The 56669-nt window shown below is 69.2% G+C and carries 56 protein-coding genes, 1 other RNA gene and 1 pseudogene (1 of these 58 running past the window's edge); 32 read left to right on the top strand and 26 right to left on the bottom strand.

The window, feature by feature from the left end; genetic code table 11:
• A protein-coding gene (locus KCQ71_RS15440; protein WP_223407457.1) for a LacI family DNA-binding transcriptional regulator crosses the window boundary here: on the top strand, positions 1-900 show its 3' portion. The gene continues 132 nt to the left of window position 1, outside the view; the window shows 900 of its 1032 coding nt (coding positions 133-1032); its start codon lies off the left edge, out of view; its stop codon occupies positions 898-900.
• A gap of 78 nt (positions 901-978) precedes the next feature.
• Here KCQ71_RS15440 and KCQ71_RS15435 read toward each other — a convergent pair whose 3' ends face one another.
• Complete coding sequence (locus KCQ71_RS15435) at positions 979-1626, bottom strand: winged helix-turn-helix transcriptional regulator (RefSeq protein WP_223407455.1); 648 nt, start codon at positions 1624-1626, stop codon at positions 979-981.
• Between the two features lie 73 nt (positions 1627-1699).
• On the opposite strand from KCQ71_RS15435, the gene KCQ71_RS15430 reads away from it, so the two are divergent.
• On the top strand, positions 1700-2503 hold the full coding sequence (locus KCQ71_RS15430) for an alpha/beta fold hydrolase (RefSeq protein ID WP_223407453.1): 804 nt from the start codon (positions 1700-1702) through the stop codon (positions 2501-2503).
• A gap of 2 nt (positions 2504-2505) precedes the next feature.
• Here KCQ71_RS15430 and KCQ71_RS15425 read toward each other — a convergent pair whose 3' ends face one another.
• From KCQ71_RS15425 to KCQ71_RS15410, 4 genes are read right to left on the bottom strand one after another with little or no spacing between them, the layout of a single operon-like run.
• Positions 2506-3801: a glycoside hydrolase family 32 protein gene (locus KCQ71_RS15425; protein WP_223407452.1), complete on the bottom strand. Its 1296-nt coding sequence runs from the start codon at positions 3799-3801 to the stop codon at positions 2506-2508.
• Entirely contained in the window at positions 3798-4688 is an 891-nt protein-coding gene (locus KCQ71_RS15420; RefSeq protein WP_223407450.1) for a carbohydrate ABC transporter permease, read from the bottom strand. The genes KCQ71_RS15425 and KCQ71_RS15420 overlap by 4 nt, the downstream gene beginning before the upstream one ends.
• A gap of 10 nt (positions 4689-4698) precedes the next feature.
• On the bottom strand, positions 4699-5643 hold the full coding sequence (locus tag KCQ71_RS15415) for a carbohydrate ABC transporter permease (RefSeq protein ID WP_223407448.1): 945 nt from the start codon (positions 5641-5643) through the stop codon (positions 4699-4701).
• Positions 5640-7034, bottom strand: a complete 1395-nt coding sequence (locus tag KCQ71_RS15410) for an extracellular solute-binding protein (protein ID WP_372454047.1) — start codon at positions 7032-7034, stop codon at positions 5640-5642. Before KCQ71_RS15410 ends, KCQ71_RS15415 begins: the two co-directional genes overlap by 4 nt.
• Before the next feature lie 212 nt (positions 7035-7246).
• On the opposite strand from KCQ71_RS15410, the gene KCQ71_RS15405 reads away from it, so the two are divergent.
• The 9 genes from KCQ71_RS15405 to KCQ71_RS15365 all read left to right on the top strand — a co-directional run bounded on the left by KCQ71_RS15405 (position 7247) and on the right by KCQ71_RS15365 (position 12805).
• Positions 7247-7576, top strand: a complete 330-nt coding sequence (locus KCQ71_RS15405; protein ID WP_223407444.1) for a nuclear transport factor 2 family protein — start codon at positions 7247-7249, stop codon at positions 7574-7576.
• A gap of 105 nt (positions 7577-7681) precedes the next feature.
• A complete protein-coding gene (locus KCQ71_RS15400; protein ID WP_223407442.1) occupies positions 7682-8908 on the top strand; it encodes a TadA family conjugal transfer-associated ATPase in 1227 nt (408 codons plus the stop codon).
• 4 nt (positions 8909-8912) lie between these two features.
• A complete protein-coding gene (locus tag KCQ71_RS15395; RefSeq protein WP_223407441.1) occupies positions 8913-9770 on the top strand; it encodes a type II secretion system F family protein in 858 nt (285 codons plus the stop codon).
• Positions 9767-10708, top strand: coding sequence for a type II secretion system F family protein (locus tag KCQ71_RS15390; protein ID WP_223407440.1), 942 nt, complete (start codon positions 9767-9769; stop codon positions 10706-10708). The genes KCQ71_RS15395 and KCQ71_RS15390 overlap by 4 nt, the downstream gene beginning before the upstream one ends.
• Before the next feature lie 14 nt (positions 10709-10722).
• A complete protein-coding gene (locus KCQ71_RS15385; protein WP_223407439.1) occupies positions 10723-10905 on the top strand; it encodes a hypothetical protein in 183 nt (60 codons plus the stop codon).
• A complete protein-coding gene (locus KCQ71_RS15380; protein WP_223407438.1) occupies positions 10902-11270 on the top strand; it encodes a TadE/TadG family type IV pilus assembly protein in 369 nt (122 codons plus the stop codon). The genes KCQ71_RS15385 and KCQ71_RS15380 overlap by 4 nt, the downstream gene beginning before the upstream one ends.
• Entirely contained in the window at positions 11267-11740 is a 474-nt protein-coding gene (locus KCQ71_RS15375) for a TadE/TadG family type IV pilus assembly protein (RefSeq protein WP_223407437.1), read from the top strand. The genes KCQ71_RS15380 and KCQ71_RS15375 overlap by 4 nt, the downstream gene beginning before the upstream one ends.
• The gene (locus KCQ71_RS15370; protein WP_223407436.1) at positions 11737-12210 is read left to right on the top strand and encodes a hypothetical protein; all 474 of its coding nucleotides are present in this window, start codon (positions 11737-11739) and stop codon (positions 12208-12210) included. The genes KCQ71_RS15375 and KCQ71_RS15370 overlap by 4 nt, the downstream gene beginning before the upstream one ends.
• Positions 12211-12247: 37 nt before the next feature.
• The gene (locus KCQ71_RS15365; RefSeq protein ID WP_223407435.1) at positions 12248-12805 is read left to right on the top strand and encodes a TetR/AcrR family transcriptional regulator; all 558 of its coding nucleotides are present in this window, start codon (positions 12248-12250) and stop codon (positions 12803-12805) included.
• 411 nt (positions 12806-13216) lie between these two features.
• Here the strand turns inward: KCQ71_RS15365 and KCQ71_RS15360 are convergent, their stop codons facing one another.
• The 6 genes from KCQ71_RS15360 to KCQ71_RS15335 all read right to left on the bottom strand — a co-directional run bounded on the left by KCQ71_RS15360 (position 13217) and on the right by KCQ71_RS15335 (position 19375).
• On the bottom strand, positions 13217-14662 hold the full coding sequence (locus KCQ71_RS15360) for a pyridoxal phosphate-dependent decarboxylase family protein (protein WP_223407434.1): 1446 nt from the start codon (positions 14660-14662) through the stop codon (positions 13217-13219).
• Positions 14659-16098 (bottom strand): MFS transporter, encoded by a 1440-nt coding sequence (locus tag KCQ71_RS15355; protein ID WP_223407432.1) that lies wholly within the window; start codon positions 16096-16098, stop codon positions 14659-14661. The genes KCQ71_RS15360 and KCQ71_RS15355 overlap by 4 nt, the downstream gene beginning before the upstream one ends.
• 148 nt (positions 16099-16246) lie before the next feature.
• Positions 16247-17041 carry an ectoine/hydroxyectoine ABC transporter ATP-binding protein EhuA gene (gene ehuA, locus KCQ71_RS15350; protein ID WP_223407430.1) on the bottom strand — a complete coding sequence of 265 codons (795 nt, stop codon included), beginning with the start codon at positions 17039-17041 and terminating at the stop codon, positions 16247-16249.
• Complete coding sequence (gene ehuD / locus KCQ71_RS15345) at positions 17028-17675, bottom strand: ectoine/hydroxyectoine ABC transporter permease subunit EhuD (protein WP_223407428.1); 648 nt, start codon at positions 17673-17675, stop codon at positions 17028-17030. Before ehuD ends, ehuA begins: the two co-directional genes overlap by 14 nt.
• Positions 17675-18439 (bottom strand): ectoine/hydroxyectoine ABC transporter permease subunit EhuC, encoded by a 765-nt coding sequence (gene ehuC / locus KCQ71_RS15340; protein WP_223407426.1) that lies wholly within the window; start codon positions 18437-18439, stop codon positions 17675-17677. The genes ehuD and ehuC overlap by 1 nt, the downstream gene beginning before the upstream one ends.
• Positions 18440-18451: 12 nt before the next feature.
• Complete coding sequence (locus KCQ71_RS15335) at positions 18452-19375, bottom strand: transporter substrate-binding domain-containing protein (protein WP_223407424.1); 924 nt, start codon at positions 19373-19375, stop codon at positions 18452-18454.
• Between the two features lie 380 nt (positions 19376-19755).
• Here KCQ71_RS15335 and KCQ71_RS15330 point away from each other — a divergent pair, with 380 nt between their 5' ends.
• Entirely contained in the window at positions 19756-20331 is a 576-nt protein-coding gene (locus KCQ71_RS15330) for an HhH-GPD-type base excision DNA repair protein (protein WP_223407422.1), read from the top strand.
• Positions 20332-20651: 320 nt separating this feature from the next.
• Complete coding sequence (locus tag KCQ71_RS15325; protein WP_223407420.1) at positions 20652-22019, top strand: multidrug effflux MFS transporter; 1368 nt, start codon at positions 20652-20654, stop codon at positions 22017-22019.
• Between the two features lie 15 nt (positions 22020-22034).
• On the opposite strand, the pseudogene KCQ71_RS27975 reads toward KCQ71_RS15325, so the two are convergent.
• Both KCQ71_RS27975 and KCQ71_RS15320 read right to left on the bottom strand, forming a co-directional pair.
• Positions 22035-22112 (bottom strand): annotated as a pseudogene (locus tag KCQ71_RS27975) (putative transporter small subunit); the annotation flags it as partial.
• Between the two features lie 25 nt (positions 22113-22137).
• Positions 22138-23805 (bottom strand): sodium:solute symporter family protein, encoded by a 1668-nt coding sequence (locus tag KCQ71_RS15320; protein ID WP_223407418.1) that lies wholly within the window; start codon positions 23803-23805, stop codon positions 22138-22140.
• Between the two features lie 425 nt (positions 23806-24230).
• Here KCQ71_RS15320 and KCQ71_RS15315 point away from each other — a divergent pair, with 425 nt between their 5' ends.
• From KCQ71_RS15315 to KCQ71_RS15305, 3 genes are all read left to right on the top strand, one after another.
• Positions 24231-25727 (top strand): aldehyde dehydrogenase family protein, encoded by a 1497-nt coding sequence (locus KCQ71_RS15315; RefSeq protein ID WP_223407415.1) that lies wholly within the window; start codon positions 24231-24233, stop codon positions 25725-25727.
• Positions 25724-26554, top strand: coding sequence for a phosphotransferase (locus tag KCQ71_RS15310; RefSeq protein ID WP_223407414.1), 831 nt, complete (start codon positions 25724-25726; stop codon positions 26552-26554). The genes KCQ71_RS15315 and KCQ71_RS15310 overlap by 4 nt, the downstream gene beginning before the upstream one ends.
• A gap of 73 nt (positions 26555-26627) precedes the next feature.
• On the top strand, positions 26628-27053 hold the full coding sequence (locus tag KCQ71_RS15305) for a VOC family protein (RefSeq protein WP_223407412.1): 426 nt from the start codon (positions 26628-26630) through the stop codon (positions 27051-27053).
• A 15-nt stretch (positions 27054-27068) separates the two neighbouring features.
• Here KCQ71_RS15305 and KCQ71_RS15300 read toward each other — a convergent pair whose 3' ends face one another.
• The 4 genes from KCQ71_RS15300 to KCQ71_RS15285 form a co-directional block, all read right to left on the bottom strand.
• Positions 27069-27683: a class I SAM-dependent methyltransferase gene (locus KCQ71_RS15300; RefSeq protein WP_223407410.1), complete on the bottom strand. Its 615-nt coding sequence runs from the start codon at positions 27681-27683 to the stop codon at positions 27069-27071.
• 9 nt (positions 27684-27692) lie between these two features.
• Positions 27693-28985 (bottom strand): MFS transporter, encoded by a 1293-nt coding sequence (locus KCQ71_RS15295; RefSeq protein WP_223407408.1) that lies wholly within the window; start codon positions 28983-28985, stop codon positions 27693-27695.
• Between the two features lie 85 nt (positions 28986-29070).
• Positions 29071-29910, bottom strand: a complete 840-nt coding sequence (locus tag KCQ71_RS15290; protein ID WP_223407406.1) for an alpha/beta fold hydrolase — start codon at positions 29908-29910, stop codon at positions 29071-29073.
• A gap of 68 nt (positions 29911-29978) precedes the next feature.
• Positions 29979-30353 carry a hypothetical protein gene (locus KCQ71_RS15285; RefSeq protein ID WP_223407404.1) on the bottom strand — a complete coding sequence of 125 codons (375 nt, stop codon included), beginning with the start codon at positions 30351-30353 and terminating at the stop codon, positions 29979-29981.
• Positions 30354-30570: 217 nt separating this feature from the next.
• Between KCQ71_RS15285 and KCQ71_RS15280 the strand changes: the two genes are divergently transcribed.
• The 6 genes from KCQ71_RS15280 (at position 30571) to smpB (ending at position 36107) form a co-directional block, all read left to right on the top strand.
• Positions 30571-31047, top strand: a complete 477-nt coding sequence (locus tag KCQ71_RS15280) for a DUF4262 domain-containing protein (RefSeq protein WP_223407402.1) — start codon at positions 30571-30573, stop codon at positions 31045-31047.
• An 8-nt stretch (positions 31048-31055) separates the two neighbouring features.
• A complete protein-coding gene (gene prfB / locus KCQ71_RS15275) occupies positions 31056-32168 on the top strand; it encodes a peptide chain release factor 2 (protein WP_223407588.1) in 1113 nt (370 codons plus the stop codon).
• Between the two features lie 327 nt (positions 32169-32495).
• Positions 32496-33185 (top strand): cell division ATP-binding protein FtsE, encoded by a 690-nt coding sequence (gene ftsE / locus KCQ71_RS15270; RefSeq protein WP_154793179.1) that lies wholly within the window; start codon positions 32496-32498, stop codon positions 33183-33185.
• Positions 33186-33194: 9 nt separating this feature from the next.
• The gene (ftsX, locus tag KCQ71_RS15265) at positions 33195-34109 is read left to right on the top strand and encodes a permease-like cell division protein FtsX (RefSeq protein ID WP_223407400.1); all 915 of its coding nucleotides are present in this window, start codon (positions 33195-33197) and stop codon (positions 34107-34109) included.
• Positions 34110-34181: 72 nt separating this feature from the next.
• Positions 34182-35507 carry a murein hydrolase activator EnvC family protein gene (locus tag KCQ71_RS15260; protein ID WP_223407398.1) on the top strand — a complete coding sequence of 442 codons (1326 nt, stop codon included), beginning with the start codon at positions 34182-34184 and terminating at the stop codon, positions 35505-35507.
• Positions 35508-35591: 84 nt separating this feature from the next.
• Positions 35592-36107 (top strand): SsrA-binding protein SmpB, encoded by a 516-nt coding sequence (gene smpB, locus KCQ71_RS15255; protein ID WP_223407396.1) that lies wholly within the window; start codon positions 35592-35594, stop codon positions 36105-36107.
• A gap of 25 nt (positions 36108-36132) precedes the next feature.
• On the opposite strand, the gene KCQ71_RS15250 is transcribed toward smpB, so the two are convergent.
• Positions 36133-36666 carry a COG4315 family predicted lipoprotein gene (locus tag KCQ71_RS15250; RefSeq protein WP_223407394.1) on the bottom strand — a complete coding sequence of 178 codons (534 nt, stop codon included), beginning with the start codon at positions 36664-36666 and terminating at the stop codon, positions 36133-36135.
• 195 nt (positions 36667-36861) lie between these two features.
• Here KCQ71_RS15250 and KCQ71_RS15245 point away from each other — a divergent pair, with 195 nt between their 5' ends.
• From KCQ71_RS15245 to KCQ71_RS15210, 8 genes are all read left to right on the top strand, one after another.
• Entirely contained in the window at positions 36862-37533 is a 672-nt protein-coding gene (locus KCQ71_RS15245; protein WP_223407392.1) for a YceI family protein, read from the top strand.
• Positions 37530-38036, top strand: a complete 507-nt coding sequence (locus KCQ71_RS15240; RefSeq protein WP_223407390.1) for a sigma-70 family RNA polymerase sigma factor — start codon at positions 37530-37532, stop codon at positions 38034-38036. Before KCQ71_RS15245 ends, KCQ71_RS15240 begins: the two co-directional genes overlap by 4 nt.
• Positions 38033-38749, top strand: coding sequence for an anti-sigma factor family protein (locus KCQ71_RS15235; RefSeq protein ID WP_223407388.1), 717 nt, complete (start codon positions 38033-38035; stop codon positions 38747-38749). The genes KCQ71_RS15240 and KCQ71_RS15235 overlap by 4 nt, the downstream gene beginning before the upstream one ends.
• A gap of 75 nt (positions 38750-38824) precedes the next feature.
• A complete protein-coding gene (locus tag KCQ71_RS15230; protein WP_223407385.1) occupies positions 38825-40723 on the top strand; it encodes a DUF2207 domain-containing protein in 1899 nt (632 codons plus the stop codon).
• Positions 40724-40800: 77 nt separating this feature from the next.
• Positions 40801-41220, top strand: a complete 420-nt coding sequence (locus tag KCQ71_RS15225) for a DoxX family membrane protein (RefSeq protein WP_223407383.1) — start codon at positions 40801-40803, stop codon at positions 41218-41220.
• Positions 41221-41222: 2 nt separating this feature from the next.
• Positions 41223-42350 (top strand): LLM class flavin-dependent oxidoreductase, encoded by a 1128-nt coding sequence (locus tag KCQ71_RS15220; protein ID WP_223407585.1) that lies wholly within the window; start codon positions 41223-41225, stop codon positions 42348-42350.
• A 54-nt stretch (positions 42351-42404) separates the two neighbouring features.
• Positions 42405-42774: a transfer-messenger RNA gene (gene ssrA / locus KCQ71_RS15215) on the top strand.
• 613 nt (positions 42775-43387) lie between these two features.
• A complete protein-coding gene (locus KCQ71_RS15210; RefSeq protein ID WP_223407381.1) occupies positions 43388-43813 on the top strand; it encodes a hypothetical protein in 426 nt (141 codons plus the stop codon).
• 161 nt (positions 43814-43974) lie between these two features.
• Here KCQ71_RS15210 and KCQ71_RS15205 read toward each other — a convergent pair whose 3' ends face one another.
• The 8 genes from KCQ71_RS15205 to KCQ71_RS15170 all read right to left on the bottom strand — a co-directional run bounded on the left by KCQ71_RS15205 (position 43975) and on the right by KCQ71_RS15170 (position 55047).
• On the bottom strand, positions 43975-45000 hold the full coding sequence (locus KCQ71_RS15205; RefSeq protein ID WP_223407379.1) for a hypothetical protein: 1026 nt from the start codon (positions 44998-45000) through the stop codon (positions 43975-43977).
• Between the two features lie 218 nt (positions 45001-45218).
• The gene (locus KCQ71_RS15200) at positions 45219-46931 is read right to left on the bottom strand and encodes an alpha/beta fold hydrolase (protein ID WP_223407377.1); all 1713 of its coding nucleotides are present in this window, start codon (positions 46929-46931) and stop codon (positions 45219-45221) included.
• A gap of 325 nt (positions 46932-47256) precedes the next feature.
• Positions 47257-47991, bottom strand: a complete 735-nt coding sequence (locus KCQ71_RS15195; RefSeq protein ID WP_223407375.1) for a GOLPH3/VPS74 family protein — start codon at positions 47989-47991, stop codon at positions 47257-47259.
• Between the two features lie 97 nt (positions 47992-48088).
• The gene (locus tag KCQ71_RS15190; protein ID WP_223407373.1) at positions 48089-48808 is read right to left on the bottom strand and encodes an ABC transporter permease; all 720 of its coding nucleotides are present in this window, start codon (positions 48806-48808) and stop codon (positions 48089-48091) included.
• A 29-nt stretch (positions 48809-48837) separates the two neighbouring features.
• Positions 48838-49848, bottom strand: a complete 1011-nt coding sequence (locus KCQ71_RS15185) for an ABC transporter ATP-binding protein (protein WP_223407371.1) — start codon at positions 49846-49848, stop codon at positions 48838-48840.
• An 868-nt stretch (positions 49849-50716) separates the two neighbouring features.
• The gene (locus tag KCQ71_RS15180) at positions 50717-51133 is read right to left on the bottom strand and encodes an SDR family oxidoreductase (protein WP_223407369.1); all 417 of its coding nucleotides are present in this window, start codon (positions 51131-51133) and stop codon (positions 50717-50719) included.
• Positions 51134-51508: 375 nt separating this feature from the next.
• Positions 51509-52159 (bottom strand): NAD(P)H-binding protein, encoded by a 651-nt coding sequence (locus tag KCQ71_RS15175; protein ID WP_223407367.1) that lies wholly within the window; start codon positions 52157-52159, stop codon positions 51509-51511.
• Between the two features lie 146 nt (positions 52160-52305).
• Positions 52306-55047, bottom strand: a complete 2742-nt coding sequence (locus KCQ71_RS15170; RefSeq protein ID WP_223407365.1) for an ATP-binding protein — start codon at positions 55045-55047, stop codon at positions 52306-52308.
• Between the two features lie 343 nt (positions 55048-55390).
• Here KCQ71_RS15170 and KCQ71_RS15165 point away from each other — a divergent pair, with 343 nt between their 5' ends.
• Complete coding sequence (locus tag KCQ71_RS15165; RefSeq protein ID WP_308116648.1) at positions 55391-56404, top strand: protein kinase domain-containing protein; 1014 nt, start codon at positions 55391-55393, stop codon at positions 56402-56404.
• Positions 56405-56443: 39 nt separating this feature from the next.
• Positions 56444-56669: alpha/beta fold hydrolase (locus tag KCQ71_RS15160; RefSeq protein WP_223407363.1), on the top strand; the 226-nt coding region annotated here is incomplete at its 3' end.

Genomic DNA, 56669 nt, shown 5'->3' with positions numbered 1-56669 from the left:
GAGCTCGGATACCGGCCGAACGCCTCCGCGGTGAACCTGAGGCGCCGGTCGACGTCCACGATCGGGATCGTCACCGACGAGATCACCACCAGCCCGTTCGCCGGCCAACTGTTGCAGGGGGCCCGCGAGGCGGCGTTCGCTCGCGGCTACCTGACCATCGTGGCCGACTACGGCCTCGACGAGGCGCGCGAACATCAGATGGTGCAGGCCCTGCGCGGGCGCCAGGTCGATGCGTTCGTGCACGCTGCGATGTCCATGCGGGAGGTCGTGCCCGACCCGTCGATGGTCGAACTTCCCACGGTACTGGCCAACTGCTTCGCGGCGGGTGGTCCGGCCGGGGTGATCGCCGACGAACTCGAGGGTGGTTACCGCGCCGCACGAGCGGTCTTCGACCAGGGCCACCGGCGGGTGGTCATGCTCGCCGGACGGGATGAGGGTGAGCGCGACTACATCCCGGCGACCGAGCGTCGCCGTCGCGGCTTCGAACGGGCGGCCCGGGAGGTTGGTGCCGAGGCCCGAGTGATCGATGCCGGGTGGAGCATCGAGACCGGCGCCCGGCACGCGGCGGCGCTGCTGGACGTCCCCGCCGCGCAGCGCCCGACGGCGTTCGTGTGCGCCCGCGACCGGGTGGCGGTCGGCGTGGTGCTCGCCGCCGCGCGGCTCGGGCTGCAGGTGCCGCGGGACGTTTCCGTGATCGGCTACGACGACGAGTCCGACGTGGCCGCGCAGATGTCCCCCCCGCTGACCACGATCGACCTGCCGCACCGGCGGATCGGGGAACTCGCCATGGAGATCCTGCTGAACGCGGTGCTCGACGGCGAACCCCTGCCCGAGCAGGACGTCCTGGTGGCGTGTGAGTTGGTGGTCAGAGGTTCGGTCGACCTGGCTCCCGGACGCTGAGTTCGACGACCACCGCCCGGATCGCCAGGCGATCACCGGCAGGGGACTGTCCACGGGGGATGAGATCGGGCCCCGCCCCTAGCGGACCCGGTGGTCGTCGAACGCGCGGAAGAGGTGTTCGAGAAGGACCCGGTCGCCGTCGACGACGGCCTCGCCGGTTCGAACGGCGGCCTCGACGGCATGTCCGTCGAACGCCAGGTCCTGGACCGTTCGAACGGAACAGGTGAGGACGGCGCCGGCGGCGGCCTCGCCTCGGACCACGTCGAGGAGCCCGCCGCGCACGGTGAGCACGAAGGCGTCGGCCGGCAGCCTGACCTGAACGATGCCCTGCAGGTCCGCGGCAAGCGCCGGTTCGAACGTGGTCCGCAACGCGACCATCAGCGCGTCGGGGCTGAGCACTGTGGCCGAGCCGGGGCCGGGGGCCAGTGAACTTCCCCAGCGCCCGAGCGCGAGCAGGGCCGGCTCGAGTGCTCGGCCCCGGTCGGTCAGCTCATAGACCAGCCCGGTGGCAGACTGGAGCGCGCGTCGTCGGGTCAGGATGCCGGACTGTTCGAGCTGGCGCAGGCGCTGGGTGAGGACGTTCGGGCTCATGCCGGGCAGGCCGCGGTGTAGATCGGCGAACCGCTTCGGCCCGAACAGCAGTTCCCGGACCACGAGGAGGGCCCAACGCTCGCCGACGACGTCCAGCGCGCGGGCGATGCCGCAGAGGTCCTGGTAACTACGCATGTGGTCCCAACACTTCCTTTGAAGGAGTTTCAGTCCTAGTCTAGGACCAAACGCTCCAATGCGGGAGGCAGCCATGTCACGCGTCACTGCTACCGATGGCACGTCGATCGGCTTCGACGTGCTCAGCGACAACGGGCCCACGGTGGTGCTGATCAGCGGCGGGCTCGACGACGGATCCGAGAACCTCCCGATCGGCCGGTGGTTGGCCGGCGCATTCAGGGTGGTGACCTACCGAAGGCGCGGCCGGGCTGACAGCGGTGATACCCAGCCGTACTCGGTGCAGCGAGAGGTCGACGATCTCGCGGCAGTCATCGACGAGACCGGTGGTCGTGCCCATCTGTTCGGCGCGTCATCCGGCGGAGCACTGGCACTGCGGGCAGCCGCCGCCGGTCTACCCATCGACCGGATCGCCACGCACGAGGTGCCATACGTGCTGGGCGAGGACATGATCGCGGCCTGGCAGGCCTACACCAGGGACCTGGACGCGGCCCTCGATGCCGGCGACCGGCCGGAAGCGTTGCGGCTGTTCATGCGGCTGGCAGGTTCGTCGGAGGATGACATCGCAGCCGCAGAGGCCGCACCCGTGTGGCCGGGTCTGACCGCGCTCGCGCCGACCTTGCGATACGACGCAGCCTGCATCGGTGCCGGCCCGCCACCCCCGGAGCTCCTGGCCGCGGTGCAGCAGCCCGTCCTGTTGAGCACCGGAGCCACGATCGATCCGCATTCCGCCGGACTCCCGTTCGACTTCTTCGGTCGGGCGGCCGACGCGGCTGCCGCCTTGTTGCCCAGCGGCCGGCGAGCCACCGTCACAGTGGCGGGTCATGTTGCCGAGCCGGCGCTGCTCGGCCCGATCCTGACTGACTTCTACAACGACTGAGGCTACGGCCGGCCCAGTTCCCACACGCTCAGCCCGAGATCTGCGCGCAGCACCCAGTGCTCGCTCGGACCCGGGTAGACCCGAACGGTGTGCGCCAACCCGCCGGCGAAGGCCTCGACGACCGAACCGTCCACGAGCACGCGACTGTCCGCCGCGCCGGCGGGTGTGCGCCAGACTTCACGCTCGCCGTCCGGACCACGCAACCCGACCACGAGGCGGCCGCCGGTCGCGGCCTCCCAGGCCGGCACCGACACCTCAACTGCGCCTGCGCGGCCCGCGCCGGCTCCGCTCACCGGCACCTCCGCCCGGCGCAGGCCGGTCAGTTCGCGGGCGGTCCCGGAGATGACCCGGTCGCCGTCGAGGGTGAGCTCGCGCGGGAATGTCAGGGCTCCGGCCCACCCGGCGCCGGCGACCTGCTCGGCCGACCGTGTGTGCGATTCCCAGGTCCACCCCCACAGCAGCACCCGGTCCGGGCAGGCCACCGCTTGCGGCGCGTAGAAGTCGGGGCCGGTGTCCAGGCGCTGCCCGGCCTCCGGGTGGAACACCGGGTGCGACCCGCTGAGGTCGAGGTCGCCCACGAGGGCTGCCACGCCCTGCAGGTGACGCTCGCCCGAGTCGTCCCAGAGCGAAACGATCAGGACCCACCGGAGCCGGCCTGCGCCGTCGGGCAGTCGCACCAGCTGTGGGCACTCCCAGATCTTGCCTGGCGCCACTGCGGCAGCGATGTCGTCGGAGGAGTCGAGCAGGTCCCCGAGCAGTTCCCAGCGGTCCAGGTCGTCCGCCGCGTACACCAGCACCGCGGGGGTGCCGTCGGCGCGCCCGCCACCCATGAGGCCGTACCGGGCACCGCCGGCGGTGAACACGAACGGGTCGCGGATCTCCCGCAGGTCCCCGCCCGGTGCCGGCGCGGCCATCTCCGTGCCCGGCACCCAGGCGCCGTCCGCGTCCCGCCGCGCCAGGGCGACGCCGGCGTTCGCCGCGACATCGGGCACCGCCGTGTACACGAGGACCGGTTCGCCGTCGTCCATCGCGGCGACACCGCTCCACACGCCGGCCGCGTCGATGGAGCCCGGCCGGGGGGCGAGCGCCACCGGCTCGTCGCGCCAGGTGAGCAGGTCCGCCGAGGACGAGTGGCCCCAGTGGATGTCCGCGTGCACCGGGGCGTCCGGGTTGTGCTGGTAGAAGACGTGCCAGCGTCCGTCCCAGTGGCCGATCCCGTTCGGGTCGTTCACCCAGCCCTGCGGCGGGCGGATGTGCAGGTGCGGGAACGGGTCGAGCGTGGTGGAGGTGTCGGTCACTTGGATACTCCGGCGGTCAGGCCCTCGCGTAACGGGCGCTGCCCGAACAGGAATACGACGAGGGCGGGGATCATGGACAGCACCACGCCGGCGAGCACCACCGAGATGGACCCGGTGCCCATGTTGCCCTGCAGGGACACGAGCCCCAGGGGCAGCGTGAAGTTCTGCTCGCTGATGGTGAGGATGAGGGGGCGGAAGAACTCGTTCCAGTGGAAGTTGAACGCGAGGATGCCGATGATGGCCAGACCTGGCAGGGCGAGCGGCGCGTAGATCGAGGCGAACGTGCGCCACGGCCCGGCGCCGTCGATCGAGGCCGCCTCGCCGAGTTCGACCGGCAGGCCGAGGAAGTACTGGCGCATCAGGAACGTGCCGAACGCCGTCGGGATGGCCGGCAGGATCAGCGCGAGGAGCGTGTCGGACAGTCCCATGCCGCGGATGATCATGAACACCGGCACGATCGTGACCTGGACCGGGACCATCATCGTGGCCAGCACGAGCGAGAACCACAGGCTCCGGCCACGGAACTCCAGGCGGGCGAACGCGTACCCGGCCAGGGCCGCGGTGAGCATCTGCCCAACCGCGATGAAGCCGGTGACCAGCGCGGAGTTCAGGGTCAGCAGGCCCATGTTGATCTGGGCGAACACCTGGATGTAGGGGGTCAGGTCCGGGTCGGTCGGGATGAGCTGGGGCGGCAGGGTGAAGGACTCGGCAGGGCTGCGCAGCGACGTCGAGACGGTCCAGATCACCGGGCCGAGCGTGAGCGCTGCGGCGACCACGAGGAACGCGGTCCGGGCCACGGTCGACGGCGTGGGTACGGCTCTGCTGCTTCGCCGCGGCGGGGCTGCGCGGGTGGTTGGCGCGGGCGGGGTGACGGTTGCGGTGGTCATCGTCGAGGCCTCACTGGTAGAAGACGAAGCGGCGGGACAGGCGGAACTGGAGCGCGGTGACGCCCATGATCAGGAGCATCAGGACGACGCCGATCGCGCTGGCGCGGCCGAACTCGAGCTGACGGAACGCGGACTCGTAGATGACCATCACCGCGGTACGGGTGGCGTCCCCGGGGCCGCCGCGGGTGAGCACGTAGGGCTGGTCGAAGATCTGCAGCGCGGAGATCACGGCCATCACGCAGGCCACCAGCATCGTGGGGGACAGCAGCGGCAGCGTGATCGAGCGCAGCTGCCGCCAGCCGGTTGCGCCGTCGATGGAACTGGCCTCGTAGACCTCGGTGGGGATCGACGCGAGGCCGCCCACGAACAGCAGGAACGTGAAGCCGAACTGCTGCCAGACGTACACGAGCACGATCACGACCGCGGACGCCGTCGGGGACGTGAGCCATGGAACGCCGCCGATCCCGACGAGCGAGAGCAGCCAGTTCACGACGCCGAACTCCTCGTTGAACAGGTACCTCATGATGATCGAGACGCTCGCCGCGGACAGGATCAGCGGGAAGAAGAACACCGAGCGGAAGAACGTGCGCGCCCAGGTGGGCATCCGCTGTGAGATGAGGACGGCCAGGGCCAGGGACACGGCGATCTGCAGCGTCACGGCGACCACCACGAATACGAGCGTGTTGATGAAGGAGACCCGCACGGTCGGGTCGGCGACGACGTCGACGAAGTTCGTCAGCCCCACGAACTCGGGGTCGGTGATGATGTCCCAGCGGAAGAACGCGAGGAGGATCGAGGCCACGATCGGGCCGAGCGTGAAGATCCCGATTCCGATGATGGTGGGGGCCAGGAACGTCAGCACCACGACGCGGCGGCGCCAGGCCGGACCCTGGCTGCGGGGGCCGGAACCCCGGTCGACGGCGGCGCGTGCGGTGGGTAGGGCGGCGGCGGTCATGACACCCTCCTCAGGGCCTGGGTGAGATCGCGGTCCAGGGCTGCCAGTGCGCCCGGCACGCCGGCCGCGCTGCCGCTGACGGCAGCCGACACGTTCTTGATGAGCGCCGTCTCGACGGCTGCCTGCTGCGGTGGCGCCGGGATCGGGCCGGTGGTCGGGAAGGTGTCGAGCGTGTCGTAGAAGACCTGCCAGCTCCGCGGGCCGGTGTCGGCGTAGAACGCCTCGTTCACCATGGAGCGGCGGGTGGGCGTCGTCGTCGGGCGCGGGTAGGCGAGTTCCATGGCGGGCTTCGTGGCGGAGAACTTGACCCACTCCCACGCGGCGTCCTTGCGCTCGGAGGTGGCCATGATCGCGTACCCGGCCGCACCGAACTGGTGGCGCTGGGTGCGCCAGCGCGGGAAGAACTGGACGTCGAAGCCGTCGGCGTCCATGCCGGCCTCGTGCAGGCCCTGCGCCCAGTACCCACCGGCGGGCGTGGTGCCGATACGCCCCGATGCGAACAGCCCGACCAGGGCGCCGCCACCGCCCTCCTCCGGGCGGGTGCCGAGGCCCTCCGCAACGAGTTCACGCAGGTACTCGACCGATTCGGCCACGAGCGGGTCCTCCGCGTTGGACTCCAGCCACCGGTAGCCGCCGCTGCGTTGCTCGCCGGGGTAGAAGCGGTCCCAGAACCAGTTGCCGCCCGGGGCCTTCGTCTCGGTGAGGAAGCTGGTGTCGTTGACGTAGAGCCAGGGGACGAGGCCGCCGAACAGCCGGTTCGTCCAGAAGTAGGGCACGAAGTCGTCGGCGTTCGTGGTGCGCATCGCGCGTAGGAGGTCGGTGAAGTCGTCCTTGGTCCAGTCGTCCGGTGGTCGTTCCAGGCCGGCGGAGTTCAGCGCGTCGGTGTTGAGGTACATGTTCGCGGCGTTGAAGTCGGTGGGCAGCTGGAACAGGCTGCCCTCGTACATGAACGCCTCGAGCAGGGTGGGGTGGACGTCGTCGAAGTACTCCTGCAGGTCGGCGGCGTCGCGCAGGACGTAGGAGTCCAGCGGCTCGGCCATCCGGGAGGCGAACAGCTGGGTGCCCTCGGTGGCCACGTTCACCACGTCCGGGGGAGTCCCGGCCGCGATCATCGTGAGGATCTTCGAGAAGAAGTCACCCCAGTCGTTGCCCTGGATGGCCTGGATCCGCACCCGGATGTCCGGGTGGGCCTCGGTGAACGCGTCCACCAGGCTCTGCCGGGCCGCGGCGTCCTGGGACGTGCCAAGGATCGCGACGGTCAGCACGTCCTCGCCGCGCCCGGGGATGTCGCTTGCGGTCAGGCGGGGCCAGGACAGCCCCACGGTGGCGGCGCCGGCCACGCCGAGGGCGCCGAGCGCCACGCGCCGAGTGATCTCAGGTTGTCTGTGCATCATTGCTACTTCCTTTACCTGTCACGTGTCACCTAACACGTGACAGGTAGACTGCACCCCAACCGGGGTCGCCGTCAAGAGGTGACCCGACGGCTGGCGTGTTCGTTCCGCGACCAGGGTCGAACCACCACACGACCGGGGCCCACGGCGCTCCAGAACCTCTTCCCGGATGCGGTGACGGCTCGGCATACTCATGCGCAAGGAGGTCAACCATGACCAGCATCGACACACCACGGCCGATCGAGATGTTCCTTGACGCCACCGCCAGAGGTGACTCCGATGCCTTCGTCGCAGCCTTCACGCAGGACGCATACCTCGAGGACTGGGGGCGTAGCTTCCACGGTCACGATGGGGTCCGCGACTGGGACCGGACGGACAACACCGGCGTCCAGAGCCACATCGAGCTCGTCACCCTGACGGCGGGTTCCGGAACCGACAGTTACGTCGGAACGGTCCAGGTCTCCGGGAACGGGTTCAACGGCACCGGCACGATGACCTTCACCCTGCGCGACGACCACATCTCATCCCTGGTGGTCTCATAGCGCGGCTGTTATCCACAGGCCTTCTCAGGGCGTGGCGCTTCGGCTAGGTTGTGACGCACTTCACTGTGTGGCGATGGCGCGGTGCCGGGGGCAATGGGGGACCCGATGGGCGAAGGGGTGGCACTCCTCGAGGAGGAGGTGCGCGAACTCATCCGCCGTCGGGGTCTGGACCCCGAGCGTGACGACGCGGGTGTGCGGGGACTGATCGCGGCGGCCGTCGCGGACTATGAGGAGCGCTCGCTGCTCGGCCTGGTGCCGCGCCTCGACGATCTCGATCTGACCACCAAGAGCCTGCACGACGTCATCAGCGGTCTGGGCCCGTTGCAGCAGTACCTCGAGGACCCGGAGATCGAAGAGGTCTGGATCAACGAGCCGGGCAAGGTCTTCGTCGCCCGGAGTGGTCGCGCGGAACTGACCAACACGATCCTCACGGAGATCGCGATCCGGGACCTCGTGGAGCGGATGCTGAGGTCCTCGGGGCGCCGCCTGGATCTGAGCAATCCCTTCGTGGACGCATCGCTGCCCGGCGGGGAGCGACTGCACGCAGTGATCCCTGATGTCACCCGTCGGCACTGGGCGATCAATATCCGCAAGTACGTGGTGCGGGCCAAGCGGGTCGCAGACCTCGTGGCGCTCGGCTCGCTCACCGCGGAGGCGGCGGCCTTCCTGGAGGCCGCCGTGGTGTCAGGCCTGAACATCCTGGTGTCCGGGGCCACGCAGGCGGGCAAGACGACCATGGTGAACGCGCTCGCCGGTGCGATCCCCTCGAACGAGCACGTCATCACCTGCGAAGAGGTTTTCGAACTCCAGCTCGCGGCCAGGGACGTGGTCGCCATGCAGTGCCGCCAGGCGAACCTCGAGGGCACGGGGGAGATCCCGCTGCGACGCCTGGTGAAGGAGGCGCTCCGGATGCGTCCCGACCGGCTGATCATCGGCGAGGTGCGCGAGGCGGAGGCTCTCGACCTGCTCATCGCACTCAACGCCGGGATCCCGGGAATGTGCACGATCCACGCGAACTCGGCGCGGGAGGCGGTCGTCAAGATGACGACCCTGCCGTTGCTGGCCGGGGAGAACGTATCCGACCGCTTCGTGGTGCCCACCGTGGCTGCCGCTGTCGACCTGGTCGTGCACCTCGACCTCGACTCCCAGGGACACCGTCGGGTTCAGGAGGTCGTCGGCCTGTCCGGCCGGGCGGAGGACGGTGTCATCGAGATCGCTCCGCTGTTCGAGCGACGCGAGACCCACCTCACCAGGGCCGGTGGCTTTCCGCCCCATGAGGAGCGATTCACTCGGGCCGGATTCCGGCTGCGGGAACTCCTGGCGGCGGGCTGAGGGAATGGGCACGGTCGCGGGTCTGCTGCTCGGGGTGGGCCTGCTGTGTATCTGGTGGTCGTTCTGGCCCCGGCAGCCGCGTCCACAGCGATCGAGTCGGCGTGGTGAGCGCACCCAGGACCTGTTGGTCCAGGCGGGCATGCCGGGGGTGCGGCCGGCCGCCTTCTACGGCACCAGCATCGCGATCGGCCTGGTCACGTTCGTGGTCGCGGCCGCCGTGACCGGTTCGCCGACGATCGCGGCAAGCTTCGCGGTGCTGGCCGCGCTCGCCCCGGGACCCTATGTGCGCGCCCGCGCCCGACGGCGACGTACCGAGCTGCGAGAGCTCTGGCCCGAGGTGGTCGATGACCTGAACTCGGGGATCCGTGCCGGCATGTCTCTGCCCGAGGCGCTGATCAGTCTGTCGGAGCGGGGTCCGGAACCGATGCGGGCCGAGTTTCGGGCGTTCGCGGACGACTATCGGGCCACCGGCAGGTTCTCGGACGCGCTCGACCGCCTCAAGGCGCGTCTCGCCGACCCGGTCGCGGATCGTCTGATCGAGGCGTTACGGCTGACCAGGGATGTCGGTGGCACCGATCTCGGTCGGCTGTTGCGAACGCTCTCGGCGTTCCTGCGGGACGACCTGCGCGCCCGCGGTGAGCTCGAGGCGCGACAGTCCTGGACCGTGAATGGAGCACGGCTCGCGGCAGGTGCGCCTTGGCTGGTGCTCGCCCTGCTCAGCACTCGCCCGGAGACGGCCGCTGCGTTCAACACGGCCGTCGGCGCCGCGGTGCTTCTGGTCGGCGCTGCCGCGTCCGCGGCGGCCTACCTGCTGATGGTCCGGATCGGGCGACTGCCCGAGGACGTACGGGTGCTCCGATGAGCCTCGAGAATCCCGCGTTGACGGGAGCCGCACTGGGACTGATGTTCGGCGTCGGGCTCTGCCTGGTCCTGTGGCGCGTGTCCGCGCGTCGGGTCCGCCTGATCGACCGCGTCTCGCCGTACCTGCGTGACCGCCCGACGACGTCCCGCCTGCTCGTGACGCAGCAACCGATCACGCCGTTCCCGACCCTGGAGCGGCTCCTGCGCCCCGTCGTGGCCGATGCCGCCCGGCTCTTCGAGCGGCTCGGGAGTTCCTCGGTCGGGATCCGTGGCCGGCTCGTCCGCGCCGGGTCGTCCGCCACGGTGGAGCAGTTCCGCACCGAGCAGGTCGTCTGGGCCGCGCTGGGCCTCGCCGCCGGGCTGGTCGCGGCGCTCGTGCTTGGGGTGGCCCGCGGGGCCGGGATCGTGCCGCTGACCGTGCTGGTCCTGCTCTGTGGGATCGGCGGGGCACTGGCGCGCGACCAGTGGCTGAGCCAGCAGGTGAGTGCGCGCGAGCGCCGGATGGTCGCGGAGTTCCCGACCGTGGCGGAATTGCTCGCGCTCGCGGTGGGCGCGGGGGAGGCACCGGTGGCAGCGCTCGACCGCGTGTCGCGCACCACCACCGGCGAGCTCTCCGGAGAGATCGGGCGCACCCTGGCCGAGGTGAGGTCGGGCATCCCACTCACGCAGGCGTTGGACCGGATGTCGGCGCGTATCGCCCTGCCGAGCATCTCCCGGTTCACCGAGGGGGTCGCCACCGCAGTCGAGCGGGGCACACCGCTCGCGGACGTGCTGCGCGCCCAGGCCCAGGACGCCCGAGAGGTGGGCCAACGGGCACTGATGGAGGAGGGCGGCAAACGCGAGATCCTCATGATGATCCCGGTCGTCTTCGTGCTGTTGCCAACGAGTGTTCTGTTCGCAGTCTTCCCGGGGATATCCGTCCTGCGGGTGGGCCTGTAGACGAAGGGTGAATGATGAGAAGTTGGTCGAACGAACTGCGACGACGCCTGCGGACCGACGGGGACCGGGGCGACGTGCCGGGGTGGGTCCTGGTGACATTGATGACGGCAGGACTGGTGGTCCTGATCTGGGCACTGGCGGGCGAGGCGCTCACCCAGGTGTTCAACACGGCCATGGAGCGCGTGCTCGGCGCATGAGGTCCGAGCGGGGCTCCGCGGTGGTGGACTTCCTGCTGGTCTCCCTGCTGGTGACGGTGCTGGTCCTGGGTCTCGTGCAGCTGGCACTCACCCTGCACGTACGCAACGTCCTGATCGACAGCGCCTCGGAGGGAGCCCGGTACGCGGCGCTGGACGGGAGTTCGCTCGCGGCCGGGCAGCAACGGACCGCGGACCTGATCACGTCCACGCTGCCGGCCGCCTATGCGGAGAACCTCGCCGCCGGGTACGTCACCCATGCTGGCGCGACGCTCGTGGAGGTACGAGTGAGCGCGCCGATCCCGGTCCTCGGCCTGCTCGGGCCGTCGGGCGTGGTGCACGTGACCGGAAGGGCGGTCCAGGAGTGAGGCTCGCAGCATGGCTCCGGGTTCGGCTCGATCGGGCCGGCGCGGCCGAGCGCGGCAGCGCGGTCGTGGAGTTCCTAGGCGTCTCCCTGCTGGTGCTGGTGCCGATCGTCTACCTGATCATCACCCTCGGCCGGATCGAAGCGGCCAGCTTTGCAGCCGAGGGTGCGGCACGCGACGCCGGCCGGCTGATCGCGGATGCCGAGACCATGGAGGAGGGCCTCGCGCTGGCGGTGCTCGCCGTCGAGCTGGCGTTCGCGGACCAGGGGATCAGCGTCGACGGCGGCGAAGCTTTGACCGTGACCTGCGCCGAGGATCCCTGCCTGAGCCCGGGTGCCTACATCCACCTACGGGTCGACACCACCGTCGGGCTGCCGGGTGCGCCGAGTTTCATGGCCGACGCGCTACCGATGGAGGTCGCGATCGAGGCGGAGGCCATGACCGCCGTGGACACCTACCGGGAGCAGCCGTGACCAGCACCGGCGCCCGCCTGCGCGAACGCCGCGAGGACGGTCAGATCCTGCTGCTGTCCCTGGTGTACGGGCTGGTCACTTTGGCGCTGGTGATGGTCGTCGCCTCGGTCGCCTCGGTCTACTTGGAGCGCAAACGGCTGCTGTCCCTGGCCGACGCACTCGCTGCGGACGCCGCCGACTCCGTGGACGCGGCGCAGTTCTACACCGGCGACCGGGGCTCGGTGGTGGACCTGCCGCTCTCGGACGAGTCCGTGCGGGCCGCCGTCGAGGAGTACCTGAGGGCTGCGCCAGCGGGCGTCACGGACGAGTTCGAGGACTTCGCCGTCGTCGAGCCGACCGGGAGTCCCGACGGCGATGTCGCTGAGGTCAGCCTCGGCGCCGTGAGCCGGCCACCACTGGTGCCCTGGGTGCTGATCCCATGGTCTGACGGCATCGTCATTGAGGTCACCGCACACGCCGAGGCCGGCTGAGCCCACGATCTGGTCAACGTCTAGATATGGTGGGGCCATGACCGGATATCACCACGGCGACCTGCCCCGACAGTTGCTGGCGGACGCCGCCGAGATGGCGGCCGAGCTGGGTCCGGAAGCCATCACGCTACGGGAGCTCGCGCGTCGTTCCGGGGTGTCGCACTCGGCGCCGGTGCATCACTTCGGCACCAGGCAGGGCCTGCTCACCGCGTTGGCCGTCGAGGGCTTCCAGGCGCTGAACGACGCCCTGTCGACGCAGCAGGACGACATCCATGAGATGGGCGTGGCCTACGTGACCTGGGCGCTCGAACATCCCGGGCACTATGCGGTGATGTGGCAGCCGCGGCTGCTCAGCGGTTCGAGTGAGGACCTGGTGCTCGCACGTGAGCAGGCCTGGACCCTGCTCTCCACGACCGTGGCCGAGGGGGCTCCCGCCGATCGTGGCAGTCAGGAGATCGAGATGGACGCCCACGCCGCGTTCGCGATCGTCCACGGCCTGGTCGGCCTCTGGCTCAGCGCGGCGCTGCCGTACCCGGAGGATCCGACCGTACGGGCCCGGCAGGTTGTTCGGCGCTTGGGCCTCGATCGCCCTTGATTTGACGCGACGGCGGAGAGTTCTTGACGCCATCGAGGATGACGGTCCCGGCGGGCGGTCGCGGGCGGAGACCTTGCTCACTAAACGCTTCGCTCACGCGCACTTGAAGCGTCAAACGCCTACGCTTGAATACGTGGGACATTCGTCCCGCTGCAGGTGCCCGAGGGCGTGCTCTGAAGATTCACCACTGAGACGGAGCAACCATGCGCTACTTGAACTGGGTCGTCGACGCGATCATGAACGCCGACGAACGATCCGAACACGTCGACCGATTGCCACTGTTCTTCAAGCAGTTCTGAGCAAAACCGGTCATCGCAAGCCCCGACGCACCTGAGGGTGCGGCGGGGCTTCGTCCGTTCCGGGGTGCGGGTCTGCGCCGCCCGGCCACGGTGCGCGACCGCTCACGCGCTCCTAACCCGCTGGGGCAGGTTCGACGAGTCTCGCCAGCAGTTCAGTGAGCAGTCGCTCGGCGAGCGCGGGCGGGGTGATCTCGATGATCGCCAACAGTGGGGCCAGCGCGTCCGGGAGTGCTCCTTCGGTGCCGATGCCGAAGCCGGCCAGGATCGCGGCGGCGGCGTCGGAGTCGAGGGGACCGGTGAGCGGCGGGAGCTGACCGATCAGCGGGGTGGCATCGACGTGCGAGACCCCGCGCACGGCGTCGGCCCCTGCCGTGAGCGCCGCGAGCAGGTCCGGTAGCACCCGCTCGGTGACCGGTGTGATGGTGAGGTGCGTGGTCGATCCGATGGCGCCGTTCGCCGGCTGCAGTTGCAGAGTGAAGCCGAGGCCGCGGACGGCGTCCGCCCAGTGGTGCGGGTCGACGCGGGCGGCGGCGGACACCGCTGGGTCGGCGGCGACCGCGAGGAGCGGCCCGACCGGATCTCCGAGTACCCGCAACCCCTCGATCGCCGCGATCGCCGCGAGGATGGCGTCGGTCGAGCGTCGGGTCGAGTCGACGAGCCCCTGGAATCCGGACACCCCGAGCGCGCGCGTGATCGCCCAGGCGGCAGCGAGTGGCCCGGCCGACTTGGAGCCGAGGATCGTCGGGTTGACCACCGGGTAGCCCGGCCAGCGGGTGGTGGCGAAGTACTGCAGGCGCTGCCGGTCGCGGCCACGCTGCAGCAGCACCGATGCGCCCTTCGGTGCGTAGCCGTACTTGTGCAGGTCCGCGCTCACGCTGGTGACGCCGGGGACGGCGAAGTCCCAGTCCGGCAGGTCCGGCCAGAACGGCAGCACGAGTCCGCCGATGCAGGCGTCGACGTGCACGTCGATGCCACGGGCGGCCGCGAGCTCGGCGACCGCTGCCACCGGGTCGAGGGCCGCGACCGGGTACGAGGGCGCCGAGACGACGACCATGGCCACATCCGCCCCGAGCCGCGCCTCGATGTCGTCGACCGCCACCACACCTTCGCTGGACACCGGGACCAGGTCGAGGTCCAGCCCGAAGTAGTGGGCCGCCTTATGGAACGCGGCGTGCGCGGTTGCGGGCATCACCAGCCGCGGTGTGCCGGTCCCGCCGGCGGCGACCCAGGCGTCCCGGGCGGTCTTGACGGCAAGCAGACACGACTCGGTGCCGCCCGTCGTGACGGTGCCCACGACGTCGGAATCGCCGTGCAGCAGGTCCCGCACGAACGCGATGACGTCCCGTTCGAGCGCCGCCACCGAGCCGAACGTGGTGGGGTCGAGTCCGTTCACGGGCTGCATGAGACGCGCGGCGTCGGCGGCGAGCTCGTCGAGCTCGGCAACCCCGGGGTCGTAGACGTAGGACAGCACGCGTCCGCCGTGCGTGGGGGCGTCGTGCTCGCGCAGGGCGCGCAACTCATCGAGGATGGTTACCGGTTCTTCGGCGAAGGTGCTCATGCGGTGGGGGCTCCGTTCCCAGCGGCGGGCTCGGCATCCACGCGGCGCGTGTTCCGGTCGATGTCGGATCTGCGCAGCGGGTAGCGCGCGAGCGAGAGGAGGCTGCCGAACATCAGCGCCGCCGGAATGGCGCTGAAACTCACGATGATGCCGACGATCGCACTCTCGGGCTGGGTCGCGGTCTGTTCGGCGACGGTCGGGATGAACCCGGTGACGGCGAGCACGATCGACAGGATTGTGCCGCCGAACGCGAGCCCGGCGGTCTCACCGGCGGTCCAGACGCCACTGAACGTGCCGGCCCGGCCGGGTCCGTTCCGCACCGCGTCGTGGGCGACCGTGTCGGGGAGCATCGCCAGGGGGAGCGACTGCAGGCCCGCGTACGCGGCGCCGGCGAGCGCGACCGGGGCGTAGAGCCACGGCCCCGGGAACCAGATGAGCAGGACGAGCGACAGCGCCGCGACGGCGAACATGACGGTCGCGATCCGCAGCGCCCGTTCCTTGCCGATGCGGCGGGAGAGCGCCGACCACACGGGCGTGACGAGGAGCGCTGGGGCGATGAGCGACAGGAACAGCAGGAGCACGCCGGTACCGAGGATCTCGGCGGCCACATACGCGACGCCCGCGAGCATGAGCCCGATCGCGAGCGCCTGGACGACGAACGTGACGAGCAGCGCCCGGTAGGGCTGACTGCTGCGCACCGCCGACCAGCCGCGCCGGTAGTGCATACCCAGGCCCACCTTCGGGGCGGCGGTTCCGTCTTCCGGCGCGGGTACGGGCACCATCGGCTTCGAGGTGCCGCGCGCGCTGCGTTCCACCGTCGAGGCGATGAGGAACGCGATGAGGAAGATGAGTCCCGCGACGCCCGCCATCACGAGGTAGCCGAGGTATTCGGTTCCGCCGCCCGCGGTGACCAGCGCGACGATCTCGGTGGCACCACCACCGAAGGCGAGGATCGCGAGGGCGAGCACGATGACGCGCGCCGAGATCAGGCGCGTGCGGTCGTCGTAGCCGTCGACGAGTTCGGCCGGGAGGGCGATGTAGGGCACCTGGAAGAAGCTGAAGGCCGTGGCAGCGAGCAGGAATCCGATCAGCACCCATGCGGCCGAGGCCAGTTCCGACAGACCGGGCGGCACCGCGAAGGTGAGCACGAAGAACACCGGCAGGCCGATGGCGCCGAGCACCATGAAGGAGCGACGCGCGCCGGTGCGGGCGAGGCTGCGATCGCTGCGCGCACCGATCCAGGGGTCGATGATCACGTCCCAGATCTTCGACACCGTGAACGCGGCACCGGCGAAGGCGGGGTTCACGCCCAGCGTGTTGGTCATGTAGATGAGCAACACCAGGCCGGGCAGGGTACCGAAGCCCCCGGTCCCGACGGAGCCGATCGCATAGCGGACGACGGTGCCGCGTCCCAGGGCGCGTGAGGGCGAGGCCATGCTCCGAACCCTAGAGGGGATCGGACCCTTGAACTCGCCGATCGTGGTACCCACCGTGTCGTTGCCCAGCACCGGACGAAGCCAGCCGCACCCGGGGGTGCGGCAGGCTTCGTCGACAGCCAGGCGGGTCCGTGCACCGCCGGGCCGGCTACAGCACGGCCTGGAGGAACGCCCGGGTGCGCTCGTGTTCCGGAGCGGTGAACATGACGTCGGGGGAGGCCTCCTCGACGATGCTGCCGCCGTCGAACATCAGCACGCGGTGCGAGACGTCCTGGGCGAACTGCATCTCGTGGGTGACGATCAGCATCGTGATGTCGGTGCTCTTGGCGACGTCACGCAGCACCCCGAGGACCTCGCCGACCAGTTCCGGGTCCAGGGCCGAGGTGACCTCGTCCAGGAGCAGGATCTCGGGGTCCATGGCCAGGGCGCGGGCGATCGCCACCCGCTGCTGCTGACCACCCGAGAGACGCGTCGGGTGCTCGTCGGCCTTGTCCGCGAGCCCGACCTGGTCCAGTAGTTCCAGGCCGCGGGTGCGGGCCTGGTCCTGGGACCTGCCGAGCACGTGCACCGGGGCCTCGGTGATGTTCTCCAGCACGGACATGTTCGGGAACAGGTTGAACTGTTGGAACACCATCCCGATCTTCTGGGTGGTCCGGGCGACGTCCTTCGGACGGCGTTCCACCCGGCGACCGTTCACCTCCATGTGGGTGAGCGGCTCGCCGTCGACGAAGACGTACCCGCCGGTGAGGTGCTCGAGCGTCATCACCAGGCGCAGGATCGTGGTCTTGCCCGAGCCGGACGGCCCGATCAGGGTGACCCGCTCGCCGCGCTGGACGTCGAAGTTCAGGTCGTCCAGCACGACGTGGTCGCCGAACTTCTTGACCACGTTCTCGAAGCGGATCGCCGGTTGTCCGGCGACCGCGGTGGAATCAGTAGGTGGCAAGGCGCTTCTCCATTCTGCGCAGCAGGACCGAGATCGGGTAGCTGGCGGCCAGGAAGATCAGGCCGGCCATCGTGATCGACTCGGTGTAGACAAAGGTTCGCGATCCATAGTTCTCGGCCTGCCGCACCATGTCCACGACGAAGATGACCGTGAGGTAGGGCGTGTCCTTGAGCATCGAGATCACCCAGGTACCCAGGGCCGGCAACGTGGTCCGGAGGGCCTGGGGGATGACCACCTTGCGCCAGGTGCGCGCGGGGGACATGGACAGGGCCTTCGCGGCTTCCCACTGCCCCTTCGGCACCGCGTCGATCCCGGATCGGTAGACCTCGGCCATGTAGCTGGCGTAGTGCACGCCCAGCACGATCACACCGAGCGTCATGCCGTCGACCGAGGTGAACGTGTAGAAGACGAACAGCAGTTGGATGACGATGGGCGTCATCCGGATGAACTCCATGATCGCGTGCACCGGCGCCGCGATGAACGCCGGCGCGGTGCGGCGCACGATCGCGATGATCAGGCCGAGCACGGCGGCGATCGCCGAGCCGATCACGGTCGCGACGAGCGTGACCTTGACGAAGGCCACGAGCAGTTCGGGGAGCACCTCGATGGCGCGATCCCAACTCCACCAGTCCATCAGGCGACCCCCGCTCCGCCGCTGCCTGCGTTCGCAGCCGGCTTCGGGTCTGTCGTCGCCTTGTCGGTGATGCGCACGCTGAACAGGCCGCCCTTCGGCGGACCCTGGCCGAGCCGGCGCTTCGCGTGGCGCTCGAGCGCGTTCGCGCCGAGCACCATGGCGTAGGAGATGAGGAAGTAGATGATCATGCCGACGCCGTAGGCGAAGAACGTGTTGCCGGTGTCCTGGCGCAGTTGGTCGGTCTCCCAGGTGAGGTCGTGCATGAGGATGATGTAGGCGACGGCGGTGCCCTTGAGGAGCATCACGGCCAGGTTCGCGAGCGAGGGGATCATGATCGCCCAGGCCTGCGGCCAGATGATCTTGCGGAGCTTGCGCGCTGGGCTCAGCGAGAGCGCGGTCGCGGCTTCCCACTGGCCCTTGGGCACGGAGTTGATCGAGCCGCGGACCACCTCTGCGGCGTAGGCGCCGTAGTTCAGGCCGAGCGCCAGCACACCACAGAGCAGCGCGTCCAACTGGATGCCGAAGAGCGGCATGACGTAGAAGAACCAGAACAGCTGCACCAGTAGCGAGGTGCCGCGGAAGAACTCGATGAGGACCCGGGCGGGTACCCGCGCCGGCCAGCGCGGACTACGTGCCGCCAGGCCGAGGACGATGGCGATGACGAACGCGAGCACGACGCCCCCGACCGTGAGCTGCAGCGTGATGAACACGCCGCTGCGCAGGTCGGGGAGCGCCGCGATCAGCGCATCGATGTTGTCATTCATAGGCTGGCGGAATCAGCCGATGTCGCCCGCGCAGAACTGCTCGGTCGTGATCTCACCCGTGGGGCGCTCCTCGGCGGTGAAACCGAAGTCACCGACGACTTCGAGGTAGGAGGCCTCGTCCCCGACGATGCCCGCGAGCTGCTCGTTGTAGGCGTCCCGTAGGTCGGTGTCGGACGGGCGGAACACCGTGCCACCGGCACCCACCTGGTCAACGCCGTCGATGTTCGCGACGAAGGACTCGGTGACCTCGATCGGGGCGTCCGGGTTGTTGTCGGCCATCCAGTTCAGCGAGATGCCCGTGAGGGCGAAGACGTCGGCGCGGCCGTTGACCACGGCGTCCAAGCCGTCCTGCGGGTTGCCGACCTCCATCGCGGAGATGCCCAGGTCGGTGGCGTAGGTGGCCTCGATGGCACCGGTCAGGGCGGCCATCTGGACGCCGGAGTCGACGATCGACTGCATGTCGGTCAAGCCCTCCGGGTTGCCCTCGGGGACCATCAGCGCGGTCGTGTACATGAATTCCGGGTCGGAGAAGATGGCCTGCTCGCAGCGCTCGGGCAGGATCGACATCCCGGCGGCGATAACGTCGAACCGGCCCGCGTTCAGACCCTGGATCAGCTGGCCGAACTCGGCCTGGACGCCCTCGACGTTCTCGATGCCGAGTTCGTTCCAGATCCGCTCGTGCAACGCGACGGTGGCGCCGGTGAGCTCGCCGCCCTCCTCGAAGCTGTACGGGGCCTCGCCGGCGAACCCGACGGTGATCGTGCCCTCTTCCTGCAACTGCTCGAGGGTCAGCGCCTCGCCGCTGCTGCCGCCGGTGTCGCCACCGTCGGTTCCTCCTCCTTCGGCGTCGCCGCCACCCCCGCAGGCGGCAAGCCCGAGTGCGACGGCTCCCGCCGTCGCGAACATCGCGGCCTTGCGGCGCGAAGTGATTGTCATCATGGTCCCTTCGGTTGGACGAGGCATAGCCTCCCGGCGGCACGACCACTGGGGCGCGCGGCACCGGACGGGTCACCCCGACGGTCATGGTGTCGATCCACCGTAGGCGCGTCTCCGAAGGGCTACAAACGCAGAATTCGGCCATTTTTCGGCCCTCGAACGGTCCGACGACGATTCGCTCTCAGCCGCAGGCTCATGCGCCTGAGAGCAAACCGCACCACGGTCGATCAGGGCCGGATCCCGGCCGGATTCGATGCCGTTCATTGTTACTCTGTTGAGACAACCTCCACATTTCTCAAACCGTCCATAGGGTAAACCTTTGCCAAAACATGGGCTGGCTGGCGGTGGTCAGAGCCGGTGACCGGTGGCAGGATCGGCACATGGACCTCCACCTGACCGGCGACCCGGACGCCGACACCCTGCTCTCCTCCGATCCCCTCGCACTTCTGATCGGCATGCTTCTGGACCAGCAGGTGGCGATGGAGACCGCGTTCATCGGACCGCGCAAGATCGCCGAGCGAGTGGGCGGTATCGACGCGGCCACGATCGCCGGCATGGACCCGGAGGAGTTCTCGGCGCTGTGTGCCACACCCCCCGCGGTGCACCGGTTCCCCGGCTCGATGGCTGGGCGGATCCAGGCCCTGTGTGGCGCGATCGTGACCGACTACGACGGCGATGCGGCCCGGATCTGGACGGCCGGCGAGCCGGACGGCGCCGAGGTGCTGCGCCGTCTGAAGTCGTTGCCCGGATTTGGCGAGCAGAAGGCGAAGATCTTCCTCGCCCTGCTCGGCAAGCAGGCGGGCCTGACGGCAGCGGGCTGGCGGGAGTCGGCCGGCGCCTACGGCGAGGCCGGGTCGTTCCGCTCGATCGCCGACGTCGTGGACCCCGAGTCGCTGCTCAAGGTCCGCGAGACCAAGCGCGCCGCGAAGGCGGCGGCGAAGGCCGCCAAGGGCTGAGACCGAAAGGTCCGGCGGCCGGACCAGCGGACCGCCCCGGCACGCTCCACGGCCACGTCCGGGCCCGCCTCCGAGCGCACTGGGGGGCACCGCCGCCACCGGCGCCGGGCCTGCTGTTCACGGGCCGTTCCATGCCCGTTCGCGGACCACCGGTTGCCCCGGTCCGGCCGGGGCGAATCCCGCCACGGAACTGTCGCCAGCATCACAGGAATCCGTGCACGAAACGATTCGACTTCGGATCCCGGAGGCCGGACAATGGATGGTGCCGAGGGTCTGTTCCCGGCCGCCCGATCACCCCTCTGCCCCACGGGAATCCTCGATTGACTGCTGACACCTCACCCTCGCGCGTCCACGCGCCGGCGCCCCGCGTCTCCTCCTCCGACGATCTGTTCGACGCGGCCGCGACCGCCGTCCAGCTCGCCCCCGCCGTCGCCACCGTCCCCCCGCTGCCCCCGGTCCCGGCCGACCCCGGTACCCCGGTAGCGGCCACGGCGAGGCGTCGTGCCCCGGTGAAGCTGATCCTGCTGCTCGGGTCGATGTCCGCACTCGGAGCACTCACCACGGACATGTACCTGCCGTCGCTGCCCGAGGTGGTCACGGACCTCGCCGCGGGCACGGCGTCGGTGCAGTTCACGATCACCGCGACCCTGATCGGTGGCGCGCTCGGGCAGCTGCTGATCGGCCCGCTCTCGGACCGGTACGGGCGCCGGCTGCCGGTGCTGGTCGGCCTGGTGGTGCACGTGGTCGCCTCGCTGCTGTGCCTCCTGGTCGCGGACGTGGCGCCGCTGATCGTGCTGCGGACGATCCAGGGCATGGGCAACGCGGCCGCCGGCGTGGTGGCCGTTGCCGTGATCCGGGACCGGCTCTCGGGCGCGGAGGCCTCCGCAGTGCTGTCCCGGCTGATGCTGGTGATCGGGGTCGCCCCGCTGCTGGCTCCGACCATCGGCGGCATCATCGCCTCGATCTGGGACTGGAAGATGGTGTTCGCCGCACTCGCCCTGTACGGCGTCATCCTGTTCTTCATCGTCGCGCGGTTCCTGCCGGAGTCGCTGCCGAAGGAGAAGCGCTCCACCAGTACCCGGGCGGTCATGGGGTCCTACGGCGTGCTGCTGCGGGACCGGCAGTTCGTCGCCCTCGCCCTGCTGCCAGGCCTGGGCATGGCGGCCCTGTTCGCCTACGTCTCCGGCTCACCGTTCGTGATCCGCGAGGGGTACGGGCTCAGCGAGCACCAGTTCTCCCTCCTCTTCGCCATCAACGGCATCGGCCTCGTGCTCGGCGCGCAGGTCAACGCCGCGCTCGTGCGTAGGTTCGCGCCGATCCGGATCATGCGCCTGGCGCTGCCGGTCGCGACGTTCTTCGCCGTGGTGCTCCTCGTCGTGGGCGTGACCGGCATCGGCGGACTCGTCGGCCTGCTGATCCCGCTCTGGCTGATGCTCGCGGTGAACTCGCTGATCCCACCGAACGCGTCCGCGCTGGCGCTGACGCGGCACGGCGAGCGGGCCGGCGCAGCCGCGGCCATGATCGGCTGCGCCCAGTCCGGTGTGGCCGGCCTGGTGGCCCCGCTGGTGGGCATGCTCGGTGGCACCGCCGCCGCGATGAGCATCGTGATCGTGGCCGCCATGCTCGCTTCGCTCGCCGTGCTCGCGTTCGGGACCCCGGCGTACCGCCGGGGCGGCTGGACCGCCTGAGCCGAAGGGCCGAGAAACACACGCATGGACGACGGCGACGATCACGGGCCAAATCAGGACGTAAGCCGTCAGGGCGATGGTGGAAATGGACATCTGACTCTCCTCTCGATCCGGTGGTTCAGTGAGCGCTGGCGGCGACGGGTTCGTCGTCGGGGGTGTCGTCGAAGTCGCCGACCCGTTGCTTGATCAGCGCGAAGTCGAAACGTTCCCGGTTGCGCATGGTGATGGCCGTGCAGACGATCGTCGAGACCGAATATGCGACGAGTGAGGCGGTCAGGGTCGTGTACTCGTGCAGCGTCCCGATGGCGAACGGTGCCGTCGCGAGCGCGGCCACGGCCCCGGCGATCCTGCCGACCCGGGCTCCGAAGAACCCGAAGGCCATCAGCCCGATCACCACTCCCACGCCGATCACGGCCAGCACGTCCACGACGATGCCCACGGCGCCGTCGAGCGGCACCAGCGCGAACCGGACCGGCAGGAACACGGCCAGCGCGGCGATCACCGAGATGGTGAACGCCTTGTTGGTGACCCGGTCCCAGTAGAAGCTGGCGATCACGGGGAACACCAGCGCACCCCAGAGGGCGCCGACGAACACGAGCAGGTCCAGGATGCTCAGCTGCAGGCTCGCGAATGCGACGGCTGCGGCGGTGGCCACGATCATCGTGATCCGGCCGATCAGCAGCATGGTCTTCGGGTTCGCGTTCTCCTTGCCGACCGTCTGACCGTAGCCGTCCGTCATCACGATCGAGGACAGTGCTGCCAGGTCGGAGTCGGCGGTGGAGGAGAGCGCCCCGATGATCATCACGAAGAACAGCACCAGCAGCGCCGGCGTCAGATACGTCGCCGCCATCTGCGGCACCAGGTTGTTGACGTCTCCGCCGGCGGGCTCGATGCCCAGGTACAGGGCCAGGACGCCGAGCATTCCGACGCCGATCACCATGGCGCCGTACCCGAAGGTGGCGGTGACGAACGTGCGCTTGATCAGGTCCTCACGGACGGCGAACAGCCGCTGCGCGATGGTCTGGTTGCCGATCGCGTAGGCGAGCACCGCCGCGATGTACGGGGCGCCCTGGTTCAGGAACGCGTCGCTGGAGAAGAAGCTGCCCTGCTGGGGCGTCAGGTTGGCCGCGCCGGTCTCGAACGCCGCGGGGAAGTCCGCCGCGATGAAGATGGCCGGCACGATGATCACCACGGCGCCGAGCATCGCGACCACCTGCACGAAGTCGGTCAGCACCGACGCCCGGAAGCCGGACCACAGGGTGTAGAGCAGCACACCGCCGGCCACGGCGATCACGCCCTGGAAGAACGAGAACGGGGACAGCAGGCTGATCAGCGCGCCACCGGCGATGAAGTTCGACATCAGGCTGATCACCGAGCCGACCACGTTCGAGCCTGCCAGCATCACCTGGCTGGAGCGGCCGTGCCGGGCGAACATCACCTCGGCGAGGGTGTGTGCCTTCGGCGCCACCGTGCGGATCCGGCGCCCGAACGGGTAGATGAACAGGATCATCAGGGCGCCCCACAGGCCGTAGTGGATCGGGCCCGAGATCCCGTATGTGTAGCCGGACGTCGCGGATGCGTACATCGAGGACGCCCAGATCCAGGTCGCGGTCATGCTGGCGGCCGAGATGCCGAACCCGATGTTGTTGCCCGCCGTCATGTAGCCGTCGGCGTTCTCCTCCTTCTTGCCGATGCGGGTCGAGATGAGAAACGTGATGCCGTAGAACAGCACCAGGATCACGACAACTGTCAGGACGCCGAACTGCACCTCTTCAGGGACGTTCACGCGTCACCTCCTTCGTCAGTAGGGATTCATCGAACGGGCGATGGCGCGTGGCAGCACAGAATGTGAACTCGCGCGAACTCGGGTGCGCGGCCACCGGCCGAAGGTCTCGGGCCGGGGCGCCCGTGGGCGCACACGGGTCAGCTGGTGCGGAGAATCACATCCGTTCGGTCGGTCGGACTTCGACGCGCCGGCGGAGGGGCGCGCGGGTCGATTGCGCGCCGATATGGGCGACGCGGGGCGGCATTGCCGTGGCGAGCGGGCGGTCAGCTCCGGTCGGTTCCGAACCAGCAATGCCCGAAGTTGACTCGTCAACTTCGGCGCTCTGGACCCTAGCAGAAGTTGTGAACGTTCCAGTCGGGACGTGTGTCGAGGGCCTCCGGCCGCGCTCGCTAGCGATTCGCGCCCGAAAGGGGCACAGTGGAGCAATGAGCGCGACCACCACCGCTACCCCGATGTCGGAGGTGCTGCAACTGCAGCGCTCCGCCTTCCACCGCGACGGACCCCCCTCCGCCGCGCTGCGCCGGGACCGGATCGACCGGTTCGCGCACGCCGTCGTCTCCCATGCGGACGATCTGGTGGCCTCGATCTCGGCGGACTTCGGTCACCGCCCGGAGATCACCACACTGGTCTCCGACGTGACCACCCTCGCCATCGAGGCCGAACTCACCCGGGCCAGGGTGGGCGCATGGATGCGCCCGCGTCATCCGTGGGGCCGGGTCGGGGGAGCGGCGGGCCGCCTGGCTGGGATGCGCACCGAGGTGCAGCCGTCACCGCTCGGCGTGGTCGGCGTGATGGGCATCTGGAACTACCCGATCAACCTCACCGCGATCCCGGCGCTGTCCGCCCTCGCGGCCGGCAACCGGGTGATGATGAAGATGTCCGAGCTCATCCCGAACACCTCCGAGGTGTTCGCGAACGCGATGCATGACGCGTTCGACGTCGAGGAGCTGGCCGTGCTCACCGGCGACGTGACCGTCTCGAGCGAGTTCGCCTCGTTGGACCTGGACCACCTGTTCTTCACCGGGTCCGCGCGCACCGGCTCGGCGATCATGGCCGCCGCCGCGAAGAACCTGACCCCGGTCACGCTCGAGCTCGGTGGCAAGAACCCCGCGGTGATCAGCGAGAAGACCGCCGCGGATCGTTCCGCCATGCGCCGTGCCGCCGAACGGGTGGCCCTGTCCCGGATCGCCAACGCCGGCCAGACCTGCGTGTCCCCGGACGACGTGTACGTGCCGGAGCTGGCCACCCGCTCGTTCGTCCAGGAGGTGTTCAACGCCTGGGGCCGGGTGGTCCCGGACATGTTCGAGGAGAACGAGGTCACTACCCTCATCAACGACGCCGCCTACGACCGCGTGGTCAACCTCATCGAGGACGCCGCCGCCAAGGGCGCGCAGGTGATCGGGTCGATGCGCTCCGACGACGACGGCGAGGAAGCGCTGCGCGCGGCTCGGATCCTGCCGCCCACGGTGATCCTCGGGGTCACGGACGAGATGGAGATCGCCCACGAGGAGGTGTTCGGCCCCGTCCTGGCCGTGCACACCTACGACGACGTCGATGACGTCATCGATCTCCTCGCCGAGAAGCCGGCCCCGCTCGTGGCCACCTGGTACGGCCCGCACGACCCGGAGTTCGCCGCGTTCGTCGCGCGGACCCGCTCGGGCAGCGTGTCCCGCAACGACTTCGCGGTCTCCCAGTCCTTGCCGGGGATCCCGTTCGGGGGGGTCGGCCGCTCCGGGATGGGCGCCTACCACGGCAAGGCCGGGTTCGACACGTTCTCCCACCTGCGTGCCGTGGTCGGATCGGAGCTGCCGGTCTCGCTCGCGACGCTGGTGACGCCGACGTCGGACACCCGCCTGCTCAGGGCCGTGCGCCGGGGCATCTCCGGGTACGCCAAGGTGCTCGAGCGCCGCCGACGCCGGTGAGCTCGACCGACTTCGGTGCCGCCGGGCAGCCGGAGGTGCCGCTGCTCGGCGGCGACGTCAGCGACGGGCTGGTCCGCAAGGGCGCCACGGTGCGCCGACCCCGCGGGGGCCACAGCCCCGCCGTCGAGGCCTACCTGGCACATCTGGAGGCGACGGGTTTCGACGGCGCGCCCCGGTTCCTCGGCATCGACGCGGCCGGTCGCGAGGTGGTCACGTTCGTCGACGGTGAGATGGGCGGGCGGCCCGTGCACCGCTGGGCCGTGACCGAGGACGTCCTGGTCGACCTGGCCGTCCTGCAGCGCCGTCTCCATGACGTCTCGGCGGACGTGCCACTGCCCGACGGCGTGAGCTGGCCCGAGCGCATCGAGTTCGACGGCGTCCCACGCGTCTTCGATGCTCCCGACGTGATCGGGCACAACGACGTCACGATCGAGAATGTCATCTTCTCCGAGGGCCGGCCGGTGGCGCTGATCGACTTCGACATGGCCGGGCCGTCCACCCGCCTCCTCGACGTCGCCACCACGCTACTGTACTGGGCCCCGGTGCGGCCGCCCGAGCGGCGCGACCCGGCCCTGGCCGACGTCGACACCGGGCGCCGGATGCGGATCTTCGCCGAGGCCTACGGCCTGGACCGCTCCGAGCGGCTGCACCTGGTGGAGGTCCTCGACCGCCGGTTCGCCCGGTCCTACCTCGCCATGGAGCACGCCGCCCGGACCAAGGGCGGCGGTTGGGCGCGGATGTGGGACGAGGGTGTGGGGGAGACGATCCTCGTCACCCATGCGTGGCTGCTTGAGGAGCGCGAGGCGCTGAGTTCGGCACTTCGCTGAGGTCATCGCGGCCGAGCGACCGCCACCCGAAAACTCCTCGACCGTCCGCGCAGGTCGCGCCTACGGTGGCCCCATGGGACTGCGCATCGGTGCACTCGTCGTCGACTGTCACGACCCCGGGCCGCTGGCCCGGTTCTGGGCGGAGGCCCTCGACTGGGTGATCAGCCGGGACACCGATCCCGAGTGGGTGGTCGAGCCGTCGGAGGGGAGTCGGGAGGACTGCGTCGTGGCCGACCTGCTGTTCATCAAGGTCCCGGAGCCCAAGACGAGCAAGAACCGGCTGCATCTGGACCTGCGACCCGAGGACCGGGACGCCGAGGTGGCGCGCCTGGAAGGGCTGGGGGCCACCCGGGTGGACGTCGGCCATGGCGAGGACCGGCCGTGGGTCGTGATGGCGGATCCGGAAGGGAACGAGTTCTGCGTCCAGGACGCCCACTCGCCGCAGGTGCGCGCGGCCTGGCTGCAGCGGTACGAGTCCTACCAGCCGGCGCGGACCTGAACCGGCCGGCGCTGCTCAGCCGCGCGCGATCACGTCGAACCGGTGCCAGTGCTTGGGGCCGACCCCGGACGGCCCGTCGTACTCGACCTCGGTGAGTTCGACCAGCTCGAGCCCGTCGAAGAGTGCCTCCGCGCCGGGCCGGTCGTGGAACGTCATGTTCGCGATGCCGGTCTCGGGGTGGGCCCACGAGTCGTTCACCCCGAACAGGTTGACAGCCAGCACGCCACCGTCCGCCAGGGCGGCCCGGATCCGCTGCCACATCCCCTCGAACGCGTGCTCCGGCACGAACGGGAGGCTGGCGCTGGCCAGGATCAGGTCCGCCGTCGGGATCGGGGCGTCGGCCAGGTCGGCCACCACGGTGGTGAGCAGGGGACCGGGCTCCCGCCCGAGCGCGGTCGTCGCGTTCCGGTGGACCAGGGGCATCGCCTCCGGTGTCCGGTCGATGGCCGTGACCCGCCACCCGTTGGTGAGCAGCCACGCGGCCTCGGCGCCGTCGCCGCAGCCCAGGTCCACCGCATGCCCCGGCGTGCTCCGTGCCTCGGCGCCGTGACGCACCAGGTCGCGTGCGGTGCGTCCCTGGCCGCGCTCGTAGTAGGCGGTCCAGTCCGTGGTGGCGGCGTCGCGCGTCATGGTTCGAGGCTACGCCGTCGGGTTCGCACCGTCGTAGGCGAGGAACCGGCGCTGTGTCACGGCCAGCGCCGCCACGGCGAGCAGGCACAGGCACCCGCCGATCACCGCGGCGGCGCCCTCACCGAACCAGGACGCCTGCGCGCCGACCACCACATCGCCCAGGCGTGGCCCGCCGGCCACGACCACCACGAACACGCCCTGCAACCGGCCGCGCATCGCGTCCGGCGTCGCGGCCTGCAGGATCGTCTGCCGGAAGATCGAGGACACCGAGTCCGCCGCGCCCGCCACCGCGAGCACCACGATGGCCGCGACCAGCGCCCACACCACCACGGTGTCCGGATCGGTCTCACCGGCCAGCAGCAACACCACGCCGAACCCGATGACGGCGACGGCGAACGCCGAGATCGCGCCGACGATCACCTTGCCCTGGGCGCGCACGGCGGACAGACCGCCGGAGAGCGCGCTCGCCAGCACCGCGCCGACCGCGATCGCGGCGGTCAGTGCGCCGGTGGTCGCCTCGCCGCCGCCGATCCACAACACCCCGACGGCGGGGAACAGCACCCGGGGCATGGCCAGCACCATGGCGCTCAGGTCGAGCAGGAACGTCATGCGCAGGTTGGGCCGGGTGCCGAGGTAGCGCAGACCGTCCAGGACCGACGACAGACCGACGCCCCTGCGCCCGACGGGCGCTGCGCCGTCGGGCGTCTCCGGCGGTAGGTCGGGCAGGCGCCAGAGCGCGTACAGCGACGCCACGAACAGCACCATGTCCAGGGTGTAGGCGACCTCGTAGCCCCGCCACGCCACGAGTGCGGCGCCGAGCAGCGGGCCGCCGGTCAACGCGACGTTCCAGGCCAGGGTCTGCAGCGCGTTCGCCGCCGCGAGCTGGGTCGGCGGCACCAGCCGCGGGATGATCGCGGATCGGGCCGGGTTGTTCACCGCGCTCGCCGCGGACTGCATCGCCACCAGCGCGTAGAGCACCCCGACGCTCTCCACGCCGGCCCAGGCCTGGGCGGCCAGCAGGGCCGTAACCACCAGCAGCGCCGTGGAGGCGAGCAGCGCCACCTTGCGGCGGTCGAAGTGGTCCACGAGCGCCCCGCCGTACAGGCCCAGCACCACGAGTGGCACGAGCGCGCAGATGCCGAGGATGCCGACGGCGAGGGTGGACCCGGTCAGGGAGTAGACCTCGAGCCCGACGGCGACCGCGGTCAGCTGGGTGCCGAGGTTGGAGATGCCCAGGCCCCACCACAGCCGCCGGAACGCCGGGACCCGCAGCGGGGCGGTGTCGGCGAGCAGGCGGGGCACGAGCGGTCAGCCTACGCCGGGACCTGACGCGGTGCGTTTCGTGTTCATCGTGGCAGTCGAGCAGCTGCGGTGAGGTCCTGAGGGGTCAGGACAGATGGCCCACGAGATGGTCGACGAACAAGCCGGGGTCGTCGAGCCAGGGGAAGTGTCCGGCGCGCGGTTGGACGAGCAGCTCGGCATCGGGGAACACCGTGGCAAACTCGGCGGCGCAGCGTGGCGGCAGGGCGACGTCGAACTCACCGGCCACGACCAGCGTGGGGAACGGCACCTCCGCGAGCTCGGTCCGGAGCGCGATCGGGTCGATCGCACCGGCGCCGTAGTAGATCGCGGCGGCCTCATCATTGCGCTGCCGGTCCGCGAGCGCCGCATGCGCCCGAGCGTCGTGGTCCCAGCGGCCGTAGGTGAACGGTGTGATCGCCGTCCAGTCGGCGGCCGTGGGTTCGCCGGACCAGATCCGCTCGAAGGCTGCCCACGCCCCGGGGAACCAGGGTTCGCTTCGACGCAGCTCGGCCCGTTCGCGCCGGTCGGCGTCGCTGACGTCAACGGCGAGCGCGCGTGGGCTGGGGTTGACCAGGACGAGGTGCCTGATCCGCTCCGGGTGCCGGGCGGCGTACAACAGGGCCAGGCTCGCGCCGGCCGAGTGCGCGAGCAGGTCGATCCGATCGAGCGCCAGGTCCACGCGCAGCGCCTCGACGTCCTCGACCTGTCGATCGCACCGGTAGGTGGCCGCATCCCGCGGCACCTCGGACGCTCCGGTGCCACGCAGGTCCAGCAGCACCAGCGCACGATGGTCGGACAGCCCGCCGAGGTCGCCGAGGTAGGCCGAGGCCTGCATCGGGCCACCGGGCAGGCAGATCAGCGGCTCACCCGCACCGGCGCGATGGTAGGCGAGCCGGGTGCCGTCACGGCCGTCGAAGGTCTGCATGTCGGCAGCGTAGGTCGCCCGGACGACGCGTCGGGTCTTTTGGCCGGAGAACAGGCGAGGGACCTCGGTCACCAGAAGTTGAGGACGAATCTCCCGACGGCGCCGAAGTCGTAGGTGACGACCCGCGGCACCCGGCTGCCGCCGTCGTCGTAGGTCATGTCGCCACCGCCACTGACCTGCTCGCCGCGCTGCAGAGCGAGGCTGATCTGGTCGTCGATCCACTCCCTCGCGGCGGCGACGCCCGGTGGCCCGGCGAGCCGGTTCATCGGCAGCTCCGGGCCGCCGAACTGCGGTGCCGTGAGCCAGAACCACTCCAGCCGCCCCGCGGCCACCGCCGCGTCGACCTCGTCCTCGGTGGTGACGTCGGCGAACCCGACGCCATCGCGACGCAGGTCCAGGCTGGGTGCTGCCGCCGCCTTCTTCTTGCCGAATCCGAAGATCATGCTGAGTCTCCCGTGTCGGGCCGGTTGCGTTCGCGGCCAAGCATGCCATCGGCGAGGGCCGTCGGCCTGCCCTGGATCCAGGTTCGGGCGTCCACACCCGGCCCAGGTTGCACCGTCGTCCACAGGGTTCGGGCCGCACTTCGGCGGGCGCCTGACCGACTTCTACCGTGCAGGGATAGCGAGCCGAGGAGGCAACATGTGCCTGAAGTGCCAAGGGATGACGGACGCAGAGATCCGGGCGCACTGGGTGGGACTGATCAAGGAACACGGGTGGGCCATCTGCACAGTCGGAGCCGGCCCGGCGAGCCCGCCGATGGCGTACACGATCGGGTTGACCCGCTACCACGGGCATCCGGAACTCGTGATCAGCGGACTGGCCGTCCGCGACGCCACCCCGGTCCTGAACGATCTCGGTGTCGAGATCCGGGACGGGCGCAGGCTCTCGGCTGGTGAGGTCATCGGTGCAGGCCGGCCGCATCCCTACCAGCTGATCGAGGTCTGGAGTCCGCGCCGCCTGATCTGGGCGCAGGAGATCTACGGGGGTCCGGACCGGCGGGTGGTTCCCGCGCTGCAACTCGTCTGGGCCGACCATGACGGTCGGTGGCCCTGGCTTCGCCCGGGCCGGGACCGGTACCAACACCTGCTCGGGCCGGCTCCAGCGGACTCCGGCGAGGGCTGGGTGGACATCGCGTAACCTTGCGGATTGTGGCTACCGACTTCCCGACGGAGATCCAGGGTCTGACCAAGATCCTCGACTCGATCAAGGCTGTGTCCGATCCCGAGGGACTGAGGGCGCGGATCGCGCAACTCTCGGAGGAGGCCGCGGCACCGGATCTGTGGGACGACGCGGACGCCGCCCAGCGGGTGACCAGCCAGTTGTCCCACGCGCAGACGGATCTGGAGCGCCTCGACAAGCTGGGTGAGCGCATCGAGGACCTCGGTGCCCTCGTCGAGCTCGCCGAGGAGGAGGACGACGCCGACACCCTCGCCGAGGCCGAAGCGGAACTGACCAAGATCCACGACGCTCTCAGCGACCTGGAGATCCGCACCCTGCTCTCCGGCGAGTACGACCAGCGTGAGGCCGTGATCACCGTCCGCGCCGGGGCCGGTGGCGTCGACGCCGCCGACTTCGCCGAGATGCTCATGCGGATGTACCTGCGCTGGGCCGAGCAGAAGGGCTACCCGGCGGCCGTGCTGGACACCTCCTACGCGGAGGAGGCGGGTCTGAAGTCCGCCACGTTCGAGATCAAGGCGCCGTATGCGTTCGGCACGTTGTCCGTCGAGGCAGGCACCCACCGGCTCGTGCGGATCTCACCGTTCGACAACCAGGGTCGCCGGCAGACATCGTTCGCGGCCGTCGAGGTGATCCCGCTCATCGAGCAGACCGACCACGTCGAAATCCCCGAGAGCGAGATCAAGGTGGACGTGTTCCGCTCCTCGGGCCCGGGTGGTCAGAGCGTCAACACGACCGACTCGGCCGTGCGGATGACCCACATCCCCACCGGCATCGTCGTGTCGATGCAGAACGAGAAGTCGCAGATCCAGAACCGTGCCGCCGCCCTGCGGGTGCTCCAGTCGCGGCTGCTGCTGCAGCGCCAGGCGGAGGAGAGCGCGGCGAAGAAGGCGCTCGCGGGCGACGTGAAGGCCTCCTGGGGCGACCAGATGCGTTCGTACGTGCTGCAGCCGTACCAGATGGTCAAGGACCTCCGGACCGAGTACGAGTCCGGGAACCCCAGCGCGGTGTTCGACGGCGATATCGACGGGTTCATCAACGCCGGCATCCGTTGGCGCAAGCAGACCGAGCTCGGGGCCTGACCCCGCGCAGGACCGGCCCGACTCCTTCGGCGGGTCTCATCCCGTCGAGCGCCGCAGGACCTGACGGCGTCGGATCGACCCTGCGTCCGTCGCGCAGCACCTCCGGCCCGGGGTAGGCGGACCGTCTCGAGCCGCGGGGGTTGCTGCGTCGCGGGTGCTCAATCGGCGGCAGATCGAGGGTCGGAGCGGGTGGATCGTGATCGGGACCACCAGGATGCCTTCCGGCGGCCCCGGCGTGTCACGCCGGGCGGACAAGTTCCGCTGTTTATGGTGCGAGTGGCCAGGATTTGCCCTTACCCTTCCCCGAGACTGGCCGATGGTCAATACGTGATTCGGTTAGAGAAAGTTTCCAAGGTCTACGCGCGTGGGGCTCGCCCTGCCCTCGACCGGATCTCCATGGAGGTCGAGCGCGGCGAGTTCGTCTTCCTCGTCGGCGCCTCCGGCTCCGGCAAATCGACGTTCCTGCGGCTCGTCCTGCGCGAGGAGCGGCCCACCTCGGGAGCCGTGTTCGTGGCGGGCCGGGACCTGTCCCGGATCTCCCAGTGGAAGGTGCCGCACCTGCGCCGTCAGATCGGGACCGTGTTCCAGGACTTCCGGCTGCTGAACAACAAGTCGGTGTTCGACAACGTCGCGATCGCCCTGCAGGTGATCGGCAAGCCCCGCCATCACGTGATGACCACCGTGCCCGAGACCCTCGAGATGGTCGGCCTGGGCGGCAAGGAGAAGCGGCTCCCGCACGAGCTCTCCGGTGGGGAGCAGCAGCGGGTGGCGATCGCCCGCGCGTTCGTGAACCGGCCCGCGATCCTGCTGGCGGACGAGCCGACCGGGAACCTCGACCCGACCACCTCCGTGGGGATCATGCGCCTGCTCGACCGCATCAACCGGACCGGCACCACCATCGTGATGGCCACCCACGACGACGAGATCGTCGACCAGATGCGCAAGCGGGTGGTCGAACTCGTGGACGGGCAGATGGTCCGCGACCAGGCCCGCGGCGTCTACGGCGCGGAACGGTAGGGCCGGCGGATGCGCGTACGTTTCGTGCTCTCGCAGATCGGGAACGGTCTGCGACGCAACATGGCCATGGCCACCTCCGTGGTGCTCGTGACCTTCATCTCGCTCACCTTCGTCGGGGCCGCGATCCTGCTGCAGATGCAGGTCGCGAACATGAAGGACGACTGGTACGACAAGGTCGAGGTCTCGATCTTCCTGTGCCCCGGGGACTCCTTCGCCGCGACCTGCGCGGGTGGTGAGGTCACCGAGCAGCAGGTGGAGGAGATCCAGGGGGTCCTCGCGTCGGAGGCGCTCAGCGACTACGTCGAGGAGGTCTACGTCGAGACCCAGGAGGAGGCGTTCGTCGCCTTCCAGGAGCAGTTCGGGGACCAGGACTGGGCCCAGCGCATCACCGTGGACCAGATGCAGATCTCGCTGCGGGTGAAACTCGTCGACCCCGAGCTGTACCAGGTGGTCGCCGACGAGGTGGCCGGGCGTGACGGCGTCGAGGAGGTCGTCGACCAGCGGAGCATCCTCGAGCCGCTGTTCCTGATCCTGAACCGCACCACCGTGATGGCGGCGGGGCTGGCCGCGCTCATGATCATCACGGCGATCCTGTTGATCACGACCACGATCCGGCTGTCCGCGATGAGCCGTCAACGGGAGACCTCCATCATGCGTCTGGTCGGCGCATCCAACCTGTTCATCCAGCTTCCGTTCATGCTGGAGGGCGCGATAGCGGCCCTGCTCGGAGCCCTGCTCGCCATCGGGGGCCTGTGGCTGGGGGTCCGCTACATCGTCGAGGACTGGCTGGCCGGCACCGTCCAGTGGGTCAACTTCGTCTCGACGTCGGACGTCTGGCTGATCGCCCCGATCCTGATCGGGATCGGGATCGCCCTCGCAGCCATCAGTTCACTCGTTACTCTGAGCCGATACACGAAGGTCTGAGGTCCCATGCTGAGCTCCGCCAGCCCCAACCACCGTGTGCGACGGTCTGCCCGCACCGCGTGGCGCGTCGCGATGTCGGCGGCACTGACGGTCCTCGTCGGCTTCGTGGTCGTCACCGGCCCGGCTGCCGCCGACGAGATGGACGATCTGCAGGACCAGCAGGATCAGAACGCCGCCGAACGGGAGCAGCTCGCCTCGGCGCTGGAGGGCACCGACGCCGAGCTCGCGGCCACCTATCTCGCCCTCGCGGACACGAACTACCGGCTGCCGATCGCCGAGGCGGAACTGGTCACCGCGAACGCGGAGCTGGCCGCCGCCGAACGGCACCGTGACTCGGTGCAGTCGCGCCTCGAGATCGCGCAGGGCCAACAGGCGGACCTGCTCGCCGAGATCGCCGACGGCGAGGCTGAGATCGTCGAGACCGAAGGCGCCATGGGGGAAGTGGCCCGGTCGGCCTACCGTGGCAACGGGTCGGTGAGCGCGCTGGCCGTGGTCCTCGACGCCACCAGCACCGAGGACTTCGCCAGCCAGTACTCGGTCATGAACTCGGCTCTGCGGACCCAGAACCAGACCCTGACCGACCTGGAGAACCTGACCGCGATCAACCGCAACCGCCAGGTGCGCCTCGACGCCGTCGAGGTCCGCATCAGCGAGCTCAGGGACGAGGCCGAGGCCGCCGTGGCGGCCGCGGAGGTGGCCCGCCAGACCGCTGCGGACCTGGTCACCGAGATCGCCCAGCTGAAGGCCGATCAGGAGGCCCAGGCGGCCTCGCTCGAGACCCTCAAGGCCGAGCAGGCGGACCGTCAGGCAGAACTCGAGGCCGAGAACCAGCAGATCGCCTCCGAGATCAGCGCCCTCGCCGCCGAGCAGGCGGCCGAACGTGCTCGCCAGGAGGCCGCCCTCGCCGCACAGCAGAACAGCGGCGGTGGCGGTGGCGGCAGCGGTGGCGGCGGCGGTGGCGGTGGCGGTGTGCCCGCGCCTCCGTCGGGATCGATCTTCATCCCGCCGATCTCCCGCTCGCTGCACGTCACCTCCTCGTACGGCTACCGTGTGTACCCGATCACCGGCGGCTGGTTCATGCACAACGGCGTCGACCTGCGCTCGAGCTGCGGGGAGGCCCAGATGGCCTCCGCGGCCGGCCGGGTGATCGCCGTGCGCGGCGCGGCCGGCAACGGCACCCACGGCAACCAGGTGATGATCGACCACGGTGTGATCGGCGCGCGGTCCTACGTGACCGTCTACAACCACCTGTCCCGGTTCAACACGAGCGTCGGTGACCGGGTCAGCCAGGGGCAGGTGATCGGCTACACCGGCGCGACCGGGAACGTCACTGGTTGCCACGTCCACTTCGAGATCTGGCGCAACGGTTCCACCGTCGACCCGATGAACTACTTCTAATCGCCTCGAACGCATGGCCTGCGGTGTTCTACCCTGACAGATGCACACCGGTGATCGGTGGCACCCGAAGGAGATCGCAACATCATGAGTAACGCAGCCAAGGGCGCGAAGAAGAAGGCCTCGGCCGCGAACGACCCCAAGACCACCAAGGTCGTGGTCGCCCGGAACAAGAAGGCCCGGCACGACTATCACATCGATGCCACCTACGAGGCGGGCATGTCCCTGACCGGCACCGAGGTGAAGTCCCTGCGGGCCGGCCGTGCCTCCCTGGTGGACGGCTGGATCCACATCGACGGCGGCGAGGCGTGGCTCGAGGGCGTGCACATCCCCGAGTACGTCGAGGGCACCTGGACGAACCACACGCCCCGCCGCAAGCGCAAGCTGCTGCTGCACCGCGCTGAGATCGAGAAGCTGTCCGCGAAGACCCGGGAGAAGGGGCACACGATCGTCCCGCTCGAGCTGTACTTCCTCGGCGGCCGCGCGAAGGTCGAGATCGCGCTCGCCCGAGGCAAGCAGGAATGGGACAAGCGGCAGACGCTCCGCGAGCAGCAGGACACCCGCGAGGCTCAGCGGGCCATGAGTCTGCGCCGGGCCCGCTGAGCCCACCTGACGGTCGCGGCGCGACTCAGTCGCTGATCTCGCTGCCGTCCGGCGCGATCACCCACCACACGTCCTGTACGGCCTGTCCGTTCACGTCCCCGGGCGCGGCGTCACCGACGAACAGGTAGATCGGCCTGCCGTCGACGGTGATCTGGAGCGAGCCGTCCGCCGCGGTGATCGTGCCCACCTCGGCGGTGACCCCCTCGACCGTCGGCGTCTCCGACTCGGTCGTGATCGGCGGCCAGTTGACCAGGCACTCGCCCTCGCACGCGCTCGTACCCGAGTCGGGGACGTCGTTGCTGAAGTAGTAGGCGGTCAGGCCGGCGCCGTCGACGATGACCTCGCCGAGCGAGGTCTCGGCCGTGGCGAGGTCGACGTCGCCCATCGCCCCGGCATCGTCGGTCTCCTCCTCGGCGGGATCGGTCGTTGCCTCCTCCGTGGTCTCCGAGTCCGGGGCCTCCGGGGCGTCCTCCCCGTCGGGCGAGGAACAGGCCACCAGGGCGGTGCTCAGCGCACCAGCGGCCAGCGCGCTGATGAGGATGCGGTGGGTTCGGCGCATGATTCGCACTCCTTCGTCGGGCCGGCCCGAATGGCGGCAGGTTGCCGCCTCCGGCCGGCGCTTCACCCGGATAACGGGACGGGGCCGCCCCAGGTTCACCCGTCCTCTGAACCGATCGGCACGGTGGCTCGTCTATGGGGTGAGGATCGCTCGCAATCGTCGGGTGATCGGGTCGATCATGGAGGGACACGGGCCATGCGGGCACGGACGATCGGAGTCATCGTGGTTGCTGGGGTGCTGATCGTCAGTGGGGTGGTGTTCGGACCACGCCTGTACGCCGACCTGGCCAACCGGTCCGCGGCCGCGCCGCCGGAACTGACCAGCGGCAGCGAATCGTCGTTGGATCCGGCCGCGCTGGACGGCGACTGGACCCTGGCGGCAGGTTCGTACGCCGGGTACCGGGTGCACGAGGTGCTCCAGGGCAACGACGCGAACGTGGTCGGCCGCACCGAGACCGTGGACGGCACGCTCACGATCGCCGACGGCGCCGTGGCTGCCGCGGAGGTCATCGTGGACGTCGAGAGCATCGCGACGGACCAACCGCCCCGCGACGCCTACTTCCGGGGTACCGCGATGGAGGTCGGTACGTTCCCGACTGCCACGTTCACGCTCACGGCGCCGGCCGAACTGCCCGACGGCGGAACTGACGTCACGCTCTCCGGTGACCTGACGGTCCACGGCGTGACGCTCCCGGTCGAGTTCGACGCCAGTGTCGCCGTCGACTCCGCCGGCGCGATCCAGGTGGTCGGGGCGATCGGAGTCACGTTCTCCGACTTCGGTGTGGCGGCTCCGGACCTGGGATTCGTGGTGGTGGACCCCGACGGCGAGATCGAGTTCTCCCTGCTCTGGGAGCCGGCCACGTCATGACCAGTGAGGCGGACGCGAACCTGCGCGCCCTGCACGAGGCGCACGCCTCGGCGCTGCACCGGTACGTCGTCTCGCTGACCGGCGACGAGGCGTTCGCCCAGGACGTGGTCCAGGAGACCCTGGTCCGCGCCTGGCACCACCCGGAGGTCATGGAACGCGCGGAGGGGCCGCGCCGGGCGTGGCTGTTCACCGTGGCTCGCAACCTCGTCATCGACGACCGCCGCAGCGCGCGCAGCACCCGGGAGCGGACGACCGAGCACCTGCCCGAGCGCAGCGGTGGCGACGAGACCATGGCCGTCCTGGACTCGTGGCTGATCACCGAGGCACTGCTGGGGCTGAGCCCGGACCACCGGGCCGTCGTCGTCGGTGCGTACTTCGGGGGCCGATCCGTGGCCGAGCTGGCCGTCGAGCTGGAGGTGCCGGAGGGCACCGTGAAGTCCCGCATGCACTACGCCATGCGAGCTCTGCGGCTTGCGCTGCAGGAGAAAGGGGTCACCCCATGAGTACCGACCGCTACGCCGACTGGGACGGGGCCTACGTGCTCGGCTCCCTGAGCCCGACCGAACGCCGGGAGTACGAGGAGCACCTGGCCGGGTGCCCCGCATGCCGCGCCGCGGTGACCGACCTGGCCGGGATGCCCGGCCTGCTCGCCCAGGTGAGCGCCGAGGACGCCCGCACCCTGCTCGCCGGGATGCCAGGCCCGCCCTCCGAGGCGAGTCCCGACGCCGCGCGCACCCGGCTCGCCGACGAACCCGCTCCCGTGACCCCGCTCCGCCCGAGGACCCGGCCACCGCTACGTCGGAGGCTCCTCGCGGTCGCCGCCGCCATCGCGCTGGTCCTGCTCGGCGGCGTCGGTGGCCTCGCGCTCGCCCAACGGGACACCGCCCCGCCCACCGACGCCATCGAGCTCGAGCTGACGCAGGTGGATGCCAGCGGGGTGAGCGCGGACGTGCAGTTGACGCCCAGGCCCTGGGGCACCAGCCTCGGCTGGGACTGCAGCTATCCGACCGGCCAGTACGCGCCGCCCGAGGACGCCGTATACACGCTGACCCTCGTGGACGCCGACGGCGCCCGGACCGTCGCCGCGACGTGGACAAGTGCCGGCGGGGGCGCCAGCGGCCTGAGCGCCGCGACGGACCTGCCGACCGAGGCCATCGTGGCCGTGGAGATCGGACTCGCCGGGCAGGAGGACGCGCTCGCCAGCGGCACGCTCTGAGGGGACGGTCGGCCGGGCAGTCCTACCCGTCGTGGTGATCCTCGGCGCCGCAGGCGTCTCGTTACGATGGCGGGCATGCCGGCCAACTCCACGATCGCCCACCACGTCCGGTCCGCCGTCGGCCTCCTGCTCGGCCTCACCCTCGCCCTCGTGCTGGCGGTCACCGCTCTGGCCGCGGGAGCGGCACCGGCCCACGCCGACGACGATCAGGGCGACCGGGCCATCACCCGCTACGACGTCACCGCCACGGCGAACCCGGACGGGACCATGGACGTGCTCCTGGACTTCTCGTTCGACTTCGCCGATACCCCCGGGCACGGCCCCTACCTGACGCTCGTCACCCGGCAGGAGATCGCCGACGACCCGGACCACTACCGGGTCCTGGAGATCACGGACGTGCAGGCGATGAGCCCTTCGGGGGCGCCGGACGACGTCCAGACGGACCGCCAGGACAACGGCCTGGCCATCCGGATCGGCGACGAGCGGATCGACGACGTCTCCGGCGTCCAGGACTACGTGGTCTCGTACACGGTCGCGGGTGTCCCGAACTCCGGCGTCGGCGCGGCCGGCGAGGACGAGATCTACTGGAACGTGATCGGCTCCGCGTGGGAGATCCCGCTGGAGAACATCTCCGTGGCCGTCATGGCGGCGGCGCCGGTCGTGGAGGCAGACTGCCGGGTCGGCGACGTGGGCTCGCGTACCCGTTGCGACTCGTTCGACGTCGACGGCGGTTCCGCCACCTTCACGCAGGGCCGGCTCGAGCCAGGGGAGGGGATGAGCGTCATCCTGGCTTACCCGGAGGGCTCGTTCGGGGGCGTGGAGCCGATCCTCACACCGCGGCGCACGTTCTCGAACTCCCTCGGCGTCGACGGTCCGGCCGGCATCATCGCAGCGGTGGCCGCCGTCGGTGGCCTGGGCCTGATCGGAGTACGGGCGCGCCGGCGCGGGCGCGACCGCGAGTACCTCGGTCTCACGCCCGGGCTGGCCCCGACGTCCATCGACGCCGGCGACACCGGGCCGCGCCGCAAGCGCCCGATCGCGGTCCAGTTCACGCCGCCGGCGGGCGTGCGGCCGGGCGAGATCGGCACCCTGACCGACGAGGTCGCCGACCCCCATGACGTGACCGCCACGATCATCGACCTCGCGGTGCGCGGCTACCTCACCATCGAGGAGCTCCCGGCGGAGGGCAAGGACAAGCCGGACTGGCGTCTGATCCGCACCATGGACCGGGACTGGTCCGACCTGCCCGACTTCGAGGTGACGTTACTGCGCGGCTTCTTCCCGCACAGTTCCGCCCAGGAGACCACTCTGACGGAGCTGAGCACCACCTTCCACGAGGTGATGTCGGGTGCCCAGCGGGCGCTGTACGCCGAGGTGGTGGCCCGGGGCTGGTTCGCCGAGTCCCCGCAGGGGGTCCGGCAGCGATGGGTGGGGCTGGGGATCATCGCCCTCGTGGTCGGGGTGGTCGCCACGGTCGGGCTCGGCCTACTCGCCGGATTGGCGGTGCTCGGGGTGCCGCTGATCCTGGTCGGCATCCTGGCGATGGCGCTCAGTGGGGCCGCACCCGCCAGGACCGCCGCAGGGACCGCCGTGCTGGCGCAGGCGCTCGGGTTCAAGCAGTACCTGGAGAAGGCGGAGGCCGACCAGATCCGGTTCGAGGAGGGCGAGGACATATTCTCCCGGTACCTGCCGTACGCGATCGCGTTCGGGGTCGCCGAGCGGTGGGCCGGCCTGTTCAGCCAGCTGGCCGCGCAGGGCGCCCCGGTGCCCGAGCCGACCTGGTACATCGGCCCGCACTACGGCGTCGGGACCGCGATCTGGGCATCCGGGTTCGCCAGCAGCATCAACTCGTTCAGCGACATCGCGACCACCGCGATCGCGGCGACACCCGCATCGAGCGGCGGCTCCGGGTTCTCCTCCGGCGGCGGCTTCTCGGGCGGCGGCATCGGTGGCGGTGGCGGTGGCGGGTGGTGAGTCACGGCGTCTAACCTGGAAGTGGCCGACGGCGGACCTCGCCTCGGCCTCGGTCGATCACCTTCAGGAGTCCTCCCGTGGCATTCGCCCTTCGTCGTCTTCCCCTTCGCCTCGCCTCCGGCGCGTTCCTGCTCAACTCGGGCATCGGCAAACTCGACCTGGACGCCGAGTCGGCGAAGGGGCTGCAGTCCCTGGCGACCAACGCCATTCCGCAGTTGGGTGACCTCGATGCGGAGCAGTTCGGCAAATACCTCGCGGCGGGGGAGATCGCCCTCGGGACCGCGCTGCTCGCGCCGTTCCTGCCGAGCAGGCTCGTCGGCCTGGGCCTGACCGTGTTCGCGACCGGCCTCGTCACGATGTACCTGAAATCTCCCGGCATGACCGAGGCCGACGGGGTCCGCCCGACCCCGCAGGGCGTCGCTCTCGCCAAGGACGTGTTCCTCCTGGCGATCGGCCTCGCACTGCTGCTCGACGGCGGCAACAAGCGGAAGGCGTGACGATGCGCCCGGCGGCACCACCGCCGTCGGGCCTCGGTGGCCTGGAACTGGGCTTCTACAGCTTCGGTGACACCATGCCGGACCCGCACACCGGCGAGCGCACGCCACCCGGGCAACGCATCCGGGACCTACTCGAGCGGGTCCGCCTCGCCGAGCAGGTGGGGCTCGACTACGCCGGCATCGGCGAGCACCACCGGCCCGAGTACGCGGTGTCCGCGCCGGGCACGGTGATCGCCGCCGCGCTGGCACAGACGTCGACGATCCGGGTGGGCAGCGCCGTCACCGTGCTCAGCACCGAGGACCCGGTGCGGGTCTTCCAGCAGTTCACGACGATGGACCAGTTCTCCGGCGGGCGGGTCGAGCTGCTCGCCGGCCGCGGCTCCTACATCGAGTCCTACCCGCTGTACGGAGCGGCGCTGGAGGACTACGACGACCTGTTCGAGGAGAAGGTCCGGCTCCTGCTCGAGCTCGACTCCCAGCACCCGATCACGTGGTCGGGGAGGTTCCGGCCACCGCTGACCGACGCGGTGGTGCTGCCGCGGCCGGTCGACAAACCCGGCTTGGGGGACCACCTGCGGATCGGTATCGCCACCGGCGGGAACCCGGAGTCCTCCGCCCGGGCGGGAGAGTTGGGGCTGCCGGTGACCTACGCGATCATCGGCGGTCGCCCAGCCGATTTCGCCCCGCTCGCGGGCCTGTACCGGGACACGTTCACCGACACCGGGCACGGCGCCCTGCCACGCGTTGAGATCGCCGTGATGGGCTTCGTCGGCGAGACCGATGCGGGGGCCCGGGACTTCTTCTACCCGTACTACCTGCAGACCATGCGGATGATCGCCGCGGAGCGGGGCTTCCCGATCCCCAACAAGATCACGTACGAGGCCACCGCGAGCCCTGGCGGGGCGTACTTCATCGGCGCACCGGAGTCGGTGGCGGAGCGGGTCGTCGCACTGCACGAGGTGCTCGGACACGACCGGCAGGTGTTCCAGATGGACCTGACCGGCGTGCCGCAGCGCGAGGCGCTGCGGGCCATCGAACTGCTCGGCACTGTGGTCAAGCCGCTGGTGGACGCCGCGCTGGCCGGGCGAGCCGCGGAAATAGATGAGGGCCCGACGGCGTTGGACAGGTAGACTGGTCCGATCGGGTTCACGCTTCATCGGGTCCGGTGCTTGATAATTCAACATGGGGGTGATCGGTTTCGACGATGGTTGTCGTACCAGGAGAAGCGAGTCGAGGATGCAGGGTTATCTCGTAAACGCTCCTTGCAAACCAATAGGTGCCGATTCCAAGCGCACCGACTTCGCACTCGCCGCCTGAGCGAGCTGTAGAGGTCCGTCAGCCCAGGCTTGCTCTCGACCTGGATCCTGGCGTCATCTAGAGAGCCACTGCTCGTAGCCTTTGTCACTGGGGCTACGGGGACATCTAAGTGACTGGGCCCGTCAGCGACTTGTCTGCGTGATCGCTGGGGCCGAGAAAATCTACTAGCAGACTGCACTCGGAGAAGTCCTGGTTCCGCACTGTCGGACGCGGGTTCGATTCCCGCCACCTCCACCCCGAAAGAGCGCCGTGTACCCTTGGTATACGGCGCTTTTCGTTGCAATCACAACGGTTCCGGGTCATGCCCCTGATGGGCAGCCGAGGGCACGAATAGGCCCAGCGTGGCAGGAAACGTGACACAGCTGACACACCAACAGAGGGCTCGAGGCCAATATGGCACGCACCGCACCGTTCCCGCGGGGGATCGTCGTCCACCGTGGACGCTACTATCAACCACAGAACGCCACCCCGGCGCTCACATAAACAACGGAACAGAACCAAGGGCGGTTCACAAACCCGCACGGCGGATCGAGGCTGAGCGAAGCCGTCCACCCGCTCCCTAGCCTGGCACCCAATCTTTCGCGCGAGGATTGGCTCGCAGCGATGCGCGAGCACTGGGCCGATGCACATGATCTCGGTGGCGACCGATGGGCCCAAGCGCACGCGGTACTCGCGGAGGTTAAGGCATTCGAACTGGATGCGGTGACGACGACCGCGATCGTTCGCAAGCTCGTCGATGGATGGCGAGCGGCATCGCAACCCACAGTCGCGCCGATCCACCGATAGACCTGAGGACCTCGCCATGACTCGATCCCAACACACGGCCAGGGCGCCGCGCCTACACTCAGTAGTGAGCAATGGAGCGTGCCACGTCCTCAGATGCCCGAACCCAGCGGCGACGGTGATCAACCTCGCTCGCCCCGAGCATTTCGCCATTGACGTCGCGCTCTGTAGTTCACACGCGCAAGAGGTGCAGGCTGGTGTGCCGTGGCACTACGAATTTGAGCAGCACGTGTTGCTCATGGGGCAAGATCTCGATGTCGCGGGTCGCCGATTGGCTGTCGAGTACGAGTCATACAGCAAGGATGTTGGGACGGCGATGCAGGGAGCGTCCGTCCTAACGTTCCGCGACTCCGCCGAGGAGCCGGTTGATCTCCATGTCACTACCGAGGCCATCGAGCGATTCATCGTCTCCTACATCGATGAGTGGCCCAGTCTCGATCTGGAGGCCGCTCGCAAACGGTATTCAAAAGACGATCCTGACGGAACACAATAGCGAGACTCGAGCGCATCTTCGGGTCAGGGTCGATAGGTGGCCAAATTTCCGGCCAAGCGCAACGGCTGGTCTTGTGGGATCCCGGAGGGCTCTCGAATCCTCAAGGCTTCCGTGCGCAGCGTGGATGAATGTGGACTACTCGGGTCAACCGACGGTCAGGTTCATGGAGATAATAGAGGTCTCGGCCACGGACGTTTGATAAGGCTAGTCTTTTGCGCCGCGCGCGCCCTCATAAGTACCGAGGTGGCGCCCGCCACGCCAGGCAACGCCGCCAGTCCCGCCGTCGCGGCCGTAGCCAAGTTAGCCGCAAATTGCGCGCCGACTACGAGCGCAGGTATCGCCGCCGCGCCAAGAACCACAGACTTGAGGTCGGCGCCGACCGCACGACCGACCTCTCGAACCAGACTGTGCTCAGTTAGGTGCTCTCGCATCTGCTGGATGGCAGGCACAACCTCAACACGGTAAATGTGGTCGACTTCGGCGTCTGCCTCACGATCCAACGGGCCAACTCGCATCTTTTCGCCCAGCGATGCGACAGTCCGCCGGTAGTTGCTAAGCGGACCAATCAGGTCCCATCGGAGATCAAGAAGTTCGTCCACGGGTGTGTCCCCGACGGTTGGCAAAAGAGCGATGATCTCCGTACCGACGATCGACTCGCGAGCATTGGGTATCGCCAAACTCGACGGCTGCATTCGCTTCTCATCGATCAGAGCACCCGCAAATTTGGAGGTTGGCGAATCCAGCAGCATGTGTCGCCCACCATCTTCGAGGAGTGCGGTTATCTCGGCGACAAATCGACGGACCAGGACATCGGTCGACCAGTCGTCGTCGGCTTGCATGAGCGGTTTTAACCGCACGATCTTGGTCTTGGTCGCGGCCTCAAGCTCTGGCCCGCAGGCGTCGTCGAACATCTTGGATGTAATCGCACGGATCTGCTCGGTCGAACTGTCAGTCTTCGACTTGAAATCCGCGGCAAGTCGACGGAATTCATCAATCCCCTCGTAACCGCTCGCTTCGAGGCGCTGGACAAGCTCATCATCCTGGAGCAGCGGTAAGAGTGGTAGGAACTTCTTAAGCGCCTGCCCGTCCGTGCTTCCAAGGTGCGCGAGCATGGAAGGATCGAGGTTGGCCAGAATTTCAAGGGCCGGCGAATTTACCCGCGCATCGGCCGGCTCTTCCACCCTCACGGCCCGAGCACAGGAAGAGCTGGGTCAACGCCACCATGTCGGCAAGATCGTCCTGCAGCCATTGGGATCAGCGGCGTTTGGCGCAGTGGTCCTCGAAGCCAGCATGCCTGCTCACGGGACGTTCGGCAGCACGGCCGTCCAACCAGGGCGCCTGCGGTAACTCGTTGCGAGCGGCTGACAGAACACGGTCCTGCCAGCCGCTCGGCGTTAACGTGCCGTTACCGAAGTCTGGCTGTCTCCGCCGGAATGGTCGGATCGGTGAACTGAGGGTCCGAGTCGTGCTCGGCGTTCTCGTCGAGCGGGGTCCACGATTCGTAGCTGGTGTCCTCCAGGGGCAAGGGCTTGCCTGGCGCAATGATCGTTTCAGAGGGCCGGTCGCCACCGAGAAGGAAGTCGATCACCGGTCGGTCCACCTCCTCCGTGCCGTAGGGAAAGACACCGTGGATGCTCTCGTTGTCGACGGCGATCAGGCTCGCGTTCGGCAGCCCGGTGCCTGCGGCCCAGCCCTGCTCGAACGGCGTCATCGAGTCGAGCTCGCTCTGCAGCACGATGGTTTCCGGGAAGCTGTCGTCCAGCGGCGGCATCGCCGAGTCCGTCGGCCAGAATGCACACGTAGGAGTGATGAGCAGACCGAACTGCGCAGTCAACGGCGCGATCTGCGCCGTGCGCTCGTGGAAGTCGTCCCAGTATTCATGTCCCTGCGTCCATTGCCCGTCCGTGCAGGCGGTGAACTCGATGACATAGTCGTGGGTCCCCTGGATGAGCTCGCCCGGCGCGGTCTCAGGAGGTGCTGCCAGCGCCGCGAGAGTCTGCTCCGCGGTGGTGCGCAGCACGTCGGGCAGATCCGTCCCGGCGACGATCCGAGTGGCGAGCGCGACGGGGTCGACCTCGCCGGTCGATGCCTCGGATTCGGCGATGATGTTGGCGACGAGGCTTCCGGCTACCGGGTAGAGCACGGGGGTCGAGAACGCGAGCGAGCCACTTGCCGCGTTCCAGGCGTACTGCGCTGCGAGCGACGTCTCGGGGGTGTCGGTCGCGGCGAAGTACCGCTCCCAGATCGCTTCCGGATCCGCGCCGAGTCCGATGGTCGAGTCATTGCGCGCGATCCAGTTCATCATGTGCAGGCGGAACTGGCGATCACGGCCCTCGTGGGCTGCGTTGTACAGGGTCTGGATCGATTCCTGCGTCGAGTCCGTCGCGGAATCGAGGATCATCCGCTCGATGTTGTCGGAGAAGAGGGCGCCGTACCACGTTCCCAACCACGTGCCGTAGGAGTACCCCATGTAGGTCACCGTCTCCAGGCCGAGGAGATGGCGGATGAAGTCCATGTCGTAGGCGGCCTGCTCGGTCGTCATCGTCGCGACAGCGGGATCCTGCGAGCAGGCATCGCCGATCGCCTGCGCCGCGGCCGATGGCCCGCCGGCCGGGTCGTACTCGTAGTCGCAGGACGCGTGGCTTGACTGACCGAGTCCACGCTGGTCGAAACTGACGTAGTTCGTCGTCGGGCGCAACTCCGGCGTGTACAGCTGGACGGCCGTGCTGTATGACAGCCCGGATGCGTACGGACCGCCGGGATGCGCGATAACCGTGGTGTGGTACCTCGGATCCGAGGGGTCGATGTTCCTGGCGTGCGAGATCCGCACGTCCCAGGTGAGCTCCGGGTCGGGGTTCAGCCAGTCCCGGGGCACCGTGATGGTCGCGCACTCGACGTTGGAGACATCTGCTCCCGGGATAGGAGGGCCGTCATCGGTGAATTCACAGGCCTCCCAGACCAGTTCCTGATCAGCCAGAGATCCCGCCAGCGCGACGACGTCGGGCGTCAGCGTCTCGTCACCACTCGGTGGCGCCGCGTCATCACGACCATTCGACGACACGATGGCGACGACTCCGAGCGCGATGATGACGGCGGCCAGCGCGACCCTCAGGGCCACCAACCTCCCTCGTCGGGGGCTGGATGTGCTGGACGATTGCGATTCATGCTGAGACACGATCTCTCTCCTTATTGGTTCGAGCGACATATGGGTGATGCAGCTGTGTTCACGCGGCCAGGCCTCGCGACGACGTCGACCCTGCGATGCACGAGGGCGGACGTCTCCCGAGCGATCTCGTGCCGCGATGATGAGATGCCGATGTGCCTGACGCTGGGACTGCGGAGCAGGGCTGGACGGGCGCTCGTCCCTGGGGACCGTCGCTGTCTTCGCGACCGGTCGATCTCCGGGACTGAGTCCTTCGCGCCCGAGTACGGTTGCGGCTCCGCTATCCGCGCCGCCGCGCAGCGGCGACGATGACGTGGTTGATGATGGTCGCGGTGACGGTACGGGCGACCGCCTCGGCTGCGGCACCCGCCCCCCAGCTTCCTTCCTTGAGCGCTTCGGCGCGGGCGATCACCGCAGCGGTCCACGGAATGTTCGGGTCGAACTGAGGCAGTGCGCCGCTGCCATAGAGCAGCGCAGCGAGCGCGGCGACGCGCGCGGTGGGCTCGACGCCGTCGACCAGCACGGCCCGGACCTCGCCCAGCAGCCACGACCGGCGCTCGGTGTCGCCCGCCTCGATCACTGAGGACTTGAAGAGTCCGAGCGTCATGTGGGTGCTCCGGCGGAGGTCTCCACGCTCGAGGAGGCGGTCCAGGACCGATTCACGCAGGGTCGGGCCTATCGCTGGCAGGACGGTCTGCACTCCGCGGGGTTTGTCGACGACGTACTCCCAGCTAGCACGCAGGAGCAGATCCGCAGGTGGATGGTCGGCGACGGCCGCCACCGTCGTAGACCCCAATCGCCCCGCTCCGGTGCGCACGTGGCCACCGAGCCCGAGGTCGGCGAGCACCGCGCCCGCGAGCACGTAGTAGAGCGTCCCCTCTCCTGCGACCGTTCCGGAGTCGGGCTGGAACAGCAGCAGGAGGAGGTCCTCGGCCAGCGTCCGTTCAGCGGGAACGGGTACCCCGGTGGGCCGGCTGGTGGAGGCCGGACGTGCGCCTCGGCGTTGGTCGGTCATTGCTTCCACCCGTCTTTCTGCGTGACGCGCCGAGCTCCACGGGGCTCATCGTCGGTGGCGTCTCGCCCAGGGAGCCCTTCGAGTGCCGGGGGCCGGCTCATCGGCGCGGTTCCCAGCGGAAGAGCCGGGCGGCCAGCACGATGGCGACAGCGACCCAGGCGAGGGTGGGGGCCACTAACAGGAGCGAGTCGCCGATGGGGGCTCCACCGTTCCAGGAGTGGATGACCAGCTCGGTCGCCGACCCTCCGGGCAGCAGCCGCTTCAGCACGGTGAAGCTCTCGGTGCCGGTGATGCCGACCCAATTGGCCACGGCGATGGTCACCAGGCTGAGCGGAAGGGTGGTGATCTGGGCGCGCTCGGAGGAATTCGTCAGCCCGGCGGTTGCCATCCCCAGGGCGAGCATCATGACGAACGTGGCCGCGATGGCCACCAGCAAGAGCGGGATGTTGGCCGGCGCGCCGCTGACGACGGAGAAGGCGACCAGGATGAGACCGACCTGGACCAGGGCGATCACGCTGACCGGCAGCACCAGCCCGGACAGGATGGCGGGGTCAGTGGCTGCGGTGGAACGCAGTCGCTTGAGGAACAGGTTCTGCCGGCGGGCCGCCAGGGTGGTCACCACGGTGGCATAGAGACTGAACGCGGCGATGGTGAAGACGAGGACAGCCGCGATGTAGCCGAGGCTGCCGATCCTCGCGAACCCGTCGCGGTAATAGATGAAGAACGCGCTGGCGGCCACCGGCATGATGAGGCTGGTGATGAGCGCGCTCCGGTCGCGGAAGATCTGGATCAGTTCGCTGTGCGCAATGGTCAGCATGACGAGCTCCTTGTCAGATGGGTCGGTGGTCAGGAGTGTTCCGGGGCGGTGTCGATGGCACGGAAGACGTCGTCCAGCCGGGTGGGCGCGGCGGACAGGTCGACCAGTTCGACTCCGTTGACTTCGGCCCAGTCGAGCAGCCGTTTGAGTTCTCGCTGCAGTTCGTAGGTTTCGATGATCTGGGCCCCTTCATCCGCCGGGGTGGTGTCCAACGGCGGTGCCGGAGCGCCGACGGGGAGAGTGAACTGGATCGACGCGGGCAGGGTGCGGGTCAGTTCGGCCACAGTGCCCTGGTGCCAGAAGGTGCCCTGGTGCATCAGGCCGATGCGGTCCGCCCGCTGCTGGGCCTCTTCCAGGTAGTGGGTGGTCAGGATGACGGTGGAACCGTCTTCCCGGAGCTGATCGACGGCCTCCCATAGGGCGTCACGGGACTGGATGTCCAGCCCGGTCGTGGGCTCGTCCAGGATGATCAGCTCGGGCCGTCCGAATACTGCGGTAGCGAAGTCGAGGCGCCGCTTCTCGCCGCCGGACAACTGCGCCACCCGGGTGTTGGTCTTACTGGTGAGGTCGACGACGCCGAGGACCCGCTTGACCGTGTCGGAGCGACCGGTCAGTCGACCGATCAGCCGAACCGACTCGGCGACGGTCAGATCGGCGGCGAACCCGCTCTCCTGGAGCATGATCCCCATCCGAGGACGCACTGCAGCCCGGTCCGTCGGGCTCTTACCGAACACCCGGACCGTGCCCGACGATGCTCGGCGGTGACCTTCGATCACCTCCAGCGCCGAGGTCTTGCCCGCCCCGTTCGTGCCAAGCAGGGCATAGAGTTCCCCGCGTCGCACCTGGAACGACAGATCCTTCACTGCACGGAAGTCACCGTAGGTCACATTGAGTGCCTCAACTTCGATGACGGGTCTGGAGGACGTGCCCCCATCGAGCAGGCCGCGGTCTGGAGCCGCGGCGCTTCCATCTGTGAGTGGTCCCATGCTGCTAATCCACACCCTTCGTTTCCGGTCGTTGCTGTGCAGGCAGATTCGCACCGGGGGCGGCGGCTTCGCGTCGGTGGAGATCCCTGAAGGCCTCGCCAGGTGTCACCGAGCTGTGATCCGAACGAGTCAAGGTCGACGTCAGCCCGATCAGTGCCCCGGATCGGCGTCTGACCTGGCACGTTGCGTCGGGATCGTGCACTGGCCCGCGACCGAGCGACTTGGTCTGGGTGTGCGATCCGTATCGGTGGTACTTACTTAACCCAGTCCGGTCGGACTTATCCGGACTCGGATGGAGTCGAACCGGGTGCAGTTCTTGGGCCGGCGCGCAGACCGTGAAGCGGGCGAACCCACCCGCCGAGCACATCACCACCAACCAAGCGGCCCTGGTGTCCGTGGTGCGGCCGGCCGTCGCCCAGCCCGGGTCGACCTCGACGAGGTCCGTGCTGGCTGTGACCCGGTCGCGGATGCCGCGTCCTGGAGCCCGTGAGGTCGCGCTCGACCACATCTGACCCAGCGGGCAGAAGATCAACCATCGCGGTGACCTGCCGTCGCCGTTCGTGGCGCTGTGAGTCTCGCAGCGGGAGCCACGATCGACGCGGTCCGGGTCTTGTGCGGGTGACGCCCGAAGCGTTCTCACCGAGGTGCTTGTCGGAGGTCGGGGCCAGCTTTCTCCTGGTCACGATGTTTACGTTTACGTTTACGTTTACGTTCACGATCACTAGCACCACCCACAATCCGGCCCGGCTCGGGGTCGCAGGCGCAGTCGCGCGCCTTGGTCGACGGCGTCCGGGCCGGTAGGTGTGGTCAGGGCGCACCCTGGATCGTGGTCGTGGTGACGGGGAGATCGGCGCGCCGTGTCGCTCCGGGTGAGGGCGGAGGAGTCAGCTCCGGTGTAGGTGCGTCTGTCGCCTAGCAACGCTCAGGGACGTTCGCCAGCACCGCCGCGGCGATCGGCTTCGGCATTGGGTGCGTTCGAGGATCTGCCTGCAGATCCGGGGCTCGGCGAGCAGCCGCGCCAGGGTGGCGGCCACCTCCTCACGGAAGATCTCGTCATGGGCTGCACCGGACCGAGTGATATCGGCCCGATCCCGGCGCGGAGGACGAGCAGGGGACGGCCGAGGGTCAGCCGGTCGTCCGCCCCGGTAAGCATGGAGGCCAACGTCTCAGCACCCAGGTCCGCCAGCTGATACTGGTGCGCCGTGACTTCCTGAACAGCGAGGCCTGTTCGCTGCTCGTGACGACGTACCAGGCCAGCGGCATCGTCGCCGCGGTCGATCCGTTTCTTGGCCAGCAGAGCACCGACTGCGCCACTGACGCCAATGATGAAGACCGTCATCGTGTCAGGCTGCCCCGCTTTGCCTGGACTTCGCGTCGTAGGCGCCACCCATCGTCGGCGCACCTGCACCTGCACCCGCGCCGGTCCCGGTGCGGTCAGGGAAGGTGGATCTCTGAGAGGTGGTGGCGTGAGGTTACCTGCTTCAACAGATGGCTCATCCGCTTTGGCGTCCCCGGCGCGAGCATCCTCGACTGCTCGCCATCCCGACGCAGATCACGTCGGCGATCCTCGTGGGCAGCGGAACGCCACCGCCGGTGGCTCCTGCTCTGGCAGACCGCGGCCATCGTCAACCGGACGACGATCGGCACCGTACCGGTGTGGGCCGCGCTCACCTTCGTCGTCGGCGTGTCCTGAGCCGTGGTCGAGGCCGCCCGGTCACGGAACGTTCGCCAGCACCGCCCAAGCGATCGGTGTCGGCCCCTGTGTGAGTTCGAGGATCTGCCTGCGGATCCGGGGCTCGTGGAGCAGCTCCGCCAGCGTGGCGGCCACGTCCTGACGTGAGATCTCGTCGTGGGGCTGCGCCGGACCGAGCGATATCGTCCCGGTCCCGTCGCGGTCGACGAGCAGGGATGGCCGAAGGATCAGCCAGTCCTGGTCGCTCATGCTGACCGTGACATCGATCAGCTTCTTCACCGCGAAGTAGAACTCCACATCGTCGCCGAGGTCCTGCCCGCGTCCGGCCTCGGGAAGCACCGACACCAGCGCGAAGCGACTCACGCCGGCGAGGCGTGCCGCCTCCAGAGCCTTCACCACGCCCTCGCCGTCGATGGCGGCCGTGACCTTCCTTGTACCGCCGTTCGACCCGGCGGTGTAGACGACGATGTCCGCCCCCGTGAGCATCGGTGCCAGCGAGTCAGCAGTCAGGTCCGCGAGCTCAGCCACGTGAGCCGCGACTCCCCGGGCGGCGAGATCCGTTCGCTGCTCCTCACGACGTACCAGTCCAGCGACGTCGTCGCCCCGGTCGATCAGGTTCCGCGCCAGCAGCCCACCGACGGACCCACTGACGCCAATGATGAAGACCTTCATCGATCGGCCAGCGGGGTCGTCGACGGCAGAGTTGTTCGAGAGGGGTGAGTGTGGGGGTACGGGTACACCGTGCCAGGCTGGCCGTCGCGGCCTGGCCTTCGCGTCGGTAGAAGCTACCGATCTTCAGTGGAGCCGCGCCGGTCCGGTTAGGCGAGCTGGAGCGCTTTGAGTTCGCGGCGTGAGGTGATGCCGAGCTTGCGGAAGATGTTGCGCAAGTGGGCCTCGATGGTCCGGGGGCTGAGGAACAACTGTGCGCCGACCTCACGGGAGGTTGCTCCGGTGGCCACCAGCCGTGCGACGTGCAGCTCCTGGGTGGTGAGCTCGTCGGTAGGCTGGGCGGTTCGTGCGCGCGGGTGCTCGCCCGTCGCACGCAGCTCGCGGGCGGCGCGGGCGGCGAACGCTTCCGCACCCATGTCGGTGAGGAGTTGGTGGGCGGTGCGGAGCTGGTCCCGCGCATCTCGGCGGCGACCCTCACGACGGAGCCACTCGCCGTAGACGAGGTGGGTACGGGCCAGGTAGCCGCCCATCCGGCTGTGGCTGAGCTGCCCGATCGCCTCGCGGTACTGGTCCTCGGCTGCCGATCCGGTGCTCGTGAGCGCCTGTGCGCGCGCCGCCATTCCGAGCGCCCACGGCGTGCCACTGGCACGAGCCCGGGTGCAGAGCTGCTCCATCGCCTCGACCGCGCGCTCCGGCTGACTGGCACGGGCCGCTGACTCGATGAGCTCGGAGTGGGCCAGGTTGCTGTGCCTGAGCTCGTCCGACTGGAACGCCCGCGTCGCGGCGGTCTGAGCCAATGGGTACTCTCCGAAACCGTTGTGGAGCACCGCCAGGGCGTACTGCGCCAGCGAGACCTCGGAGTCGTCTCCACGACTGGCAGCTAGTCGGATGATGGTCGCCTGGATCTCGCCAGTCTCGTGGGAGCGGCCGCGCCAAGCGGCGAGGATGAGTTGGGCGTGGAGCAACGGCACTGCCGTCGTCGTCGAGGCCACGATCGAGGCCTGCTCGTCGGCCAGCCCCGAGGCACGGGCGAGCTCGCCGGAGAGCACCAACATCACGGACTGGACCAGGAGGGCAGCCGGGAGCGTGGCTAGAGCGCCGGCCTCCCGAGCAAGCCGCACGTGGCGGTCTGCCAGGAGGTGGGCCATCTCGTCGTCGAAGATGGACATCGCGGTCCTGCTGGCCAACCACAGCCAGCGGTGGCTGTCGCTGTCACCCACGGACCCAGGGTGCGGCTCTTCGCGGGCGAAGGCGATCAACGCCCGGCGCAGCTCCGGCACGCCCGCCTCGTATCCTTGCGTGAAGGTCGTCACGAGGGCATCGAGTAGGAGGTCGGCCGGCTGCGGCAACATGGGCGGTGCCGGTGCGGCCCGGGCGGCCTCGGCCACCTTCAGCACGCCGCCGCCGGGGTCGCCGGTCACGATCGCCGCGTCGAGCGCTTGCAGGTAGGTCTCACGGGCCAGGGAGGCGTTCAGCGGGGCGAGTGTCTTGGCAGCGTCCAGCAGCATCTGCGGCCCCTGGCTACCTCGACTCTGGTGGAACGCAATCTGGGCGCGGAGCAGTTGGAGGCGGGCGCTCGGCAGGGCGTCCAACGGCCCGGCGGCCGCGACCATCAGTAGCTCAAGGGCGGACTCGGTAGCGCCGGCTTCATGCTTGGCGTGCGCTCCTTCCAGCGCCCGTCTCGCGCGAGCGGCAGGCTCAGGAGACAGCTCGGCTGCGCGCTGCAGGAACGCGGCCGCGGCGGCCACACCCCCGCGGGCGCGCGCCCGGTCGGCCGAACGTTCTAAACCTTCGGCGGCTTCTTCGTCGGCTCCGAGCACCGCTTGCGCGCGGTGCCAAGCACGGCGATCCGGGTCGGTCAGTGGGTCGGTCGCCTCGGCGAGCGCACCGTGGGCGCGGCGGCGGTCCGGCGGCATAGCTGCCTGGTACACCGCCGAGCGCACCAGCGGGTGGCGGAACCGGATCCGGATGTCGATCTCGAGCAGCCCGGCGGCCTCTGCGGGCGCCGCGACCTCGCGAGCGAGCTCCAGGTGGGCGGCGGCGCGCCACAGCAGCGCGGCGTCGCCCGTCGGTTCGGACGCGGCGACCAGCAGCAGCAGCTGCGTCGGCGGGGGCAGGCTGGCCGACCGGCGACGGAAGCTCTCCTCCAGGCGGTGCGGGACGCTCAGTGCGTCGGGTAGCTCGAACCCGCCGGCCAGGTGTGCCAGCCGCATGTTGTTGGGCAGCTCCAGCAGCGCCAGCGGGTTGCCGCCCGCTTCGGCGAGGATCCGTTCGCGTACTCCCTCGTCCATCGGAGTGTGCACCGCAGTGCTGAGCAGCGCACGGGCATCGGACTCGCCGAGGCGTTCCAGGCGTAGCTCCGGCAACCCGGCGAACGCAAGGCTGTCGGCGTCGTCGGAGTCGCGCACCCCGAACATCAGGGCTAACCGTTCGGCCCCCACTCGCCGGGCGACGAAAGCCAAGACCTGCGCCGACGCCTCGTCCAGCCACTGGGCGTCGTCGACCAGACATAGCAGTGGCTCCTCCTCGGCGACCTCGGCCAGCAGGTTGAGGATGGCCAGCCCGACCAGGAACCGGTCCGGCGCGGCACCGTCGCGGAGCCCGAACGCTACACCGAGCGCGGCCTGCTGCGGCTCGGGCAGTGTGCCGGTGCGGTCCATGAGGGGAGCGCACAGCTGGTGCAGCCCGGCGAACGCGAACTGGGTCTCGGACTCGACGCCGACCGAGGACTCCACTCGGAAGGCTGAGGCGAGCGCCGCCTGCCGAGAGTGCTCGAGCAGCGCAGTCTTGCCGATCCCGGCTTCCCCGCGCACCACAACAGAGCCACTGTGCCCGGACAGGGCCAGGGAGAGGAACTTCTCGACCGCTTCACGCTCTGAGCGCCGGCCCACCAGATCCAGCAGGGTGTGCTCCCGTCAAAGGCCTCAGAGTAGGTAGCTGCCACCGTAGTCGTCCCTGATGCGGAGCGCGAGCAGTTTCGCGTCGACACCTGCCAGCTCCGAGGTTCTCGGTGGCACCAGGCCGTGAAGACCTACGTGGTTGTCACCGATGCGAGGGCTCGTCCGCCGGTGCGAGGCTGACGACGTCGCCACGACCGGGCATCCGGACCCTGGCGCACCCAGGCGAATGGGCTCAGGGGCCGTGGCTCCGGCGTGGGCCTGCAGACCAGGCGAACCATCCGCCATCGGGCATGTCCCCGCTACGTACCGACAACGAGAAGGCTGAGGAAACCTCATGAGCGCGGCACGCGTGCTTGGCGGACGCTATGAGCTCCGCGACGTCCTGGGCCGGGGCGGCATGGCCGTTGTTCACCTGGCTCGCGACATCCGTCTCGAGCGCTGGGTCGCGGTCAAGTTGCTCCGCGCAGAGCTGGCCCGTGACCCGCAGTTCCGGTGCAGGTTTCAGCGCGAAGCGCAGACAGTGGCGCGCCTCGACCACCCCGGCATCGTCTCGGTCTATGACGTCGGTGAGCACGTCGACGACAGCCGGGCGGACGAGCCGAGCGTTCCGTTCATCGTCATGGAATACGTCGCCGGCCAGTCGCTGCGGGCCCGCCTGGGTGAGGGCGCGCTCACGCTGAAGGAGTCGATCCAGTATCAGGTGGGGGTGCTGTCGGCGCTGGAGTTCAGCCATCGCGCCGGCGTTGTCCATCGCGACATCAAGCCCGCCAACGTCATGGTCACCCCCGACAGCCGGATCAAGGTCGTGGACTTCGGGATCGCACGTGTCGGTAGCGATGCCGCAGCCACGGCAACCCAGACTCACGCGCTCCTCGGAACCGCTCAGTACCTCTCTCCCGAACAAGTGCGCGGTGAGATCGCCGACGCCCGCAGCGACCTGTACTCCGCGGGCTGCCTGCTCTACGAACTGCTGACCGGACGACCGCCCTTCGTCGGTGAGAACCCGGTCGCCGTCGCTTACCAGCACGTGCACCAAGACCCGCTACGAGCCAGCGACCACCGCACCGAGGTCACTCCGGCGCTCGACACGGTGCTCCTCACAGCACTCGCCAAGGACCGGAACGACCGGTACCAGAGCGCTCGATCGTTCAGGCAAGCACTCCAGTCCGCACTGAAGGGCCTTGTCCTTACGCATGGCTGCGCCGACACGGACGCGTTGGACAACGCGGTCCCGTTCCGCCCGCCCTGGCACGCCACGACGATGTCGAGGGTCTCCACCGCATCGCGCACTGGCCAACCGCCTTCTCCGCGAGCTCGTGAGGAGAAGGCCACCACACGATCCGCCTAGGCGAACGGCTCGCACTGGGCTCACCAAGGAAGGAAGACCATGGGATACATCAGCGTCGGGACAGAGAACAGCACACCGATCGAGCTGTACTACGAAGATCAGGGTGCGGGCCAGCCCGTCGTCCTGATTCACGGGTATCCGCTCAACGGGCACAGCTGGGAGCGCCAGACACGGGACCTGCTGACCGCCGGCTACCGCGTCATCACCTACGACCGTCGCGGCTTCGGCCGGTCGTCCAGTGCCGGGGTCGGCTATGACTACGACA

The sequence above is a fragment of the Occultella gossypii genome (assembly GCF_019947135.1).
Lineage (GTDB): Bacteria > Actinomycetota > Actinomycetes > Actinomycetales > Beutenbergiaceae > Occultella > Occultella gossypii.
This window is presented reverse-complemented; position numbering and strand designations above follow the sequence as displayed.

Coding starts and splice junctions, on each gene's coding strand:
- KCQ71_RS15190 (WP_223407373.1), bottom strand. CDS start 48,808: ATGCTGACCATTGCGCACAGCGAACTGATCCAGATCTTCCGCGACCGG.
- KCQ71_RS15285 (WP_223407404.1), bottom strand. CDS start 30,353: ATGATCTTCGGATTCGGCAAGAAGAAGGCGGCGGCAGCACCCAGCCTG.
- KCQ71_RS15230 (WP_223407385.1), top strand. CDS start 38,825: ATGCCGGCCAACTCCACGATCGCCCACCACGTCCGGTCCGCCGTCGGC.
- smpB (WP_223407396.1), top strand. CDS start 35,592: ATGAGTAACGCAGCCAAGGGCGCGAAGAAGAAGGCCTCGGCCGCGAAC.
- KCQ71_RS15280 (WP_223407402.1), top strand. CDS start 30,571: ATGACGGACGCAGAGATCCGGGCGCACTGGGTGGGACTGATCAAGGAA.
- KCQ71_RS15355 (WP_223407432.1), bottom strand. CDS start 16,098: ATGGCCTCGCCCTCACGCGCCCTGGGACGCGGCACCGTCGTCCGCTAT.
- KCQ71_RS15410 (WP_372454047.1), bottom strand. CDS start 7,034: ATGCACAGACAACCTGAGATCACTCGGCGCGTGGCGCTCGGCGCCCTC.
- KCQ71_RS15250 (WP_223407394.1), bottom strand. CDS start 36,666: ATGCGCCGAACCCACCGCATCCTCATCAGCGCGCTGGCCGCTGGTGCG.
- KCQ71_RS15435 (WP_223407455.1), bottom strand. CDS start 1,626: ATGCGTAGTTACCAGGACCTCTGCGGCATCGCCCGCGCGCTGGACGTC.
- KCQ71_RS15385 (WP_223407439.1), top strand. CDS start 10,723: ATGAGAAGTTGGTCGAACGAACTGCGACGACGCCTGCGGACCGACGGG.
- KCQ71_RS15330 (WP_223407422.1), top strand. CDS start 19,756: ATGGACCTCCACCTGACCGGCGACCCGGACGCCGACACCCTGCTCTCC.
- KCQ71_RS15415 (WP_223407448.1), bottom strand. CDS start 5,643: ATGACCGCCGCCGCCCTACCCACCGCACGCGCCGCCGTCGACCGGGGT.
- KCQ71_RS15420 (WP_223407450.1), bottom strand. CDS start 4,688: ATGACCACCGCAACCGTCACCCCGCCCGCGCCAACCACCCGCGCAGCC.
- KCQ71_RS15260 (WP_223407398.1), top strand. CDS start 34,182: ATGTCGGCGGCACTGACGGTCCTCGTCGGCTTCGTGGTCGTCACCGGC.
- ehuC (WP_223407426.1), bottom strand. CDS start 18,439: ATGAATGACAACATCGATGCGCTGATCGCGGCGCTCCCCGACCTGCGC.
- KCQ71_RS15290 (WP_223407406.1), bottom strand. CDS start 29,910: ATGCAGACCTTCGACGGCCGTGACGGCACCCGGCTCGCCTACCATCGC.
- KCQ71_RS15240 (WP_223407390.1), top strand. CDS start 37,530: ATGACCAGTGAGGCGGACGCGAACCTGCGCGCCCTGCACGAGGCGCAC.
- KCQ71_RS15300 (WP_223407410.1), bottom strand. CDS start 27,683: ATGACGCGCGACGCCGCCACCACGGACTGGACCGCCTACTACGAGCGC.
- KCQ71_RS15175 (WP_223407367.1), bottom strand. CDS start 52,159: ATGAAGGTCTTCATCATTGGCGTCAGTGGGTCCGTCGGTGGGCTGCTG.
- KCQ71_RS15165 (WP_308116648.1), top strand. CDS start 55,391: ATGAGCGCGGCACGCGTGCTTGGCGGACGCTATGAGCTCCGCGACGTC.
- KCQ71_RS15390 (WP_223407440.1), top strand. CDS start 9,767: ATGAGCCTCGAGAATCCCGCGTTGACGGGAGCCGCACTGGGACTGATG.
- KCQ71_RS15235 (WP_223407388.1), top strand. CDS start 38,033: ATGAGTACCGACCGCTACGCCGACTGGGACGGGGCCTACGTGCTCGGC.
- KCQ71_RS15195 (WP_223407375.1), bottom strand. CDS start 47,991: ATGACCGACCAACGCCGAGGCGCACGTCCGGCCTCCACCAGCCGGCCC.
- KCQ71_RS15315 (WP_223407415.1), top strand. CDS start 24,231: ATGAGCGCGACCACCACCGCTACCCCGATGTCGGAGGTGCTGCAACTG.
- KCQ71_RS15360 (WP_223407434.1), bottom strand. CDS start 14,662: ATGAGCACCTTCGCCGAAGAACCGGTAACCATCCTCGATGAGTTGCGC.
- KCQ71_RS15180 (WP_223407369.1), bottom strand. CDS start 51,133: ATGACGGTCTTCATCATTGGCGTCAGTGGCGCAGTCGGTGCTCTGCTG.
- ehuD (WP_223407428.1), bottom strand. CDS start 17,675: ATGGACTGGTGGAGTTGGGATCGCGCCATCGAGGTGCTCCCCGAACTG.
- KCQ71_RS15395 (WP_223407441.1), top strand. CDS start 8,913: ATGGGCACGGTCGCGGGTCTGCTGCTCGGGGTGGGCCTGCTGTGTATC.
- KCQ71_RS15430 (WP_223407453.1), top strand. CDS start 1,700: ATGTCACGCGTCACTGCTACCGATGGCACGTCGATCGGCTTCGACGTG.
- KCQ71_RS15305 (WP_223407412.1), top strand. CDS start 26,628: ATGGGACTGCGCATCGGTGCACTCGTCGTCGACTGTCACGACCCCGGG.
- KCQ71_RS15365 (WP_223407435.1), top strand. CDS start 12,248: ATGACCGGATATCACCACGGCGACCTGCCCCGACAGTTGCTGGCGGAC.
- KCQ71_RS15245 (WP_223407392.1), top strand. CDS start 36,862: ATGCGGGCACGGACGATCGGAGTCATCGTGGTTGCTGGGGTGCTGATC.
- KCQ71_RS15405 (WP_223407444.1), top strand. CDS start 7,247: ATGACCAGCATCGACACACCACGGCCGATCGAGATGTTCCTTGACGCC.
- KCQ71_RS15220 (WP_223407585.1), top strand. CDS start 41,223: ATGCGCCCGGCGGCACCACCGCCGTCGGGCCTCGGTGGCCTGGAACTG.
- KCQ71_RS15380 (WP_223407438.1), top strand. CDS start 10,902: ATGAGGTCCGAGCGGGGCTCCGCGGTGGTGGACTTCCTGCTGGTCTCC.
- KCQ71_RS15400 (WP_223407442.1), top strand. CDS start 7,682: ATGGGCGAAGGGGTGGCACTCCTCGAGGAGGAGGTGCGCGAACTCATC.
- KCQ71_RS15335 (WP_223407424.1), bottom strand. CDS start 19,375: ATGACAATCACTTCGCGCCGCAAGGCCGCGATGTTCGCGACGGCGGGA.
- ftsX (WP_223407400.1), top strand. CDS start 33,195: ATGCGCGTACGTTTCGTGCTCTCGCAGATCGGGAACGGTCTGCGACGC.